This is a genomic window from Nocardia sp. CDC160 (genome assembly GCF_035818795.1).
Taxonomy (GTDB): Bacteria; Actinomycetota; Actinomycetes; order Mycobacteriales; family Mycobacteriaceae; genus Nocardia.
Window position 1 is genome coordinate 15,641 of the sequence record NZ_JAYKYT010000006.1, and the last position, 57,671, is coordinate 73,311.

Annotated in this window: 48 protein-coding genes and 3 pseudogenes; 15 read left to right on the forward strand and 36 right to left on the reverse strand. The window is 61.9% G+C overall.

Annotated features, from left to right (window positions below):
* Together VMT40_RS31435 and VMT40_RS31440 are read left to right on the forward strand one after the other, a co-directional pair.
* Positions 1-421, forward strand: a 421-nt coding sequence (locus VMT40_RS31435; protein WP_326362816.1) for a hypothetical protein, incomplete at its 5' end; no start/stop codon positions are given.
* A 118-nt stretch (positions 422-539) separates the two neighbouring features.
* On the forward strand, positions 540-1,406 hold the full coding sequence (locus VMT40_RS31440) for a DUF2637 domain-containing protein (RefSeq protein ID WP_326361710.1): 867 nt from the start codon (positions 540-542) through the stop codon (positions 1,404-1,406).
* A 375-nt stretch (positions 1,407-1,781) separates the two neighbouring features.
* On the opposite strand, the gene VMT40_RS31445 is transcribed toward VMT40_RS31440, so the two are convergent.
* Complete coding sequence (locus tag VMT40_RS31445; protein WP_326361711.1) at positions 1,782-3,761, reverse strand: NACHT domain-containing protein; 1,980 nt, start codon at positions 3,759-3,761, stop codon at positions 1,782-1,784.
* A 156-nt stretch (positions 3,762-3,917) separates the two neighbouring features.
* Here VMT40_RS31445 and VMT40_RS31450 point away from each other — a divergent pair.
* Positions 3,918-5,224, forward strand: a pseudogene (locus VMT40_RS31450) (IS701 family transposase).
* Positions 5,225-5,237: 13 nt separating this feature from the next.
* Positions 5,238-6,104 (forward strand): transposase, encoded by an 867-nt coding sequence (locus VMT40_RS31455; protein WP_326362818.1) that lies wholly within the window; start codon positions 5,238-5,240, stop codon positions 6,102-6,104.
* Between the two features lie 422 nt (positions 6,105-6,526).
* On the opposite strand, the pseudogene VMT40_RS31460 reads toward VMT40_RS31455, so the two are convergent.
* Positions 6,527-7,362, reverse strand: a pseudogene (locus tag VMT40_RS31460) (IS1380 family transposase); the annotation flags it as partial.
* A gap of 115 nt (positions 7,363-7,477) precedes the next feature.
* Here VMT40_RS31460 and VMT40_RS31465 point away from each other — a divergent pair.
* Positions 7,478-7,963: a hypothetical protein gene (locus VMT40_RS31465; RefSeq protein ID WP_326362820.1), complete on the forward strand. Its 486-nt coding sequence runs from the start codon at positions 7,478-7,480 to the stop codon at positions 7,961-7,963.
* A gap of 1,356 nt (positions 7,964-9,319) precedes the next feature.
* Here VMT40_RS31465 and VMT40_RS31475 read toward each other — a convergent pair.
* The 4 genes from VMT40_RS31475 to VMT40_RS31490 form a co-directional block, all read right to left on the reverse strand.
* Entirely contained in the window at positions 9,320-9,574 is a 255-nt protein-coding gene (locus tag VMT40_RS31475; RefSeq protein ID WP_326362822.1) for a hypothetical protein, read from the reverse strand.
* 93 nt (positions 9,575-9,667) lie between these two features.
* Positions 9,668-11,185, reverse strand: a complete 1,518-nt coding sequence (locus VMT40_RS31480; protein ID WP_326362823.1) for an aldehyde dehydrogenase — start codon at positions 11,183-11,185, stop codon at positions 9,668-9,670.
* A gap of 2 nt (positions 11,186-11,187) precedes the next feature.
* Positions 11,188-12,603, reverse strand: a complete 1,416-nt coding sequence (locus VMT40_RS31485) for an MFS transporter (RefSeq protein ID WP_326362824.1) — start codon at positions 12,601-12,603, stop codon at positions 11,188-11,190.
* 21 nt (positions 12,604-12,624) lie between these two features.
* Positions 12,625-14,031 (reverse strand): FAD-binding protein, encoded by a 1,407-nt coding sequence (locus tag VMT40_RS31490; protein WP_326362826.1) that lies wholly within the window; start codon positions 14,029-14,031, stop codon positions 12,625-12,627.
* A gap of 158 nt (positions 14,032-14,189) precedes the next feature.
* Here VMT40_RS31490 and VMT40_RS31495 point away from each other — a divergent pair, with 158 nt between their 5' ends.
* Genes VMT40_RS31495 through VMT40_RS31505 form a run of 3 tightly spaced genes read left to right on the forward strand, consistent with a single transcriptional unit; the run spans position 14,190 to position 17,022 of the window.
* On the forward strand, positions 14,190-14,966 hold the full coding sequence (locus VMT40_RS31495; protein ID WP_326362828.1) for an IclR family transcriptional regulator: 777 nt from the start codon (positions 14,190-14,192) through the stop codon (positions 14,964-14,966).
* Positions 14,963-16,168 carry a CaiB/BaiF CoA transferase family protein gene (locus VMT40_RS31500; RefSeq protein ID WP_326362830.1) on the forward strand — a complete coding sequence of 402 codons (1,206 nt, stop codon included), beginning with the start codon at positions 14,963-14,965 and terminating at the stop codon, positions 16,166-16,168. The genes VMT40_RS31495 and VMT40_RS31500 overlap by 4 nt, the downstream gene beginning before the upstream one ends.
* Positions 16,165-17,022 carry a citryl-CoA lyase gene (locus VMT40_RS31505; RefSeq protein WP_326362832.1) on the forward strand — a complete coding sequence of 286 codons (858 nt, stop codon included), beginning with the start codon at positions 16,165-16,167 and terminating at the stop codon, positions 17,020-17,022. The genes VMT40_RS31500 and VMT40_RS31505 overlap by 4 nt, the downstream gene beginning before the upstream one ends.
* Before the next feature lie 427 nt (positions 17,023-17,449).
* Here the strand turns inward: VMT40_RS31505 and VMT40_RS31510 are convergent, their stop codons facing one another.
* Positions 17,450-17,947: a hypothetical protein gene (locus VMT40_RS31510; protein ID WP_326362833.1), complete on the reverse strand. Its 498-nt coding sequence runs from the start codon at positions 17,945-17,947 to the stop codon at positions 17,450-17,452.
* 597 nt (positions 17,948-18,544) lie between these two features.
* Here VMT40_RS31510 and VMT40_RS39445 point away from each other — a divergent pair.
* The 3 genes from VMT40_RS39445 to VMT40_RS31520 all read left to right on the forward strand — a co-directional run bounded on the left by VMT40_RS39445 (position 18,545) and on the right by VMT40_RS31520 (position 21,509).
* Positions 18,545-18,724: a DUF2332 family protein gene (locus VMT40_RS39445; RefSeq protein WP_442790088.1), complete on the forward strand. Its 180-nt coding sequence runs from the start codon at positions 18,545-18,547 to the stop codon at positions 18,722-18,724.
* A gap of 403 nt (positions 18,725-19,127) precedes the next feature.
* Entirely contained in the window at positions 19,128-20,573 is a 1,446-nt protein-coding gene (locus VMT40_RS31515; protein ID WP_326362834.1) for an ArnT family glycosyltransferase, read from the forward strand.
* A gap of 186 nt (positions 20,574-20,759) precedes the next feature.
* Positions 20,760-21,509 carry a S1 family peptidase gene (locus VMT40_RS31520; RefSeq protein WP_326363236.1) on the forward strand — a complete coding sequence of 250 codons (750 nt, stop codon included), beginning with the start codon at positions 20,760-20,762 and terminating at the stop codon, positions 21,507-21,509.
* Between the two features lie 287 nt (positions 21,510-21,796).
* Here the strand turns inward: VMT40_RS31520 and VMT40_RS31525 are convergent.
* Both VMT40_RS31525 and VMT40_RS31530 read right to left on the reverse strand, forming a co-directional pair.
* Positions 21,797-22,177, reverse strand: a pseudogene (locus VMT40_RS31525) (transposase).
* A gap of 171 nt (positions 22,178-22,348) precedes the next feature.
* The gene (locus tag VMT40_RS31530) at positions 22,349-23,389 is read right to left on the reverse strand and encodes an aldo/keto reductase (protein WP_326362835.1); all 1,041 of its coding nucleotides are present in this window, start codon (positions 23,387-23,389) and stop codon (positions 22,349-22,351) included.
* A 72-nt stretch (positions 23,390-23,461) separates the two neighbouring features.
* Here VMT40_RS31530 and VMT40_RS31535 point away from each other — a divergent pair, with 72 nt between their 5' ends.
* A complete protein-coding gene (locus VMT40_RS31535) occupies positions 23,462-23,944 on the forward strand; it encodes a MarR family winged helix-turn-helix transcriptional regulator (RefSeq protein ID WP_326362837.1) in 483 nt (160 codons plus the stop codon).
* A gap of 50 nt (positions 23,945-23,994) precedes the next feature.
* On the opposite strand, the gene VMT40_RS31540 is transcribed toward VMT40_RS31535, so the two are convergent.
* From VMT40_RS31540 to VMT40_RS31560, 5 genes are all read right to left on the reverse strand, one after another.
* Entirely contained in the window at positions 23,995-24,744 is a 750-nt protein-coding gene (locus VMT40_RS31540; protein ID WP_326362838.1) for a dienelactone hydrolase family protein, read from the reverse strand.
* A gap of 130 nt (positions 24,745-24,874) precedes the next feature.
* On the reverse strand, positions 24,875-26,878 hold the full coding sequence (locus VMT40_RS31545) for a S53 family peptidase (RefSeq protein ID WP_326362839.1): 2,004 nt from the start codon (positions 26,876-26,878) through the stop codon (positions 24,875-24,877).
* 207 nt (positions 26,879-27,085) lie between these two features.
* Positions 27,086-27,985 (reverse strand): alpha/beta hydrolase, encoded by a 900-nt coding sequence (locus tag VMT40_RS31550; RefSeq protein ID WP_326362840.1) that lies wholly within the window; start codon positions 27,983-27,985, stop codon positions 27,086-27,088.
* Positions 27,986-28,140: 155 nt separating this feature from the next.
* Positions 28,141-29,067, reverse strand: a complete 927-nt coding sequence (locus VMT40_RS31555) for a LysR family transcriptional regulator (RefSeq protein ID WP_326362841.1) — start codon at positions 29,065-29,067, stop codon at positions 28,141-28,143.
* Positions 29,064-29,759 carry a CTP synthase C-terminal region-related (seleno)protein gene (locus VMT40_RS31560; RefSeq protein WP_326362843.1) on the reverse strand — a complete coding sequence of 232 codons (696 nt, stop codon included), beginning with the start codon at positions 29,757-29,759 and terminating at the stop codon, positions 29,064-29,066. Before VMT40_RS31560 ends, VMT40_RS31555 begins: the two co-directional genes overlap by 4 nt.
* Before the next feature lie 227 nt (positions 29,760-29,986).
* Between VMT40_RS31560 and VMT40_RS31565 the strand changes: the two genes are divergently transcribed.
* Together VMT40_RS31565 and VMT40_RS31570 are read left to right on the forward strand one after the other, a co-directional pair.
* On the forward strand, positions 29,987-30,598 hold the full coding sequence (locus VMT40_RS31565) for a GNAT family N-acetyltransferase (RefSeq protein WP_326362845.1): 612 nt from the start codon (positions 29,987-29,989) through the stop codon (positions 30,596-30,598).
* Positions 30,599-30,614: 16 nt separating this feature from the next.
* Complete coding sequence (locus VMT40_RS31570) at positions 30,615-30,911, forward strand: hypothetical protein (RefSeq protein ID WP_326362847.1); 297 nt, start codon at positions 30,615-30,617, stop codon at positions 30,909-30,911.
* Positions 30,912-31,246: 335 nt separating this feature from the next.
* On the opposite strand, the gene VMT40_RS31575 is transcribed toward VMT40_RS31570, so the two are convergent.
* The 21 genes from VMT40_RS31575 to VMT40_RS31675 all read right to left on the reverse strand — a co-directional run bounded on the left by VMT40_RS31575 (position 31,247) and on the right by VMT40_RS31675 (position 52,694).
* Positions 31,247-33,844 (reverse strand): helix-turn-helix transcriptional regulator, encoded by a 2,598-nt coding sequence (locus VMT40_RS31575; RefSeq protein WP_326362849.1) that lies wholly within the window; start codon positions 33,842-33,844, stop codon positions 31,247-31,249.
* 756 nt (positions 33,845-34,600) lie between these two features.
* Positions 34,601-35,641 (reverse strand): DUF2332 domain-containing protein, encoded by a 1,041-nt coding sequence (locus VMT40_RS31580; RefSeq protein ID WP_326362850.1) that lies wholly within the window; start codon positions 35,639-35,641, stop codon positions 34,601-34,603.
* 10 nt (positions 35,642-35,651) lie between these two features.
* Positions 35,652-36,017 (reverse strand): hypothetical protein, encoded by a 366-nt coding sequence (locus tag VMT40_RS31585; RefSeq protein ID WP_326362851.1) that lies wholly within the window; start codon positions 36,015-36,017, stop codon positions 35,652-35,654.
* Entirely contained in the window at positions 36,014-36,214 is a 201-nt protein-coding gene (locus tag VMT40_RS31590) for a ferredoxin (protein ID WP_326362852.1), read from the reverse strand. The genes VMT40_RS31585 and VMT40_RS31590 overlap by 4 nt, the downstream gene beginning before the upstream one ends.
* Before the next feature lie 46 nt (positions 36,215-36,260).
* The gene (locus tag VMT40_RS31595) at positions 36,261-36,980 is read right to left on the reverse strand and encodes a phytanoyl-CoA dioxygenase family protein (protein WP_326362853.1); all 720 of its coding nucleotides are present in this window, start codon (positions 36,978-36,980) and stop codon (positions 36,261-36,263) included.
* A 33-nt stretch (positions 36,981-37,013) separates the two neighbouring features.
* Entirely contained in the window at positions 37,014-37,748 is a 735-nt protein-coding gene (locus VMT40_RS31600; protein WP_326362855.1) for a maleylpyruvate isomerase family mycothiol-dependent enzyme, read from the reverse strand.
* Positions 37,749-37,776: 28 nt separating this feature from the next.
* The gene (locus VMT40_RS31605) at positions 37,777-38,514 is read right to left on the reverse strand and encodes an SDR family NAD(P)-dependent oxidoreductase (protein ID WP_326362857.1); all 738 of its coding nucleotides are present in this window, start codon (positions 38,512-38,514) and stop codon (positions 37,777-37,779) included.
* On the reverse strand, positions 38,514-39,563 hold the full coding sequence (locus VMT40_RS31610) for a PEP-utilizing enzyme (RefSeq protein ID WP_326362859.1): 1,050 nt from the start codon (positions 39,561-39,563) through the stop codon (positions 38,514-38,516). The genes VMT40_RS31605 and VMT40_RS31610 overlap by 1 nt, the downstream gene beginning before the upstream one ends.
* 31 nt (positions 39,564-39,594) lie before the next feature.
* Positions 39,595-40,134: a hypothetical protein gene (locus VMT40_RS31615; protein ID WP_326362860.1), complete on the reverse strand. Its 540-nt coding sequence runs from the start codon at positions 40,132-40,134 to the stop codon at positions 39,595-39,597.
* A gap of 46 nt (positions 40,135-40,180) precedes the next feature.
* Positions 40,181-40,693: a LeuD/DmdB family oxidoreductase small subunit gene (locus VMT40_RS31620; RefSeq protein WP_326362862.1), complete on the reverse strand. Its 513-nt coding sequence runs from the start codon at positions 40,691-40,693 to the stop codon at positions 40,181-40,183.
* Positions 40,690-41,949, reverse strand: a complete 1,260-nt coding sequence (locus VMT40_RS31625; protein ID WP_326362863.1) for a 3-isopropylmalate dehydratase/homoaconitate hydratase family large subunit — start codon at positions 41,947-41,949, stop codon at positions 40,690-40,692. Before VMT40_RS31625 ends, VMT40_RS31620 begins: the two co-directional genes overlap by 4 nt.
* Positions 41,939-42,202, reverse strand: a complete 264-nt coding sequence (locus tag VMT40_RS31630; RefSeq protein WP_326362864.1) for an acyl carrier protein — start codon at positions 42,200-42,202, stop codon at positions 41,939-41,941. Before VMT40_RS31630 ends, VMT40_RS31625 begins: the two co-directional genes overlap by 11 nt.
* Positions 42,195-43,688 (reverse strand): PEP-utilizing enzyme, encoded by a 1,494-nt coding sequence (locus VMT40_RS31635; protein ID WP_326362866.1) that lies wholly within the window; start codon positions 43,686-43,688, stop codon positions 42,195-42,197. The genes VMT40_RS31630 and VMT40_RS31635 overlap by 8 nt, the downstream gene beginning before the upstream one ends.
* Entirely contained in the window at positions 43,681-44,682 is a 1,002-nt protein-coding gene (locus VMT40_RS31640; protein ID WP_326362868.1) for an NAD-dependent epimerase/dehydratase family protein, read from the reverse strand. Before VMT40_RS31640 ends, VMT40_RS31635 begins: the two co-directional genes overlap by 8 nt.
* Positions 44,679-45,806: an SDR family oxidoreductase gene (locus VMT40_RS31645; RefSeq protein WP_326362870.1), complete on the reverse strand. Its 1,128-nt coding sequence runs from the start codon at positions 45,804-45,806 to the stop codon at positions 44,679-44,681. The genes VMT40_RS31640 and VMT40_RS31645 overlap by 4 nt, the downstream gene beginning before the upstream one ends.
* Positions 45,803-46,972: an acyl-CoA dehydrogenase family protein gene (locus VMT40_RS31650; protein WP_326362872.1), complete on the reverse strand. Its 1,170-nt coding sequence runs from the start codon at positions 46,970-46,972 to the stop codon at positions 45,803-45,805. Before VMT40_RS31650 ends, VMT40_RS31645 begins: the two co-directional genes overlap by 4 nt.
* Positions 46,969-47,991, reverse strand: coding sequence for a UbiA prenyltransferase family protein (locus VMT40_RS31655; protein WP_326362874.1), 1,023 nt, complete (start codon positions 47,989-47,991; stop codon positions 46,969-46,971). Before VMT40_RS31655 ends, VMT40_RS31650 begins: the two co-directional genes overlap by 4 nt.
* A gap of 54 nt (positions 47,992-48,045) precedes the next feature.
* Positions 48,046-49,704, reverse strand: a complete 1,659-nt coding sequence (locus VMT40_RS31660) for an AMP-binding protein (protein WP_326362875.1) — start codon at positions 49,702-49,704, stop codon at positions 48,046-48,048.
* The gene (locus tag VMT40_RS31665) at positions 49,704-50,450 is read right to left on the reverse strand and encodes a TenA family transcriptional regulator (RefSeq protein ID WP_326362877.1); all 747 of its coding nucleotides are present in this window, start codon (positions 50,448-50,450) and stop codon (positions 49,704-49,706) included. The genes VMT40_RS31660 and VMT40_RS31665 overlap by 1 nt, the downstream gene beginning before the upstream one ends.
* Positions 50,447-51,658 (reverse strand): cytochrome P450, encoded by a 1,212-nt coding sequence (locus VMT40_RS31670; RefSeq protein ID WP_326362878.1) that lies wholly within the window; start codon positions 51,656-51,658, stop codon positions 50,447-50,449. The genes VMT40_RS31665 and VMT40_RS31670 overlap by 4 nt, the downstream gene beginning before the upstream one ends.
* Before the next feature lie 22 nt (positions 51,659-51,680).
* Positions 51,681-52,694: a cytochrome P450 gene (locus VMT40_RS31675; protein ID WP_326362879.1), complete on the reverse strand. Its 1,014-nt coding sequence runs from the start codon at positions 52,692-52,694 to the stop codon at positions 51,681-51,683.
* 2,075 nt (positions 52,695-54,769) lie between these two features.
* Between VMT40_RS31675 and VMT40_RS31680 the strand changes: the two genes are divergently transcribed.
* Entirely contained in the window at positions 54,770-55,231 is a 462-nt protein-coding gene (locus tag VMT40_RS31680) for a hypothetical protein (RefSeq protein WP_326362880.1), read from the forward strand.
* A gap of 486 nt (positions 55,232-55,717) precedes the next feature.
* Here VMT40_RS31680 and VMT40_RS31685 read toward each other — a convergent pair whose 3' ends face one another.
* Positions 55,718-57,583 carry a glycosyltransferase gene (locus tag VMT40_RS31685; protein WP_326362883.1) on the reverse strand — a complete coding sequence of 622 codons (1,866 nt, stop codon included), beginning with the start codon at positions 57,581-57,583 and terminating at the stop codon, positions 55,718-55,720.
* Positions 57,584-57,671: the final 88 nt, after the last annotated feature.

Consider the following 57,671-nt stretch of genomic DNA (forward strand, 5'->3'; position numbering starts at 1 on the left):
ACTCCAAAGCACCCACGCCAGAATCAGCTCCACAGCACCACGCAACACATCCCGCCGGCCCAAGAAAACGTCGGAGAACCGGCCACGTGAGCCACGCAGAATCCGGCAGCGCCTCTCACCGGCGACGACCGCCGAGCTGATCCGGGACTACACCGACGGGGTCTCCACCGCGCAGCTCGCGGTCCGCTACGGGATCTCCAAGACCGCGGTCCTCACCCTGCTCACCCAACGCGACGTGCCGCGTCGCTACCAGTCGATGACCGCCGCCGACATCGATCACTCCGAGCGCCTATACCTGAGCGGCCACTCGCTGGTGACGTGCAGCAAGCTCACCGGCTTCCCCGCCAGCACCATCCGCGATGCGCTGCGCCAGCGCGGCACACCCATGCGCCCGGCCGGAGGCCGACCCAGTCACCGCTGATGTCTCGGCGTGTCGACACGCCGCACGCTCCACCAATCTCGAGCAGATAGCAACCCGACAGCGAATCAGTTCGGCAGTCGAGCGACGCCTGAACCCACGCGCGCACAGGAGACCCCCAATGCCCACCACGACCACCTACTCCCCTGAACCATCCGATACCTGCACCGCTCCCACACCGCCGACGCATCAGACCGCACCGCCCAATCAGCGTGCACACACGAGCTTCTTCTGGTGCGTGCTGCTCACCGCAGCCACCGTCAGCATCACCGGGAACGCCACCCACGCCGTTCTTCACGCGCACGCGCTGCCCGCAATCGCCGCCGCAGTCGCGATAGTGCCGCCGATCGCCCTACTTGCCGCAGTCCATGGCGTCACGGTCCTGCTCCGTGCGCACGCGCACGCTCGGTGGATGCACCTGCTCGCCACCGTGATGACGGTCCTCATCGCGGTCGCCGCGTTCCGGCTCTCGTTCACCGCCCTGCGCGATCTCGCCGCCCTCGCCGCCATCCCCCAACCTGAAGCGTGGCTGTGGCCGGTCATCATCGAAGGCTCCATGACACAAGCCACCGTCGCGCTACTCGCACTCGCCCACACCGGCTCGACACGTGCACACGCCACAGCCGGGCAACAGCTCGAAGAAGGCGTCACCCAGAACAGCCGCGCGGAAAGTCCACGTGCACACGATGACTCGGCGACCAACCACGAAACCGCCAACGGTCGAACGCCGCTTCACAGCAATCCATCACCACAGCGATGGTCATCCCTGGCGAACGCGCTCTGCGACCGCGACCCTGCCCACCGACGTGCCCCAGCCGATGTAGCCATCGTCCTCTCCAAGCACTTCGACCAGGGCCGGACCGCTACCGAGATTTCCCGCGAGACCGGGCGCAGCCGGTCCACGATCAGCCGCATCATCGGCGATGCCACCCGTATCCGAGCAGGTGAAGGACACGGCTGTGAGTCGATCCCAATACCACACCCGTGAAGCAACCAGAGGTGCGACGAACACCGAGCGATGACTGATTCCATACTTTACTTTGGAGTAAAGCTTGTGCGAGAGTGTTGCGGCTCATGCACTGCGTACCCATCCCCTGGCGACGCGGGGCGGTGATTGGACAAGGTTCGCCCTGAAATCCCCACAGGCATACGAGGTCGACCGATTGCCCAAGCAGCCTCGCCGGTCCCACGCACCCTTGCTAGTTAGGTAAGCCTGACCTACACTGTCAATGGTGTCAGGATCGAGCGAGGCCCCGAGGGCTGCGGCGGCCCCGATCCGCTGCCGACGGTGGGTTCCATTGATTCAGCATCAATGGAACCCACCGTCCTTCTCAAGCCCAGCCACCAGTGCCAGCCCAACCTTCTACGACTCAGGCCCAGCCCAATCCTCAGCCAACCATTGCTGAAACATCAGATGGCGGAATTCGTACGCGATTCCATTCGCTCGCAGTATCCCTGCTCTTCGCGCCCTGTCGAGAAACTCGGATGGTCGGCTCGAGAACTCCCCACTGACCTTGAGCACGAGCGACGCAGCAAGATGTCGTTGACCCGCGAATCCGACCAAGTACCAGACAACGAACCCAGCCCAAATACCACAGCTGAGTGCCCCCCTGGTCGCGTCCTCAGAGTCATACCGACCGCCCAAAATAAGGAGCGCGGTGGCCAAACCGAATACTCCGAACAGAAGAAAGGCTGCGAGACCCGACCATAGAGCAGACAGCCGGCCGTCACGGATCGTCTGCCTCTCGCTCTGGCCAAGGATCAGTCGCTCCTCGAAGGTCGTCGAAAATCCGAGGATGACGCTCGTGATCCCAGCAACAGCGCCAGCGATGCCAGCCAAGACCGCGTACACGGAAAGGTAGACCGACAACGATTCCGATGGTCCGAATACGCCTGCGAACGCCGTGAAAGCAGCGAAAATTACCAAGGCGCTACCACCGACGACGATGCCGCCCCGCAATGCACGTGGCCATCGAGAGCGGCCGGGAACACGCCACGCGAACCGTTCGGAAATCCCGCGAAACCCCGGCAGCGGCGACTGCGACCCGGCCTCCAGCCCATAGCCCACGAGCAGAACTGGAGCAAGCACGAGAGCAGTGACTGGCAATGTGAGGCCATTTACCCGATGGAGCAATGCGAGAGGTCCAAGTATCGCACCGGCTGCCAGAGCCGACAGTCCCGCGTGGACTGCAAGACACGTCCGGACTCCTGCCAAGCGCCACACCTGATCCAGAGTGAAGCCGGTCCCCTCGCGTCCCCGATGACGTTGCTGTTCGAGATAACGAGCCAGTGTCCTCAGCCAAAGACCTGCGGTGGCTTCGGAAGTCGGTGCGGCCCGATCGTTCTCGTCGGCGCCTGCGACGGCGAGCGGTATGAGGGAGCCCAGAAGTAGGCGTTGCGCCTCCTTCGTCTCGGTGGTCTTCGCAAGCGCGATTGCGGCATGTTCCCCGTCACGATGAAGCATTGCGGCTGCCATACCGAGCATCAAGGGTGTACTCAGCACCTCAACAATCGGACCGTCGGTGTGCTCGACCACCTCATTCACCAACGGCGAAAAAGATTCTGGCGCAATCTGATACCGATCTCGATACCGGTCGAGATATGACCAGATGTCTTCCGCGATCAAACCCTGCACAACCAAGATTTCGGCGCCGGGCAATGCAGGTCCGTGGCTCTCCACCACGTGGTCGTACACGTTCTTCCGACATGCGACAACGGCCGAGCGGGCGCTCCACGGAGCTTTCGTGCACAGTCGTTGCAAAGCCTCGCGAGCACGGTCAGGCTCCTCGCCGACCGGATCCATGTCATCCATACCATCAAGCACAGGAAGGACATGACCATTTCTGACCGTGGCGTATGCGAACCTCCAAGGGACCTGATACTCGAGCGCCAGCTGACCAGCCAACCATTTCGAAAAGTGTTGCCTTCCATCCCAACCTGAAGGACTCACACGGACTGGAACTGGAGTGAGGGCCCTCGCCGATTCAGGGGTTTCCGCCCGCCGCTCGAGCAGATCAAGGACAAGCTGATTCACCGCGCATGTCTTGCCTGCTCCGGCGTCGCCCAAGATGACCAACCTCCGCGGCTGGTCCAGACCTTCGAATCTCGCAGCGAGCGTCTCAAATCCGATCGCCGAACCATCGAGACCACGAAGTTCGAGCGGGATCGTCACCCCAACGCCAGCCCGAAGCTGGTCTCTGAGTCGATCCTCGCTCAGCCTTACCTGATAAGCGAGAAGGTCGGCTGCTTTGATCAGCTCGCCAGGTGAAACCCGCGGCAATCCCTTGGACTTCAACCATTTTCCAACCGGGCCAACCAGACTCGAGCCCAGCTTCAGCGCCACAGCCTCCCCACCGCCTGTCACGGCACGCAAGTCTGCCATCAAATCCCCGATCGATCACTACCCCTGCCACGAAGTTGAGCCTCCAGGGACTAGTACTCCAGCATCACTTCGTGATGTTGTTGGGTAGCATGGGGTTTCGTGCTGGTTGATGAGGATCTGGCGGCGTGGACGGCTGGGCTTGAGGAGTTGTTCGCGCGGGTGGCGGGGCGGTTTCATCGGGCGGAGCCGCGGTTGCGGGCGCGGGCGTATGTGCGGGGCCTGCTGGCTCCGCTGGCGGGGAAAAACGGCTGGACCTTGGCTGAAGCTGCGGGTGATTTGTCGCCGAATGGGATGCAGCGGTTGCTGAACAAGGCGGCGTGGGACGTCGATGGAGTTCGCGATGAGGCGCGCGCCTATGCCGTCGAGCACCTGGGCGATCCGGGCGGTGTGCTGGTTGTCGATGAGACCGGATTCCTGAAGAAGGGCCTGAAATCGGCTGGGGTGCAACGGCAATACTCGGGAACGGCTGGCCGAGTCGAGAATTGTCAGCTTGGTGTGTTCTGTGCGTATGCGACCGTGAAGGGTCGCACGCTGATCGACCGGGAGTTGTATCTGCCGAAATCGTGGACCGCCGATCGGGACCGCTGCCGCGAGGCCGGGGTGCCCGATGAGGTCGAGTTCGCCACGAAACAGGTTCTGGCACAGCGGATGCTGGCGCGTGCGCTGGATGCTGGTGTCCCTGCTCGCTGGGTCACCGCCGACGAGGCTTACGGCGGTGACTCGAAGTTCCGCCGCTGGCTCGAGCGACGGCGGATCGGATATGTGGTGGCCGTGCCAACCAGCGCGCCGATCGTGTCCCTGTCGGGAAGCTGGCGCGCCGACCAGGTCGTAGCAGATGCGCCAGCGGAGGCGTGGAAGCGGCTGAGCTGCGGCGAAGGCGCGAAAGGGCCCCGGCTGTTCGACTGGGCCGTGGCCACGCTGGGATCGCTCAGCGAAGCCGGCGCCGGGTGGCGGCGCTGGCTTCTGGCCCGGCGGTCGCTGACCCGCAACGCCAAGGGAGAACACGAAATCGCCTACTACCTGTGCGGTGCCCCGATCGGCACCAGCGACGAGGAATTGATCCAGGTCGCCGGTGCCCGATGGTCGGTCGAGGACTGTTTCCAGACCGCGAAAACCGAGGTCGGGCTCGACCAGTACCAGGTCCGCCGCTACGACGCCTGGTACCGCCACATCACCCTGGCCATGCTCGCCCACACCTACCTCGCGGTGACGGCAGCTGTCTCCCCAAAAGCGTTGGCAGCGGCCTCATTCCACTCACACTCGGCGAAATCAAGCGTCTCTTGGCACACCTGATCACCCCACACCCGGACCCCACCCGACTGCTCCGCTGGTCGAAATGGCGACGAAGACATCAACACCAGGCAAAACAAGCCCACTACCAGCGAAGACAGGCACTACATCACGAAGTGATGCTGGAGTACTAGGCCATGTCTCCCAATGGCTTTGATCGACCGTCCTGCACAGCGGGGACGGTCGTGCATCATGGTCGACGTGGCGACACTGGCAGGTGATCGGTACCGGGTCCTGACCGACAAACAATGGAAGCTGCTCATGTTGCTGCTGCCCAAATCCGAAGGGCACGTGGGCCGCAACTTCACCAATAGCCGCCTGGTGGTCGAGGCGATGCTGTACCGACTGCGGGCCGGTCTGCCGTGGCGGGACCTGCCCGGACACTCCGGGCCCTGGCAGACAATGTGGAAACGACACCGCCGCTACGCCGCCGACGCCACCTGGGACTGGATGCTGACCGCGGTGCTGGCTCTCGCCGACACCATGGGCAACCTCGACTGGGTGGTCTCGATCGATCGTGCGGGCCCATCAGCACGTCGCCGGCGCGGCCAGCGGCTCGGTGACCGGGCTATGGACCGACGGACACGCTCACAGCCTGGCCGTGCTGCTGACACCCGGGCAAACCAACGATTCACCGACGGTGCCTCGCCTCGACGGCGGAGCACCGCGTCGCAATCCGGACGTGGCGATCGCCGACCGCGCCTGTTCCGCGGCGTCGAATCGAACCCTGTTGCGCCGCAAAGCGTCCAGACCGTCATTCCCCAACGCTGCGGTCAGGTCGCCAACCGCAAACCCAAGGGTCACGCCGGAGGCCGGGCACCGAGCTTCGATGTCTGGACCTACAAGCGGCGCAACTTCATCGAACGCGCCTTCTGCAAGGCCAAACACAGGCGTACGGTGGCAACACGCTTCGACGAGCTCGCCATCACCTACCGTGCCGGATTCGTCCTGGCCCTCATCGTCGAATGGCTCAGATCATTGAGAGACACCACCAAGCCTAGTAGGCCCGCATGAAAAGCCGTGGCTGCGTGCCCTACCAAAGCGCGTCATCCACGGACCAACTCATCAGATCGCCTGCCGCACGCTCAACTCTGTACCCAGGTACAGCAGCGGGCGGATCGAGCGGCCTCGTGCGTGGCCCCAGTCAGTGAGCAGTCCTACGCGACGCCGCTCCGCTGTGTGCGCCACAGCGCTCTGGATGACCCTGCCGGACAACGAGTGCCGATCTACGAAAAGCCCCGCCGGGCGAATAGCGGACATCGTGACTGAGTGTCCCCCGGCAGGGCTTTTCTGGGTAATCGGCCCTGATCGCATCGTGTTGGTTGACTTGATCAAGTCCAAGCCGGAAGACTACAGCATCAGATCAACAATCCGGTCCATGTCCGTCGACACGCACGAGGATGGACCTTCTGGTACCCCAAGCCCACTCCTCAGCGCATGTGCGCGAGCGGGCCCTCGATGAGGTCGGCGAATACCGCCTCGATGATCGCGTGGCGGCGATGAGTGATGTCGGCGGCGACGACGATGGACTCGGTCAAGTCTGTGAAGAAGGGGAGATACCGCCAAACCGGGGAACAATTCGTCTTGGCGGGCAGCGTGACGGACACAGCGCACGGTCAGCCCGGCAGTGACCTGATCTGGTTTGGAAGCGAAAGCGGTATGTGGGATTTCGGCAACCTCTGCGTCGGAGACCGCTGGCCGGTATTGGGATCGCGGACCCACCCGGATATTTCACCGATGTCCATGCATCTTCGCTGATCGCGTCGATCGCCCGCTACACAGCACGGTTCCTCGTCAATACCAGCGAGAACCGGACACGCACACTGCGGCAGGCACCTACCACCGCGCGGGTGCCGTAGACCGAACCACCACGAGCAAGGATCTCACCTGTAACTCCATCCGCGCGAGAGCAGGCAGTGTCCTGGGCGACCATCCGGCCGGAATCCTTGCTCGGGCCGGTCTTGCCGGCCCACACCGTATCCCGGCGACCACCGACGCAGCGCCTTCGCTGCTGAGAGTCGTGGCCAGTAGTGAAAGTCCTTTCCGGAGAAGTGGTTTGCCCGAGATCTTGGTGTGCCCGTAGGAGGCGCCCTGCTTGGCATACCCAGAGACTGGACGCAGCAGCGAGTCGATACCCCCCCCCCCCGCTCATGCGAGCCGGGCAGCAGATCGACCCGCTCACACAACCGGGCCGATGCTCCCGCAACGCCGCCTCGCGCTGTCGGGCGTGGCCAAAGGTGAACTCTCGTAACGGCGTGCCGATCGTCGATGGGAGTGGCTCGTTTTTAGGGAGCGTTTGAGCTGCGGGAACATGTTTGGGGCTGTTGCGTTGGTGGAGGGCGGCTTATCGTCGGAGCGGGGGTTCGGAGGCGGCGATGGGCTCGTGGTTGGACGAACTCGGGCGGCGGGAGACCGGTGCCCGGGAGCGGGCCGAGGAGCTGCGTAAGCGGATCGCGGACCTGAGCGAGCAGCTGGACGTCGAAGAGCGGCTGATATCGAGGTTGCAGGTCACGCGAGAAACGATGATCGAAATCCTCGGCACGACAAGTGATCTCACCGTGTCAGCGGATCCTGCCGAGGCGGACGCGGATCCATCGGGGCCCAAGTCCGGGAGTGGGTCGCCGATCGGGGTGGTGTTGGTTCCGCAGCACGGGGCGGGGATGCAGGTGTCGGTGCTGCCGGAGGACTATCAGGATGTTCTGGAAGTCCTCGCTGATGCTGGACGGCCGTTGCGGGCGGGGCATATCGCCGCGGCACTCGGACTCGAGGTCGCGCCGGCGAAAGTCGAGGGGTTGCGGTCGAAACTCAAGCGCTTGGTGGCGCGGGGCTGGCTGGACGAGCAGACGCCTGGGCTGTTCGCGATCATCGAATGAGGTTGGTGCATAGCGTTATTGACGGGCTCTTCCCCGTAGTTTCGAAGATGCCACTCAATCGAACACTGCCGAAAGAAGAGCCCGGTGACACGCTACGACACGGCCCAACCTCTGCATCACCGCCTCCAGCAAGCCAACCCTCCGAGGACTGTCAGATCAACAGTCCCTCCGAAAGAGCCACTCCCATCGTCGATAGCACGTGTATCCGTCGAAAGAGGAAGCCATGCCGCCGCTGCGCAACACGTCGACGTCATCGATGCTGCCCGCCCCAGCCGCCATCCCCGGAATCAATGTGACCCGCTTCGGCGCCGGATCGCCGAACCCGATCTGATCCGCGGCGCGATCGACACCTTCTCCGCCAGCGCCTCAACCAGCCCGGTTGGCTCGGCCAGCCGTATCACCGGCACCAGCCGGCCAACAGCGAGAGATTGTCATCGTCGAACACCGGAGGCTGCAGAGCGAACTTGTACGAACCTTCCACCCGAACGACCCCTTCTGACACGAGTAGGCCAAGCCCAGACAATAGCAATTTACCCAGCTCAAAGGATACTTTATGACTAGTCGAGCGCCAATAGGAATATTCGTCTGATGGCTGACTTCCCAGGCCCAATTCGAAAAGGGTGGCTGGGCATTCAGAGGCAAACCCCTCGATCTCCCCAGACGCCCGAGCATGTAAGATGGCCAATCGATCTCAATCCGACACCTATACTATACCTACAGTACGCACATATCTATTCAACGAAGCATGATTGACATTCCAACGTCGAATACTGTAAGCATTATTCTGGGTCGGAAAGTTAGCGCAGGAGGAAGTATCTTGGCCATTAAAGGTCTCGTGGTCGGTTTTGTCGCCGCCGGAACAATCATGCTTGCGGGCACCACGCCAGCGCTGGCTGTTATTCCGTTGGAGGCTAACGGCTCCACCGCGGACGCACAGTCGGACCTGCCAGTGGCCCCGAGCCTCGGCGACGCAGTTGCGGGGACCGGTAGTAGTCTGACCGGATCCTCCGAGATCCTGAAGTGCCTGGCGGGACAGGTTCCCAGCTGTCTGTAGGCAGAGTTTTGCTCGAAGGCGCCCGGTGCGGCCGCAGCCGCACCGGGCGCTTCAGTATTTTCAGGCGGCCGCGTCGCCCGCGAAGGGCGCCGCGGGCCAGCCTTGCTGATATGTCACGGTCCGACGCGGGCAGCCTACTTCGAGGGAAGTCAAGACCGATATGTTCGCCCAACCAGCGCGCTTACGCATGGGAAATAACGGACACCTAGGTCAGGCGCTGTGACAAGATCGTGAGCGAACAAACCAAGGCAACTGTCGCCAGTTGATGCCTGCATGGCCCTGGAGTCGATGGTCCACGCAGGCTAGATTGGACCAAAACCACCGTAAGGTTGCAGTGGAATAATGCGGAATTCCGACATTCTCTTTTGCGCTAACGGAAACTTCGCCACAATCGACTCTGCCGCAGCAAGTGACTCTGCTTCGAGGAAAAAACAAGCGCCACGGGTGTCTCCACGCAACCATATCGCGCGCACAATGCCCTCGATATAGAGCTCTCGTACCGCCTGAGTTTCTTCCGGAATCACTTGAGCGAAATCATCTTCACTGAACTTATCCATGTACCGCTCGGTAATTACCATGAATTGCATATCGTTGACATCATCCTATGCTCGGTAGGGATTGAAACTTCGTTGACCACACTGATTACGCGGTTAGGCTCTCGGGTTGAAGGGGTCACTGATCTCGTTGCCAGTGTCTATCCACACAGTCTTTGTTTCAGTGTATTCGTCGATCGCGTGGAATCCATTTTCTCGACCGAGGCCACTTTCATTGAACCCTCCGAACGGTGCGACATGGCTGGTTTTTCGGTAGTTGTTGATCCAGACGGTACCGGCGCGTAGTCCGCGAGCCATGCGGTGAGCCCGTGCGATATCCCGTGTCCAGACCCCGGCTGCGAGCCCGTAGGGCGTTTCGTTGGCGATGCTGAGGGCGTCCTGCTCGTCATCGAAGGCCATAATGACAGCGACGGGACCGAATACCTCCTCCCGGGCGATCCGCATGTCGTTGGTGACCCGGGTGAAGACGGTGGGCTGGACGAAAAGGCCGTCGCTCAGTTCGGGATCTGTGGGTCGGGAGCCGCCCGTAGCGAGATACGCCCCTTCCGTCTTGGCCACATCGATGTAGTGCAGAACCTTCTCGAGTTGCGCCTGCGAGGCGACAGTGCCCATTTCGGTTGCCGGGTCGAGAGGGTTCCCCAGCTTGATCTTTTCGGTCCTTTCGACCAATGCGGCGGCAAATTTGTCGTGAATGTCCCTGTGAACGAGGACTCGGGATCCTGCCATGCAGGTTTGTCCGGTGGCGGCGAAAATCCCTGCGATGACGCCGTTGACAGCGTTCGGCAGATCCGCATCGGGGAAGATGATGTTAGGGGATTTGCCCCCTAGCTCGAGCGAGACTCTGGCCAAGCGTTGCGCTGCGGTCGCCGCAATCTTCTTACCGACCGCAGTCGACCCGGTGAAGGCGATTTTGTCGACACCGGGATGCGCCGCGAGATAGGCGCCAACGGATCCGGCGCCGGTCACAACGTTGATTACGCCGTCCGGAAATCCGGCATCCCGGGCGAGCCGTGCGAGGACGAGTGTGGAGATCGGGGTGACTTCGGATGGTTTGATGACGACTGTATTGCCCGCCGCGAGGGCCGGGCACAGTTTCCACATGAGTAGCGCAAGTGGACTATTCCAGGGCGTGATGGCGGCGACGACACCAATCGGTTCACGCACGGTGAATGCCTGCATATTCGGCACGCTGATGGCCAGCGTCTCTCCCTGTGGGCTTTCCGCGACACCAGCGAAGAAATAGCAGTGGTTGGCAAGAGCACGAGACTGGCTGGCAACTTCGCGGATGAGCTTGCCGTTCTCGAGCACTTGAACCCGGGCGAGTTCATCGGCATGTTCAGTGATCAGGTCGCCGAATTTGCGTAACAAGGTCGCTCGTTGGACCGGCGTGGACGCTGCCCACGGACCGGCCTGGAACGCATGCCGAGCTGCGGTAACGGCATCATCGATGTCACTCTCGGTCGCTGTGGGTGCAGTGGCCCACGGCGCGCCATTGTAGGGATTGATGGAATCGAACCTCGCACCATCCGCCGCCGAGCGCCATTGCCCGCCGATCAACATTTGATATTGCTCAATGCCTGCCGGAAGTTCCGCAACCGTGTTCTGAGCTGACACGCTCATTGAGAATACTCACTTTCCAGTCTTGGGAAATGTCGGTCGTCTGAAACGTGCTCATTCGAACGCAAGATGCCGGGTCTGACGATGTCGGGAGCTGGCGTGTGCTCCTCGGGCGGGCCACTCGTGAGGCCATGGAGGGCGTGGCGGGGTGTCTTGGTAATCGCCAGTAGCGAGATGATTGCGGCCACAACGATGATGAGAGCCAGCGGCCACCAGCGAGGTCGATCGTCACCGATGACGGCTTCTGCGATGAATGGGGTCGGTGCGCTGAAGATCACGCCGCCGAGCGCATTACTCAGTGCCGTGCCGCTGTATCGAACTCGAGTGTCGAACTGGTCGGCAATGAGGCTCGATACCACACTGTATGTGGTCGCGTGTGCACCAATCATCATCACTGCGACCACTACGGCGGTCAGGACGATTTGGTCACCACGCAGCAGCCAGAAGAATGGGAATGCGGCAACGAGGGTGAAGAGCACTCCTGCGATGAAAACACGGTGTGCACCGATCCGATCGCTCAACGAAGCCAGGCTTGGTAGTGCAGCAAGGTCGACAACGGCGGCCGCCATCATAATGAGCAGCGCGGTGTGGCGAGGGATGCCCAGCGACTTGGTGGCATAGGTGAGGAAATAGACGGAGATGAAGTAAAAGACAACGTTGACGGAGCCCTGCAGGCCAACCCCAATCGCAAGGCTCGCTTTGGCGCGAGCGAGGATCTGGCCCAGTGGCAGACGCGAGGTTCGGCCAGTGTCCTTGACCTGCTGAAATTGGTCCGATTCTTCAACTCCGATCCGAATCGCGAGGCCAATGAGCACCAGCACGAAACCGGTAAGGAACGGGATACGCCATCCCCAAGCAAGCAACTGAGCGTTCGGGAGGGTCGAGACTGCCGACATAACGGCCGTCGCCAAGATCAGACCTAGCGGACTCCCCATCTGAGGCGCGGACCCATAGAGCCGGAGTTTGCCGGTGGGTGCCTGCTCGACGGACATCAGCACAGCGCCGCCCCATTCCCCGCCGACAGCGAGACCTTGCAGAAGGCGCAGGACGACGAGCAACACGGGCGACCAAGTGCCGATCGAAGAATAGGTCGGCAGCAAGCCGATCAAACCGGTCGAACTACCCATGATGGCAAGGGTGGCGATCAGGGTGGATTTTCGTCCGTATCGATCACCGAGATGCCCAAAAACAGCGGCGCCGATCGGGCGGGCAACGAACGCTACCCCAAGCGTCGCAAAGGACGCGAGACGTGCGCTGTGTTCATCGATCGATGGGAAGAAGAGCTTCCCGAAGACCAATGCTGCGGCGAGTCCGTATATGAAGAAATCGAACCACTCGATTGCCGTGCCGACCAGGCTCGCGATGGCAGAACGTTTAGCCGATCGCCCAAATCCTGTGGGTGTTGATGTTGTCATGGTGGAGCTCTCGGATCGTTCTCAGATATGGGCGGCGCCGGTAGCGGCGGCTGTTCGATGGGCTGCTTCCATGCCGGCGATACGACCGAACGCGAGAGCTCGCAGGACGGAGGTCCCACCCGGGTATTTGTGGTAATAGATTCCTGCGATTTCGCCGACCGCGAAAAGCCCTGGGATCGGGTCGCCTGAATGATCGATTACACGCGCACGCTCGTCGGTCGCGAGGCCCCCGAAGGTGAAGGTGATCGCACATGTCACCGGCCAGGCAACGTAGGGTGGCTCATCGATCGGTCGCGCCCAATTCGACTTGGGCGGTACAAGTGAGCCTTGTGTGGCGATGCCATCGAGTGTCGTGATGTTCAGGGGGCCCGGAGTCGCGGCGGCGTTGTACTGCTCGACGGTGGACTTGAGGGCGACGGCGTCGATATCGAGCCGTCGGGCAAGCTCGTCCAGCGTGGGAGCGATTTCAGGTTCACGATCGGTGAGCAGAGCGCGAGCGATCTGTTGCCGCATGAGTTTCTGGTCGGCAATGACGAAAGCAAACTGGTCCGCGTCGCGCCAGATCCGATACGCGACGGATTCGAAGGTGTTGTCCGGAGTGTCGGAACCTTCGTCGACGAATCGCCGACCTCGGTGGTCAACCAAAATGCCGTAGGGGTAGACCATGACCAGAGCTTCCGCGGAGCGGGTCCGGGAATCCACTGGTTCACCGTGAAAGCGGTCGAATTGCCCACTAGTCTGCGCGCCGACGCGAATCGCCATCTCGATTCCCTCACCTTGGTTGGAACGTCCACCAGGCGCGATCGGGTGCAGCTCGTGGCCATGCTCGCCCAAGTAGCGGTCGAGCATGGTGGGGTTTCCCTCGAACCCTCCGGACGCCAGCACTACCGTGTGTGCAGCGAATCGGCGTGCGTTGCCGTCCTCATCGACGGCTTGGACCCCGACCACGGTGCCATCAGGATTCTGGAGAAGCTCGGTCGCAGTGACGCCGTATTCGATGGTGCCGCCGAGTTCTCCGATGCGCGCGGAAAGGGCCTCGACGATGGCAGCGCCACCGCCGTCGGGCATCAACCGGGGCCCCTTCGAGGTCAGAAAGTAGGTAATGTCGGACGTAGTCCGCACGCCGTTGTCGTTGAGCCACCGAATTGTTGGTTGAGCGTCAGCTGCGAGGCGGTGCACGATCGCCGCCTGTGTCTCGCCCTTGCTGAGTTCCAACATCCGGGAAGAAAAATCCGAAGCTGGCCTGCCGTCTGCCTCGAGCCGGAAATAGGCCCCGGTCCATGCGGTGTTACCGCCTCGATGTGCCCGAGAGGTGCGTTCGAGAACGATCACCCGCCCGCCCGGCGACAATTGCAGGAACTGCAAGGCTGCGGACAGGCCACCGGCTCCACAGCCCACGACGACAAGATCTGTCTGTTCTCTGCTCACAGCTTCCTGCCTTCATCTTCGAAGTGGCCGTCCGCTGCATGGTTTACATACACCATCAAGCGGACTGTGTTCCAGGCAACTCATGTAAGCACAGGGGATATCCACGGTCAACCCACTTTCCGGTTTTCACAAACCGCTAGATGGCTTACAGTGGTTCCATGACCGAGACTGATATCGCCACCCCGCGAGCCGACGGAGGTGTCCGCAGCATCACGCGCGCCGTCGATGTCTTGAACTTGTTCGACGCCCAACACCCCACGCGCACACTGCGGGAGCTCGTCTCGCTGACCGAGCTGCCGAAGACCACGGTCGTGCGGCTGCTGGCGACCTTGGAGTCGTTGGGTCTGGTTGCCGATCGACGCGAATCGAACTATGGCTTGGGAGCGAATTTCCTGCGCTGGGTGACCTTGGCTCAATCGATGTGGGAGATCAGCCCAGAGGCTCACCAGATCATGTCCCGCCTCGTCGATACCTGCGGCGAGACCGTCAACGTCTACATCCGCCGCGATCTCCACCGAGTCGCGATCGCGCAGGTGGAGGGCACGACCACAGTGCGCAGTGTCGTCCAGATCGGTAAGCCGTACGATCTCGGCGCGGGCGCGGCCGCGAAGATTCTGTTGACCGGGGCATCCGATCAGGTCATCCGCGACCTGCTCGGGGCACATGCCGAGCTGCAACTCGACTCGCTGCAACGCGAGATCACCGGAATTCGAGAGGCCGGGTACGCCATTACCCACGGCGAGCGTGAACTCGGCGCGTCCGCGGTCGCGGCGCCCATCACCACGAGCGACGGTCGGGTGATTGCCGCGCTGTCGGCAAGTGGTCCGACATCACGGTTCACCGCCGATCGCGTGGGCTGGTACGTGGATCAAGTCACCACCGCAGCCACCGAGATCAGCGCGATCGGGCTGGGTAGCGTGGAGGTCTTCCTGTGACTGCAGATCTTCTGAGCGGCGTGCGTGTGCTCGACCTGACCAATGTTCTGGCAGGCCCCTTCGCTGGCTACCAACTGGCGCTGATGGGTGCCGATGTCATCAAGATCGAGACTCCGCGCACGGGGGATCTGGCCCGCCAACTTGGCGCCGATCTGGACCTCACCACCGAAGGCCTCGGAGTATCGTTTCTGGCGCAAAACTCGGAAAAGCGCTCGGTCACAATAAATCTAAAGTCATCCGGCGGGAAGGACGTCTTCGAGAAGCTGGTCAGAACCGCTGACGTCGTTCTGGAGAACTTTCGACCGGGCGTCCTTGACCGCCTCGGCTTCGGGTGGAACCAGCTCCATCGGATCAACCCTCGCTTGATTTACTGTGCGGTCTCTGGATTCGGATCGACGGGGCCGATGCGAGGCCGACCTGCCTATGACCAGGTGATCCAGGGCCTGTCGGGAATCATGAGCATCACCGGCAGCGCCGAGTCCGCACCGCTCCGGGTCGGATACCCGGTGTGTGACAGCTTCGGTGGGCTCACCGCAGCCTTCGCAATCGCAGCCGCGTTGCTACGACAGCAGCGGACAGGACGTGGCGCGTTCCTCGACACTTCGATGCTCGACGCAGCATTGACCTCAATGGGTTGGGTCGTCTCCGACCACATGATCGCTGGTCGCGAACCGATTCCCATGGCCAACGAAAACATTACCTCGGCCCCCTCGGGCACCTTCGATACAGCCGATGGCGCTCTCAACATTGCCGCGAACAAGCAAGAGCAGTACGAGATCCTATGCCGAGTCCTTGACCGCCCAGAGCTCATCGATGATCCGCGGTTCGTCACTCGCGATGATCGCAAACGCAACCGCGAGGCCTTGCGTCACGAACTCGAAAGGTCGCTGAAGGCGAAGCCCGCCGTCGAATGGGATGCGATCCTGCTCGACACCGGCGTCCCGGCAGCCCCGGTCGTTTCCGTGCCGACCGCACTTGCGTCAGAACAGGTCGTACATCGCGAGCTCGTCACAACCGTTGCTTCTCCTGCAGCCCAAGGCGGCTCGATCCGCGTCCTCGGCTCGCCGACCCATGTCGACGGCAGCCCCGTCTCCCCGACCACGCCACCACCCCTACTCGGCGAGCACACCGAACAAGTCCTCGCCGAGCTCGGATACTCCGAATTGGATATCGCTCGCCTGCGTCAGGAGGAGGCAATATGAGTGCCGCCCGCACAGACGCGATCGCCCGAATCTCTACCGATGACGTCACCGAATGGTGGTCTACCGCGATCTCCGATATCGAACCCGGCATCATCCGATTGCGCGGCTATCCCATCGAGCAGCTGATCGCGAAGGCGAGCTTCGCCGAGACGATATGGCTGATGGTCCGGGGGGAGTTTCCGCGACCAGAGCATGCCGAGCTGCTCGAACGTGCCCTGGTCGCGGCAGTCGATCACGGACCGCAAGCACCGTCGATCGCCGCCGCCCGCATGGCCGCCACCTGCGGCGTGGGGCTACACGGCGCGATATCCACCGGTGTGGGATTGCTGGGTGATGTCCACGGTGGTGCCGGACAACAATGCATGCGGGTGCTCGAACAGATCCATACCGACGCACTGACAGAAGACCTCACAGTAGTGATCGCCAGGCTGTTGTCCCGCTATCGCGACCAGGGCCGTTACGTTCCGGGGTTCGGGCATCGGTTCCATCCACGCGACCCGCGCCGCGATCCGCTGCTCGACGCTGCCCACGACCACATCACGCGGGGCACCATCGCAGGGCAATACGTGACGATCGCCGAAGAACTCGAACGGCAGCTGGCAGCCGGGCGTTCGAAACCAGTACCGATGAATATCGATGGAGTTACCGCCGTCATCTACAGCGAACTCGGCTTCGATCCGGAGCTCGGGCGGGGTCTGTTCATCCTTTCCCGATCAGTCGGGATACTTGCGCATTCCTGGGAAGAAAGCCGAAGCGGCAGGCGCATCAAGGGCCCGATTCCGCCGCCACTGCTCCCGGCCTACGGCGGCGCCGAGCCTCGAAAGGTTCCGTCCCCGCGGGTAGTCCACAAATGACACTCGACTCCTTCCGTGCCACGCGCCATCTACAAGGGACGATCAATACCAGCTATATAAGCCTGCACGCTGCCGAACAGGCAGGAGCGGGGCGATTGCATCGTCTGCCGTACGCTCTGCGGACCCTCGCTGAGAACCTAATTCGGGACGAAGATGGCCCGGACTGTCCTGGTTCGCATCGACATCGGGTCACCGGTCAAACGCCACCGGGTGGGCATGCCAGCCAGCATCGATCGGAGAATGCCCTCCGATCACGACATACGGCAGGCTGGGGTCGAACGCCCGGATCAACTCGGAGGGGACGGCGCCGTGGACACCAACGGACCAGCCCCCATCCGGTCTCTCCGAGGGTGAATCAACATACACGCGCGCAAATCTACAGACAGCGCGATCTCTGGCGAGCGAATGTCTACCGAACCCACGGGTGCTATGCGGCCTGCGTTTGCTCGATGCAGTGTTCACGGACTTCAGCCTCGAGTTTCTCCTCGGTACGGCCCCAGCCGCCCTCCCATTCGTCGACGAGGCCGTAGAGATGGCCGAGAGGAAGGGCGAGGACCTCGGTGTCGTAGTCAGTGTGGAATGCGATCTGCTCGACTTGTTGAGCGACCCATCGTGCGCTGGCCTGCCCGGTCAGGTGCAGTTCGGCAAGGAGCCCGAATGCTTCACACGCCGCGGCCGAGAGCGGCATGGACAGTTCGACACCGGCCTCGGCCAGGGCCGCGGGCAGCAAGTCGCGCACTGCATGGGGCTCGCGCCCGTTCAGACCCGCCAGTTCCCGTAGCGCTGGGCCATCATGGCCGTCTGCGATCCATTGCGCGGCCCACCAGGGGACGCGTTCGGAGAGGGCGATGCCGAGTACGAACCAGGCTGCGACACTGCCCGGCGCTGGGGTCCGGCGCTCGTAGTGATCGAAATGGGGGGTCAACGATGATCCTCTGCAGGAAGTACCCGGTAGCGGATTTATCCGATTCCTATGCTGTCGATTATGTCATCGGATCCGGCGTGCAGGGTTGATGAACCACATCCTTTGGTGCGTTGCCTATGAACTACCTATCAAATACCGATGCGCAACGCCGCCCACCATGCAACATTAATCGCGGACCGCAACTGTTGCGCTCGATTGATGGCGCTGTTGATAGCCTGTCAAACAGTTCGAGAAATCTACCTCGCAGAGCGTATGGCAAAGCAAGAGGGGTATGAGATGAAATTCAAGAAAATTACTTCGGCACAATGGCCTCGATTGGCGATAGTTCTAGCCGCGAGCATTACGGGAGTGTTCATGACGGCCGGTTCAGCCAGTGCTGGTTCATTCTATTTCGCTCCGGGAGCGTGCGGATTACCGACTCGAACCAACGGTAATGTTACTGCTACGCTAGACCACGTTGATCACGTGGGCGCTAACTATATAGAGTTTTATAGACTCACGCGAGACGGCCGCCCAATCGACCCCAATAATGACTTCGCCGAAGCGAATTGGGCCTCGTGCTATTACGACGTCGGTCAGTGAAGTTCAGAGGCTTGAATGTCTGGTCTGACGGAGCAGCATGACCGGCAACGGCAGCTTCAGGCCTCGGTCGAGCTCGCTCGGCACGACCCGCCCCGATTGGTGGCCGATGACTTGCTCGATTCAGTCGCGGATCTGGTCAGTGCAGTTCCGTCCGGCACCACCGTTGCAGTCTTCGGCAGCGCTGTGCTGACCTAACCTCGATCCAGGATCTCGTCGCCTATTCGAGTCAGGAGTGTCTGCTTGCTAGCACCCCCGAGGCCGGTTCGTAATGAGCCTTGATGGCAAGCCGATTGGCTGGGCGGGCGGATATGGACAATCGAGACTCCGGCAGATTGCCTGCAATCAGAATCGCTTCTGTAGCGCCATGGAGGTTTCGAAGCTCGGTTCTGTTGCATGCCAGGACATGTGGCGGTCGTTGCTGTCAAGTGCTCATGCGTACGGCGGTTAGTTTCTCCGATAGGTGCGGAATTGGCCGCGAGGGTAGGTCAGGGTGCCGAGTGCTACCGAAGTCGTACCCTGATCAGCATCACGGTGGATGTGGTGGGTGCCTGCTATTGGGCAGCATTGTTGTGAAAAATTCAGCGGCGTAGGGTGAAACGTGAACATATCGATGTATTCTCGCTCGGCATCCACGACCGTGCCCGCGTTTGCTTGGCCGGCAGTGTTGGGCCTGGCCGGAGTGGTCGTCGTCGTGCAGTCCATGGCTGGGCTCAGGGGCGGGTACTGGTTCGACGAGGCGTACATGGTCGCCGTTGGGCGTGATCATCTCGCGTGGGGGTCGGCCGATCAGCCGCCGATGGCACCCGCACTGGCGGCCGCTGCCGAGTGGATGGCGCCGGGATCGTTGTCGCTGCTGCGCATTCCGGCCGTGCTCGCGACTGCCGGTGCGGTGATTGTGGTGGCACTGATCGCACGGGAATTCGGCGGGGATCGGCGGGCGCAGGTGATCGCCGCTGGAGCGCAAGCGACCGCGCTGTGGGTGACCTTCTGTGGTCATTGGCTGACTCCGTACACGCTCGAGCCGGTGCAGTGGGTGGTGTTGATCTGGTTGCTGGTGCGGTGGATTCGGATTCGAGATGACCGGCTGCTGCTCGGACTGGGTGCGGTGGCAGGGATCGCACTTGAGACCAAGTTCCAGGTGCTGCTGCTAGGCGCGGTGCTGTTCGTGGCGGTTGCGATCTGCGGACCGCGGGAACTCTTGCGCCGACCGATGCTATGGGCCGGAACAGGACTGGCCCTGTTGATCGGGCTGCCGACATTACTTTGGCAGGCTGCCCACGATTGGCCACAGTTGCGCATGGGTTCGGTGGTGGCCTCGGAAGCCGACGCGCTCTACGGTGGCCGGGTCGGCGTGGCGGTACTGCTGATCGTCGCGGCAGGGGTCGCGGGCACGGTGTTGGCGCTCTATGGACTGTGGCTTCTGCTGCGTGCACCTGATCTGCGCTGTTATCGGTTTCTCGGGGTGACGGTGGTAGCGCTGTATGTGTTCTTCGTTGTTACCGCGGGCCGACCCTACTATCTTGGGGGGCTCTACGGAGTGCTGTTCGCCGCGGGCGCGGTTGGATTCCAGCAGCGTCGACTCATCAAATTGCGCCGTACTTGGCTGATATGGCCTGCATACGTAGTGAGCATCGTCGCGGCCGCCGCGCTGTTGGCCGTCTCTGCACGGTCAACTGATTCGGCCGCAGCACATGCGATCACGGACCGCACCGTAAACGCCTACAACACGCTATCTGCGGCAGACCGCTCTTCGACTATAATCATGGGCCAGTCTTACATCGTCGCCGCGTACATCGACGTATACACCGACCTGCCGCCTGTCTACTCCACCAACCGCAGCTACGGATATTTCGCTCCTCCACCGGATTCTGCGCGCGATGTGCTCTATGTCGGCGCGGACACGGACGAGTTGAACCCCTACTTCAACGAATGTCGCAAGGTGATTCAAGCCGGCGACAACGAACAGCAAGTGTTTCTATGCACCGGACGCCAGCAGTCCTGGCAAGAACTGTGGCCTCGCCTGCGTCATCTCAATGTCGGCTGAACCAGGAGCATGTGACACAACCGCCAGGGGCCAGCGCACGCGGCACGTCCACGAGACAGTGAAAATATGTCGACGATTGTGGGCATCTTGGCCGCGTCACGGGTCGGTGCTGTAGACGGCGAATCCGCTCGTCAGACCAATGGATCAGCCGAAGGTCAACTAACTCGATCGGACAGGTGATAGATGATGATCGCTCACTCCTGGCGCACCACAGTATTTGCCACTGCACTATTCGGATTCGTTGTTCCCACTGCGGTTCCCGCGCAAGCCGTTGTCGGAGGTAGCCCCACCAGTGCTACACAATATCCGTGGCTGGGTGCGATTAGTACCTCCATTTTCCCGCTCCGACCAGGCGGTCAGTTCTGTGCGGGCGAGCTCATCGCACCGGACCAACTGCTTACGGCCGGACACTGCGGCGCGGTCGTACAGGCAATACTGCCAACGGTGACCGTCACGTTTGGCCGCACGGATCTCGATGGCGAGGCCGGTACCATGGTGGGTGTCAAGAGCGTTCGGATCCATCCCGGCTTCCATTTCACACAGTTCGGTGCCGATATGGCGAACCACGACGACGTCGCGCTCCTGACGTTGTCGTATCCGCTCTCGTTGCCAACCGCGACAATTGGCGCACCACACGGTGATTCAGCCACGGTCGTCGGTTGGGGTGCGACCTCCGAGAATGACGACTCCAACAAGATATTGCGTTCTGCCACAGTGCCACTGAATCCCGACTCGGCTTGCACTGCCGCCTACGGAGCCGAATACAACCCTGCTGAAGCCCTCTGCGCAGGTTCACCCGTTGCCGACACCGCTGAGTTCGACAGCGGCGGACCACTTCTCGTCGACGGTCAGATCGTCGGACTCTGTTCGTGGGCAAAAGGTAGTGCCGAGCCGGGCTATCCCGGCGTCTATGCCCGGCCCTTGCTGGACTTCTGACCCAGAGCCAATTCCCCGTGTTCCGGATAGAGCCAGTGACGTCGTGGGCGGGCATCCGGCGCGGAATGACGTTCTGCGGTTGCAAGTCTCGTAACCGAGCTCGGTCAGCTGGTACTCAGCGCACGATGGATGCGGTGGATCGCCGCACCATGCCACTCTTCCTCGGGATACTCACCGATGGATGATGCTTACCGACCGCGGCATGATGAATCTTGGCGGTGGGCGTGAGCAGAGAGTTCGGCGCTCCTTGGCAGACCCCACCGCCTCTTCTCGAAGAGTCTCGCAGGTCACAGCAGGAAAGTGACCATGTCAGGCAATACCACGAGGGAAAGTGCACCTTGTCGTGATGGAACGAAGTCGCTGTAGATATCGAGATAGACCGTAACGTGCGAGTTCTCGATACGTCCGGCGGCGGTACCGGTGTATTGGAGTTGCACTCCAACGGGTGTCGCGCCCTTCTTGATGTCGCCGGTCTCGTCCACCACCAGGATCGCGTCGGAGCTGCCAAGATGCTCGACGGCGTAGTCGAGCAGGTCGTCGCACAGCGTCCTCGTCCCATATCGTCTGCGTCAGGACGTGTTGCGTGGCGTTGGGTGTTCGGTCGCCCGCGGCCTCGGCCAGCGTCCAGCAGTTCTTACGGGGAGTTCGGAAGCAAGCCCGCACAACATCTTCCGGGCAGTGTGGCGAGTATCGACCCACCCGAATCGTAGCGCGATCCGCGCGCATATCGTCCAGGGCCACCGCCACCGTTCGATGCTGGGATGTCGACGCCATGCTGGGGCGTTGATCCGACAGGAGCCGCTTATTTTACTGTGACACAATCAATTACGGACTCGGTGTCACCACGCCCAGGCCTCGGGGGCGGGGCCGCCGTTGCCGACGGGAGGGAACAACTCATCGAGTCGGGTGTGGGTCTCTGCGGTCAACTCGACATCTAGTGCACCTAGCGCGTCATCGAGTTGATCAGTGCTACGCGGACCGACAATCGGCGCAGTGACGGCAGGCTGAGCCAGCAGCCAGCCCAGCCCCAGCTGTGCGGGTGTCGCGCCGAGTTCGGCGGCCAACCGCTCGTAGTGTTCGACGGCCGCGCGGTACTGCGGTAAGTAGTCGTTTGCGCGGACTTGTGCGGTGACTCCCGCGCGGAGCTGGGTCGCGTGGCCGGTGACCGGGTCGGCGAGCCGGTCCAGCCCGGCACCGGCGAGCACCCCGCCGGCCAGAGGTGACCACACCAGGACACCGATCCCGTACTGGCGGGCCGCGGGCAGCACCTCGAGTTCGACGTGGCGGGTCAATAGGTTGTACAAGCATTGCTCGCTGACCAGCCCAAGGAAATTACGCCGGGCCGCGGATTCGTTGGCGGCGGCCAGATGCCAGCCGGCGAAGTTCGCCGACCCTACGTATCGCACTTTCCCAGACGAGACCAGGATCTGCATCGCCTGCCAGATCTCCTCCCACGGCGTGTTCCGGTCGACGTGGTGCATCTGGTAAAGATCGATCCAGTCGGTGCTCAACCGCCGCAGCGAATCCTCGCACGCGGTAATGAGATGCCGCGCCGACAAGCCGCCGTCGTTGGGCCAAGTGCTGGTCGCCGACCACACCTTGGTCGCCAACACGACCTTCTCGCGCCGCCCGCCGCCCCGAGCGAACCAGCGGCCAATGATCTGCTCCGTCCGCCCCTTGCCGGCCAGCTCGTCACGACCCCGCCCGGTGCGTTCACGGCCATAGGAGTTGGCCGTGTCGAACAGATTCACCCCGTGATCGAGCGCATGGTCCATGATCCGGTGACTGTCGGGCTCGTCGGTGCGCGGACCGAAGTTCATCGTGCCCAGACACAATCGCGACACCGACAACCCGGTCCGCCCCAACCGCGTGTATTCCATCTCGCACCATCCATATCATCATGACACTGATCGTCAGTTAGCTGATTATCAGTGTTGGCGTAAGCTGAGCTGGTGTCAAGACTGCGCGCAAACCATGACGAACCCTCCGAAACGTCCACGGACACCGAGGAGCCTCAGCTCGGCACGCTGCTCAAACACGCCTATCGCAGTTTCGACGGCTTCGTCAGTGCCGCACTGGCACACCACGGCATCGACCGTCGCGAACTGGCGGTGCTACGCCGCATCGCTGCGGACACCTGGCTCTCCCAGCAAGACGCCGCCGCGCAACTGGGCATTGACCGCACCACGATGGTGGCCCTGCTGGACAGTCTCGAACGAAAAGAACTCGTCCAGCGCCGAACCCACCCGCATGATCGCCGTAAGAACGTCCTGGCGATAACCGAAGCCGGACACCACGTTCTGACCGCGGCCGCGCCGACGGCCCTCGATGCCGAGCGGCGATTCCTTCAACCGCTGGGAAGCGCTGCCACCCAGCAACTCAAGAACGCCCTCCAGCTTCTGACAACCATCCCGGAACAACGGCAGGCAGAGTGATAACACGGCTCCCCCGGTCGGTTTGTCGCTAGCTGGCTGCTCTCGGATGGTTACTGCGCGGACTCCGAACCAACGAGAAGGTGGCGGGAAAAGAAGCGCTGCGAACCTTCCATCTCGAAGGATGGCATCTCGTTGTGGCGGCCGGTATTTGCGTGCAGGGTCTTCTCCACGGATGCAAAAGCGTCGAACAGTGCCAAACCCCTCTCGCGAGAGACGAATTCATCGTCCCACTGGAGCAGGAATTCGATGGGAATCGTGATCGATTCTGCGAGCGCGAGTAGGGCACTTCCCTGAGCCAAACCGAGAACGGCCGCGGTGATACGGGGCTCGGCAACAAGCAGCCGGATACCTAGGGCTGCTCCCAACGACACACCCCAGTAGCCGACCGGTCCTGTTGTCTCCCCGGCAGCCAGCAACGCGTCCAACGTGGCCTGCCAATCGGGGATAGCCCGTGCGGCCAGCTCGGCGTTGTAGCGTCGCAAATCGCTGGCCGTGGGCTTGTCCACAGAAACCTTATCCCTGATCGCTGCGAGTAGTTGCTGACCACGGCCAGTCTGCGAGCGGGCGCCGTGGCCGGGAGCGTCGATCGCCGCAACCATAAAGCCGCCGTTCGTGACGTAGTGATGGGCGCGGGCTACCACCGCTTCGGAACTCTTGTGCTGGCCACCGCCATGACCGAGCAGAATTAATGGTCTTGGGCCTTTCGCTCCTGTCGGAGACCAGACCACACCCCGGACATCGCCGACTGTGAAGAAGCGCTCCGTGACAACGTCCGATACCCTCTCCAAAGTGACATCCATGGCTGTGTTCTACACCTCGTGAGAGAACTCAGCATCGGGTCAAGATCACAAATCTCTCCAGCCTGCATTCACCCACGGGTTTGACGAGTCGTCCGATTGCCCGCAACGGGAGTCGAACTGCCGAGCACAGCTATCTCGCAGGCTGTTTGCGGAAGGACGCGAAGTAACCGGCGGTGGGAGTTCCGACGCCGGTTACGTTGTCGTAGCCGGGTGTGGCATGGAGACTTTGGTCGAAACCGAAGGATGCCAGGAATGGTTCGTCGGGCAGAGCAGGATAATCATTGGTCGTTGGGCCTGCGGTACCGAGCGGGACGGCGGGACCGAGGGGGTGGTCGGTGACATCGTGGAAGTCCGGGGAGCCGGAGCGGGCATAGAGGGCCGGGTTGGCGAATCCGATGGGGTCGTTACCCGCAGCTTGTTCGGCGTCGGCCTGCAAACCGGCGAATTCCGGTGTGGAGACACTGGTTCCGCCGGTGCCGAATTCGTGGTAGCCAGGCGATAGTGGCTCTCCGGGGGGAACGGTCAACCCGACCAGCACGCCGGTGGTGGCATCGGCATCGGCGGCGACGTCGGGGACGACTCGCATCGGGGCTGTGCTGCCGTGTGCGTGGCTGAGCTGAGTGGGCACCACTCCGATCTGGTACGGCGGTTGTTCGATGACATCACTGGTGCCGCCTCCCGCGCCGAAGGCAAACTGGCCGGGGAGTTGCCAGCTCATGTGGTCGTTGGTGAGGCCGGCCAACTGGTCGCCCCACCCTGTCTCCCACTGGTATTCATTTTTCTCTCCGATGGCCAAACTGGTGCCGCCGACGGCCGTCACCCATGGGTCGCCGCCGGGGTAGCTGATCGCCGGCTTGGTGTGGCGTGGCTTGCAGGCTCCGTTCATCTGGCAGTTCGAACCATCACCGAAATCCGCGGTGCCGTTGTAGAACCCGATGCCCTCGACCGCGCCTTGCTGGAAGATCTGCTGGTAGGCGGCGATCAGGCCTGGTGAGGGGTCGGGGTCATAGTGCCGGACGGTGCGGCCGCTCACGATGCTGGCCAGGCGCTGATCGGTGACGGTGGTAAGGGCGTCCAGCATCGGCAGCGCCTCCTCGTCGTCGTCACAGGTTGCCCCCACGTATACGAGGTCTGCATCGGGCGCCATCGCGTGGACCGCCTCAATCGCCATGTAGTCCTCGGCGAACGGCCATTCCTCACCGCTACAGGAGGAATCCAGCTCGGGCGGGATGACCTGGGTGAGTTGGCCCAGTCGCAGCGGCTGGCCGTGCCGGTCGGCGAAGGTGGTCACGTCTTGTTCGGTGGTCGTGTTCCGCCCAGGACCTACCACAGCAACCTTCACCCCCTTGCCGGTCAGATCGGACGGGACACCGTAGGCGCTGCGCAATTGCTGTGGGGTGTAACCGCATACGGCATACGGGACGGTCCGGCCGGCGACCTGCGGCAGGTCCGTCGCCTGCTGTTGTCCGAAGAACTGGGAGCACGGGGGTCGCGGAGAACTTGCGGGGGCAGGGGTTTCGGGTGTCTCGGGTGTCTCAACGCGGGCACCGGGTCTGCCGGTCTCCACTGGTGCCACTGTCAGCACTGCCGCACCCATCGGTTGCGGAACAGTGAGCCGAGTGCCGGGAGGGGGCGCCTGCTCGGTTCGAGTGCCTACCTGATAGCTGTGCCAGGCGGCCCCGAACGCGCGTGCAGCCTGGTCCGCAGTGCCATGCACAGTCAGATAGTGCGCATTCGCCGCGGTAACAGCCAATCCCGTCGTGGCCAGCCAATTCTCCACTGCCGCAGCCTCATCGGGAACCGAACCGAATCGTTCCCGCACCTCGTCAGGAGCCAAGTAGTGATGAAACAGCGGATTGCCCGGGTCCGATACGGCCACGGCGTACGCGGCCAGGCCCCGCGGGTCCCTTCCGTTCAGGTAGACACGGCCGCTGACCGGAGCATCGCCGGGCGCGGGGCCCAGATCGGCAGTATCGGTGCCACCGACATCGGGGGGAAGGGCCCACAGCGGTACATACTCCGGCAGTACCCGCCGCTCGTCAGTTGGACGGTGCCCACCGATCACCACCAGCGCGAGGGCACAGGCAATAACCGCCCCAGCAATCAGAAAACGACGGCCGCCGATAAAACGCATATGCCACACCTCATTCAAAGACAATCCACATCGAATGGTCGCGGCAGATGATCACCGAAGCAATCGTGATAGCACGAAGACGGGCCACACAAGCAGAACTAACTCTAGGGTGAAGCTCTGGCTGTCGCGGGCATTCGATCACGCAGCGAGTTGGTAGTTCCGGGGCGGGCACCCCTTAAGCCGAATCAACCCAGATGAGATCGCGTCTTAGGCAAGGTGCTTCCTGATAAATTCGGCGATCTCGATGGTCGATCCGGCGGCTTCAGGGGTGTCGCGCATTATCGGGTAGACATGCGGGAGGCCCTCTTCGATCTGAAGTGTGACATCTACGCCTGCTGCCCGCGCGGCGGCTGCGAAGCGTTCTGAGTCGCTCAGCAACAGTTCGGCCGTACCAACCTGGATCAGAACTGGCGGTAGGCCGACCAGGTTCGCGAAGAGCGGTGATGCCAACGGATCAAGTGGATCCGATCCGGCGAGATAGTCTGAGTAGAGACTTCTCAGGGCAATTGCGGTGAACTTCGGATCCTGGCCCTCACGCTCGACGAACGAACGTCCTGAGGCCGTCAGATCCAACACCGGAGACAAGAGCACCGTCGCTGCGGGGAGCGCCGCACCGCTATCTCGAACCGCGAGCGTGAATGCAGTGATCAAGTTCCCTCCTGCCGAATCACCGACCAACACAATCGATTCCGGAGGCACGCTCTGATCCTCGACCAGCCAGTGCCAGGCGCTCTGCACATCCTCGAGCCCAGCCGGGAAAGGGTGTTCGGGAGCAAGACGGTATTCCGGAAACAATACGCGCGCCCTACTTACTCGACCCAACCGCGCTGCCAACTCACCATGGCTTCGGATCGATCCGAGCGAGAACCCACCCCCATGCACAAACAACAACACACGATCGCGCTGCGCGGTCGGTGCCTCGATCCAGAACGCCGGCACGCCCGCTGCCGAAACCTCTACCACCGCAACATCATCAGGAATCTCGTGGATCACCCCAGCAGGTGCGAATCCAGCACGGAGAACCTCAAGCGGCGGAGCAATGGCTGGACGCGCAAGCCTGCGCTTGAACAACCCATCGATCACCGCGAGCATCTTTTCGCTCGGCATACCCTACCTCCATGAATCCAATACTTATCAGCCTTCCGCCCATGGGTATGTTGACGGCATCAGTAAGTACCCCAACCACTCGGCTGAACTACCTACCAAAAATTCGGCAACCGCGACTCACAACGCAGTCGGGGCATGCACGGGCTGCAACTTTGTCAAAAGTTTGTGTGATCGAGCGGTGTCAGCGCGACAGCTAGTTCCGCGAAGGCAGTGGCCGTAGGGAGCGGATCGGCGGGCCAGGCCAACTGGATGGTCCGCTCGGCAACTGGGTCCAATGGGATCGCATGCACGCCCACACGATGAGCGGGCAGCGACAATTCGGGCACGATACTTACGCCGAGCCCCTCGGCAACCATGGCAAGAATGCTGTTGATGTCACGTACCCGATAGTGGCACTTCAGGCTCACACCCGCTGCCCGCGCGAGTGCCGTGATCAGGGGCTCACACCCGCCAGTGGACATGATGAAGGGGTATCCGGCGAGATCGATTATCGGCACTGAATGGCAGCGGCTCAGCTGGTGACCGCCTGGCAGGACAGCCAGCATACGGTCGGTGGCGAGCGGTCGCGTCACCAATCCGCCAGGGACCTCGTCCCCGGCACCCCGCCGTCTCGAGAACCCTGTAGTGTCGGCGCCCCCTGCTGAAAAGATGGCGATGTCGGCTGCCCCGGTCACGAGCCACTCCAGCACCTCGTCGTCGGAGCCCTCTATCACCGTGAGCCGCACCGCCGAATGCGCATCCGCGAACCGCCGCAAGATCGGCGGTAGTAGTCGGGCATTAGCACTTGGGATAACGCCTACGCGCAGGCTTCCTCGTTCGTACTCCCGGGCCGCGGCCACTTCCTGTTCCAACGCCTCCACCTGAGTAAGAATGAGCGCGGCGCGCCGACACACTGCACGCCCGGCCGCTGTCAGACTTACTCCGTGGCTACCTCGGATCAACAGCGCGATCCCGATCTCGCTCTCCAACGCACGCAGAGCGTGGCTGACCGCAGATTGCGTGGTAGCCAGTTCCTCGGCAGCCCGGGTCATGTTGCCGGTTCGCGCGACCGCCTGCAGAATTTTTAGCTGAGTGAACGTCATAGGGCCGCCTGCAGGAGGCCGACAACCAGCGGGTGTGGGGCCTCAGGACGCGAGCGGGCCTGCGGCACGAACAGCGTAGCTACGTAAAACGGATGTCCGGGGATCTCCAGCACCCGGGCCTCACCGTCGCCGTCCACGCCGGTGACCACGAAGCCACCGTCGTGCAGGGCCCCCTGTCGCCGCGGGTCGAGCCCGAAGTTGCAGTAGTACTCCTCTTCAACCTCGCCTCGCCCGTACATCGCAGCCACTCGAGAATCTGGAATCAGGGTCACGGGCATCGTCTTGCCGGCCAACGAACACGCCAGCTCCGAGACGAACAAGGTCGAGGCATACGGGTCATACTCAGCGTGCTGGGCGTCCTCGTAGCCGAGCACATTGCGGGCGTACTCGATGATCATGTGCTGGCAGCCACCGCATGTACCCAGAGTTGGCACCCTGTGCTCACGGCCGTACCGGAGCGCAGCCACAGCGCCTGCCAAGCTGCGGTACGGGCTGCCGGGTGCACACCACAGCACGTCGGCGTTCTCGACCTCGGACAAGTCCGATTCAAGCGGTTCGGTAGCAAGCCAGCGAACATCCACCTCGATGCCTAGGTGCGCAGCAGTGTGCCGTAGCGCGGCGTCAGTGGCCGAGTGCGGGGAATATTCTGGATCGCGGTCGCCGATGATGGCAACGAGTAGAGATCGATTCATAGTCGCCACTATGCGACGGTCCGTCCGTGAATGCCAATACAGAACCGAACATCCTCCATGAGCAATCGCTCATATCAGTAGTTTTCAGGCTCGGAGGTTTCGCGACTCAGCACCCTTCACATACCGAGAACGACTCGCCACCTACTCCAGCGCCCAACGACGGCGATTTCTGAGACGAATTCACGACCGATACAGACAAACGATTCCACCTCCGCCAGAACGATCTCGTGAGCCAGCTGTCCACACTATCTGTCCCTGAAATCGCCACCGAACGCCTTCTACTGCGCAAGGCACTCCACAGCGACCGCGATGGATTCATCGAGTTGCAGACCGATCCCCAAGTGCGGACATACCTCGGTGGTCCGCGGCCTCGCTACGCTGTCGAGCAGTACCTCGACGCAGTCGGCATCGTCAATGTGACGGCCGCACCCGGCGTCTTTGTGATCGCGGACAAGGTAACGAACATTCTCATCGGAACGCTGATGCTCAATCGCAGGTCCGCCGAACAACCCGGACACCTCATCGAAGACGGCGAAGAGCTGGAACTGACTTACCTCCTCCGGCGCACCGCCTGGGGTGCAGGCTTCGCCTTCGAGGCCGCCGCAGCAGCGCTTCGCGCCGCCGCCGATGAACTCCCTGACCAGCCGGTCCTTGTCATAACCCAGACTGCGAACCAACGCTCGCTGAAACTCGCCACTCGCCTCGGATTTCAACCCGTCAGCACCTTTGAGGCGCCCGGCGCGGAGCAGACCCTAGCCACTGCCAACCTGCACACATTATTGACTTTCGCAACCCCTCTCGAACGTTCAACCGACCATAGATCGCAAACGTCTTCCTGAACGACGGGTTACCGACGTGGCCGACCCGCCGGTGTTGCCGGGCGGTGTGCTGATGGAAGTACTGGCGGCCCGGGTGCCCTTCTATACCCGACAGGTACTCACCGGCGAGTTGGGATACGACCTGTTGGCTCCGTTGATCCCTGGCCCGACCTGTATCGGGCGGGCTATTGCGTTGGCCGAGGATGTCTTCGGTTTCGAGATCACCTCGGCGGCGCGGCGGTATTGGCCGCCCTCGGACAACTGGACCTTAGGATCGGACACCGCGGCGGAACTATACGGTCTGGACTACACAGTGCTAACGCCGAACCAGTAACACCCAGTTGGTAGGCACCCCACGGCCACCGAAGTCACTGAACTCGGCTATGAGCGCGCACTCTGTTTCGAGATAGTCAGAGGTGGGTCGGCTCGTCCTCGGTCACTGGCCTGGCGGCTCGCGTAGCGACCGCACCACCGTCAGCGTCAACCGCAGATGAAATTTGTCACCAACGACCCGAACTCATCGGCTGGGTGACTCAACCTCATCCGTCGCCCCAGACGATCGGTTTGGTTGAAGGCGTTGCGGCACTGGGTGACAACCCCGTTCGACGGAGTCCGAAGATCACCGTATCCGTTATCTAGTTTGCGTTGGCTCGCATCCTCGTCCTCTTATCACTTCGTCCGCGCGCTCCCAGTGCGCTTTGGTCGACGCGCACGCTCGGCGGAGACGCCTGCCCGCCGATCCTCGGGTACGAAGCGGATGATGTCACCACGGGTGGAGATTGTCAGTTTTTGGAAGATTGACGACATTTGAGCATCGACGGTCTTGGTTGATGTCCCGCGGCGCGCACCGATGGAGCTGTTGGGCCAACCGGCGGCGGCGAGCAGGGCAACCTCCTGTTCCGCCTCGGTCAGCACATGCCAATTCGAGGGGGTGTCTCGTCGCGCTGGGTGGTCCATCGACATCTTGTTGAACGACAGCGTGCCCAGCGCGAGCCGTTGCACCTCCTGATTGCGCGGTTCCAACCTCGATCCTTGTTCATGGGCAATCGCATAGGGGCCTGGACCGAGCACGCCGCGCGCCACCTCGACTGCCCGTTTGGTTTCCGCTCCTATCGGCACGAGTTTCGCCGCATCGACGCCGATCCGCGCGAAATGGACATCGATACCACCATCGAGGCGGGCAATCTCGGTGGCAAGAGCTAAGCGCTCGTCCCGAGCGTTGTCGCCTTTGACCGCAAGGTCGTTGATCCGACGGGCCAGCGCCCATATGCGGAAGTGAACCCCCCATGCACTCCCCCACTGATCTCCCACACTGAGCTGATACTCCAGTGCCATCCGGAGCATCTGCAGTGCCTCGTCGACGCGGCCATTTCTCGTCGCCGCAATCGCAACCATCATCCTGGCCCAGGACAGCGCCCATCCAGCGGCGAAGGCTTCAGCCCGTTCGAGGTGGCGTCGGCTTATCTCATATGCCTGTTGGGCCGTGCCGAAGAGCCCGGCCGCAAATGCCTCGAGCATTTCGCTCATCGCTTCTCCCCCAAGATCGTTGGCATCACGGTACTTCTGCCGGGCACGTGCCAGTATCGGTAGCGATCGCGGATCGGCACAAACGCACATCAGATGGGCGCCCGAGATGTAATCGATCCCCGCCGGCAGGCCAACATCGATCTGGGGCTGCTCCAGCCATCGTGAGAGCAGCGCGGTGTCCCTAAAGAACTCTGCACCACAGCGCTGCACGTATTGCGCCGACTGCTCGTGCCGACCCGCACACATCGACAGCCACGCCACCTGCGCCATCGCGCCAAGGCGCAGCTTGATTGGCGGTGGCGTGATCTCCTCAATTACGGTGAGCGACTGCTCGATCAGTCGCCGAACGTCGGTGAGTGAACCGTGAAAGAACGGCACACGCGCCGCCACCAGGCCCATGCAGATCTGCAGACCGATCAACGCCTCCTGCGGTACGGAAAGACTGCTCCGAATCGCGATCATCATGTTCGGCCAGGCGCCGCCCGCCCAATCCAGTAGTCTCTTCTCCTCCGCGCTGAACCAATGTGCCTCGGCATAGACGATCTTGTCGCGGTAGTAGCGCCGATGACGCCGCGCCAAGCGGTCGGGCTCGGCGCCCGCGCGTTCGGCAAGTCGCTGCTGAGCGAACAACCGTAGGCTCTCGACCAGCGAGTACCGTACCGACGTGTGGGTGAATTCGACTGATACCAGCGACTTCTCGACGAGTCGATCCAGCAGCGCGTGGATCTGCTCACGCGCGAGCCGCCCCTCCACACCGTCGCCGGGCGTGCAGCCGTCGAATTCAACGTCATCAGCGCAAATCATCTCGATGGCTTCAAGGTCGGTCCCACTGGCGTTGCCGGTGCTGTCCTCGTCATCGACGTTAACGTCGAATCCGGACGCGAAGACCGACAGCCGCTCGAACAGCAATTGCTCCTCTGCCGAACACAGCCCGTATGACCATCCAATCACATCGCTGATGGTGCGATGGCGTGGTTCGGCACCAGCGCGCAAACCGTGTTCCCAACTCATCCGCATATCATCGGTACCACCGCTGAGCTGCTGCAGTATTGCCGACAAGGGCTCGTAGAACATTCGCGCAGCGGCCAGCCGGATGTACAGCGGGTGGCCGTGGAGGTGCTGGCAGATCTGTGTGACGACCATAACCTGCTCGGGTGCGATGATCGGATACCCGATCGCGGCCGAACATTGCTGGAACAGCTTCTGAGACTGTGTGCTGCTCAACGGCGGCACCACCACTAGCTGCTCATCGATCCATCCGATCGGCTCGCGGCTGGTTGCCAGGATCGACAGTCCTGGTACCGCCTCGAGCAACTCGGCAACGATTGCTCCCGCAGCTGAAAGAAGATGCTCACAATTGTCCAGTACCAGGACCGTATGCGCGCCTCGACCGCCGGTATCCGCAGCGCTCAAGGCGTCGAGTACGGAGGCCCAAGCCGACTCCCCGATAAACCCGTGCCGCAGCACGGCTGCCGCGACGCTCTGCTCGACTGCGGCCTCGTCCGCTCCCTTCGGGAGCCGAGCCAACTGCACATAGAAGATCGAAGTACGCCGCGCTCGGTGCAGGCGTTGTGTCGCTTCCTCTGCCAGGCGAGTTTTACCGATGCCACCAGCACCGATCAGAGTGATCAGTCGAGTCCGACCCGCCAGAGCACTGGTTATCTGGGCAAGTTCGCGCTCCCTGCCGACGAAAACCGCTCCACCCGCACCTGCCGAGCCCTGCCCCTTCGTCTTAACCATGACGAAAGAATAAGCCGGTAAGCAAAATCGCCAACAGTCCAACAGAAAACGAGCTGTTCAACAATCACCTAAGGGCTGGAGCCACGAAACTCTTTGCATCTACCTACGAGGAGTGACTACCCTTAGGGGTCTTGCCCGCATCGTCGAACAATGCTATTTAGATACCGACCATAGTCATGAGATACGTTTGTCTGACCTCTCTACATGGCCAGGAGAACCTTCACACCACAGCGACCGACAAGGAATTGGCCGCAAATCCTCACCGTCGTCCTGCTCGATCGAGACAATAGCCCCGGTCGCCCGAACCGACAGTGCGAACCGCTCTGCAGTTTCACGATCGTCGCGATAATTCATCTCCAACAGCGGCTCAGTGAATGTAACACGAATGTGACACATTTCCATAGCTACCTCAAAGGCACTGATCGAGCCGCCGAAACGACCCTCATCCGAATTACCCTGGTCCCACGATGGTTCCGACATAGATAGCACATGGACATCAGCAGGAAACGATTGTGACGGACCATCCAGGGGTGATTACGACAAGTGATCGAGATACCGATGCGGAGGGCAGCCCTATCAGTCGACCGCGCAATACACAGACGCGCAAGTGACGGATATAACAACGGTTCACATCGCGAGGTGATCAGGTATCGCGAAAGCAGAACGCGCTACATCTCGCGCCTAGCGGGCCGCACGTTCTTCACCCCCGGTCACCGGACCACATCAATAGCCCCCAGCGACGCACAAGCGGTCCAATCACCAGCTCCCAGGCTGATACATCCATTTGAGCCAAGTACCCAGATCATCCGAGTCAGCCAAAGTAGTCGAATTCATCGAGTGGCCGATAAACTCGACAAGGTTCCAGCTCAGGCCAGTGCCTCTCGTTGATCGCAACCTCTCGGCACTGAGCCACAACACCCGCCGATGGCGACCAGCCTCCTCGAGAGGCCCTATGAGGTCAAGGTCTCGGCTGTTCGACGACTGCTCTGGAGCACGGGTGCCAACGACGACAGGTGTCACCTCGGTCGGGAGATTCCGAATCATCACTGGCAAGGCACCGGAGGTAGCTTCCACTACGCCGCTATGGCGTGCCCGGGCCACCTCGATCGCGGCGGCGAATTGTCGCGCCTGATCTGGACGGTCTGGCGGCAGGCAGGCATACAGCCATCGAAGATCATCGGCGTCATCGAGGTAGGTCCTGTTCAGATCGAGGCCGACGCGTACGGAGACCGTCGGTGCTGGCAATCGGGGCAGTATCGTCTCGTCTTTCAACTCGCAGTCGATCCGCACCGATGAGTCGATGTCGCCCAGACTCGCACCGCACCACTCCGAGGAGTAGTGCACGACATAGGAGTCGAAAAGAAGATTCAGGCCCGAACCGGCTCCGATGTCGAGCAGACCAAGGGCCGAGCCGCTCACAACCTGTGCGACGCGCATGGCCGGCGCAAGTACTGAGCACCGGTTCAACTCGTTGGCCTGAAATCTCCTGACGCGGAGAATTTCGGCGATCTGAGCGGCATGTGTCTTCATGAACGATTTGAACGAAGCTGCGAGGACTGTACTGTCGGGATTCGTCTGGGAGGCTGAGCGAAAGCACGCCGCAAGCGGGTGCTGCACACCGGTGAGTGTCAGGTAGTGAAGGGCACTGAATAGCGCCGCCGGAGTAGCACGGCTCCCGGATACAGCGAGCTCATCGAGTACGTCCGCGTGGTTGCAGACCGCTTCCGCCAGCTGGGCATAGAAGCGTGATTGCTTGGCGACCCCAGTGCCGTATGCGCGAAACACGGTGTGTGTCAAGGCTCTTTCGTCAGATCGAGACGTCATCTTCGAAGTAGACCTTTCCCAAGAGATCCGGATCGACGCGACGAGCTGGCGGCGCAGCCTGCGACGGCATACCGATGTCAGGGTTGGACAATCGCGCGCCGGTCCGCCAGATGGATTCCCAGCCTTCGGAATACAGGGCCAAGGGTTCAGCACTGCCGTCAGCCAGCATGTCGCCCAGCCACTCGCGAGCTGCGTCCCGAAGGCCCACGATTCGCCATGGCCGCAATCGACCGCGGTCTGGACCGTGAGCAGCCGCATGGATGAGCTCGAGCAGCGTGCCGTCGTCGAATGCAGGGCTACACAGACGGGGTTGGCTTCTGCGGCCTTTCAGCGCTAGAACGAGATTCATCGCTCGTCGTCGCCGATCGAAATCGCTTGTGTCGGACAGCCCTCGACCGCCTGCTCGATTTCGGAGATCAGTCCCCCGGGTACGTCCTCGGCCAATAGTGCCAAAGTGCCCCGATCGTCCAACTCGAACACCGTCGGAGCGAAGAATCCGCAGATCCCGATTCCCTCGCACTTTGTTCTGTCGATTCGAATCCTCATGACTCGTCCCATCCTTCGGAGATGTCGACGATCAAGTGCTGCATCGTCAACAGATGACAAGCGGATTTTTGTCGTCGTCCCATTCCTCCGAAACATCTTCCACAGCAATGAAATACATTCCGTAAGCGACTCGCTCGGCGCTGCAGTCAAACAGGTTCGGGGCATGCCAGACTGCGCCATGGTGGGCGTGAAAACCTCCGAAGGGCACCGTGCGCGCCTGAGCCTGCACGCGATGACCCCCGATCGTCGTCGGCAGGTCAACTCCTGATGACCGTTCACCGAAGCCACGCAGTACCGCGTCCTGTCTGCCCCACCGGTGCGATCCGGGGACCACGAACAGTAACGGTTCGTCGTCGCTGTCGTTGAGGTTCACCCATAGTGAGCAGATATGCCGGTCGAATTCGTACGGCGCGTAGGCACCGTCCTGGTGCCAGGAGGTTCGTCCGCCGACGTGCTTGTCCTGCAGGATCATGCGGTCCTGCCACAATCGCCAGCGCGATTCGCCGGCCACTGCGTGCAAAGCTTGCCGAATCTGCTCCCCGGTCGCGAACGATCTGAGATCGTCGTTATCTCGAAACAGGTTCAGGCACTGGAACGTTTCGGTCGAGCTCAGTCGGAACGGGATCAGCGGCGAATCTGTGTCGAACCGATGCTCCAGAAGGTCGATCCCGAATCGCCGGAACGCTTGTGCCCGAGCCTGTTCCAACCGCGGCGGGACCTCGGTTGCACCGTTGGCGGCATAGGCGCCGCGAATTTCCGATGACATTGCCAGTCTCTTTCCTCGACGGATGGTCCCGGGCTACAGGTATGCGCGGGCGTGTTCGAGCAGCAGGCGGGCGTTGGGGCCCTCGACGTCGAACGATTTCTCGAGGTCGGGGTTTCGCCGACCAACAGCGAGCAACGCCCAACTCTGAAGGCAGCCGCGGATTTCCTCCTCGGCGGCGGTGTCGCCGAAACTGCGGATGTCCCCTGTCTTGTCGTCAACCAGCGTCAACCGGATTCGTGCACGGCTGTCGTATCCGACTCGCGCCTTGGCCATCGCGTAGCGCACCGATTGCAGTGACAGCTCCGTTACGCATGCGGCTCCCTCGGCCGAGTATCGAGCCTCACGGTCGAGAGCGGCGCGAATGTCGCCGTGGTGGGCCCAGTACTCCATCGTCCGTCCCATGACCAAGTGTTCGGCACTCATTCCGAATCCCCATCGCATACGCTCGCTCCCGGAGCAGGCGGACAAGGCGGTCCAGCAGCTGTCCGAAGCCTCGTGAGACCAGCAGCGCAGCTGCAGCAAATGCAGGTCCGAGGCGCGTTCACACCCCGCCGCGGTGAATGCCTCGGCACTACGGAAGGCCGGCACAACGCGCTCGAATGAGCGGTCGCCGCCGTGCACGGTGTCGGCGGCAACTTCATCGGTGTCGGCGAGGTGCGCGATCTGGTCGCGAATCGTCCAGCCCGCACAACGGGTTTCACGATCCAGCTCATCGGCTGAAAGCTCGGCCAAGGTTCGACGGAAGAGGGATATCTCGTTGAACAGCACCCGAAGACATCGCTGGTAGCCAGCCGGGTCACCGGCCGAGTACGGCCCCACCATTGACTCCCAGGAATTGGCCGGTAACGAATCCGGCCTGAGCGGACGAAAGGTACGCGATGGCGCCGACCACATCATCGATTTCGCCGAAGCGCCCGAGGGGAGATTCCGCGGCCCGTCGCGACAGTTCAGCCTTTGATGGTTCCCCACCACCGAAGAACTCAGTGCCGTAGGTGTAGCCGGGCACCACGATGTTCGCGGTGCCTCCAAGTTCCGCCATACGCGCAACCATCGAATGGTTCCAACCGTGTAGTGCCGCCTTCGCCGCCCCGTAGGAGTCATTACCTCGCAGGGCCGCGATCGAACTCACGGTGATGAGGCGGGGATTCCCCTTCGTGAGCAAGGGCAGGACGGCCTCTGTGAGAAGCACAGCTGTCAGCACATTCGTCGAGAAGTCCTCCAGCCAGCGCTTATGGACCGAATTCAGGTCGGTGCCGGTTGTATGAGATTTCCCACCGGCGCAGTTGACCAGTACATCAAACGATGAACAGCCTTCAAGCGACCGCGCAACATCGTCAGGGTTGGTCAAATCACAGGATTTGAATTCGACAGTTGGACCGAGTTCTTCGGCTACCTTTTCCAACCGATCAGCACGTCGCCCAAGGATAAGCACGGAGTCGCCGCGCTTTACGAAATCTTCCGTGACCGCACGGCCCATTCCCGAGCCGCCACCACTCACAATAACTTTGCGCATGATTTCGATGCCTCCGTCCATCAGGTGTTCAGCCGGACCTGTCCAGCGTCGCCGTCGACCGTAACAGCGTCGAGCGAGCGAAGCAGTGTTGTGCCGGTCGATGTCCCTGTTACACAAGGAATTCCCAGTTCGCGAGCAATTATCGCGGCATGGCTCAGCGCACCGCCAATATCGGTGACCACCGCCGATGCCTCTGCCATGATTGGCACCCAGTCGATCGAGGTGAAGCGCACGACAAGAATGTCGCCGGGCTCCCAATCTGCATCTTCGGGCGAATCCATGACCCTAGGTCTTCCCGTGCGAATTCCCCCGGATGCAGGTATTCCCGCCACAATCCCAGCGTCGCGAGTCGGAGGACTCGGTGCAATGTTGCTTGGAATCTGGGCGGTTGAGGGTCGACATTGCAGCCAGACGACGCGGCCATCGGCGATGCAGAATTCGATGTCGCTCGCGCCTACGACGGCCTCTTCGATCGTCAGACATCGCGCAGCCACAGCCTGTCCCTCGACCATGAGGCGGTCGCCGTCGACCAGCTTCCTTCGTCGCCAGATCTCGCGTGTTGGCGTGACCCGTCCTGCGACCACGGCGTCATTGCCCGAGGAGGACCATTCGAGAATCCCGCCGCCCGCGCCGTCGCCTATCCAGACCCCAGCAGCTTGTGCCTCGAAATAGGGCTGCAGCACAACGGGAATCGGGCCATGCACAGCGCTGTCGTGGACAGCGTCAACGCGAGCATTAGCCCCCGATGCCCTCACCCGACACAGTGCGGCAGGCACTGCTCTGCTGTCGACTGCCAGCTCAGAACTGAAAAGACCCGCATACGAGCGCTGTCCGCCGTCCTCCACGGTCGCCGACGAGCGGACCGCCCAACGTTGCACCATCGGGTCGAGCAGGTTGGTGTCGAGGGTGTCAGCGGGGACCGTCGATGTCACGAACCATGTCGGCGGCGTCGGGACGCCGGCACGCCGAAGCCGGACCAGTCCGGCGGCCTTCCCGCCAAACTGCGCTGCGATATCACTCAGTGCCGCACCGGAATTGGCAATGTCGGCAATCGCGCATATCTCAGTCATGCGAGTTCCTCCTCAGAACGTGTGCCGATCATCAGTAACCGTCGGCCGCAGTTCTCGCCCGACCGCTCAGTTGCAGGAGCTCGGCATGCAGCTCCATCCACACCCGATGGAAGGATTCGGCCCGGATTCCGGAGATGGCCGAATCGTCGCCTTCTGCAGCACGATCGAGCAGCTTCAGAAGTCGCCCGCGGTAGTCGTCGAACACCCTGGAGACCGCATTGTCGGCATCGGGGGGAAAGGCGAGTTGATTGACGGCCTCGTGCAACTCGGCGGCGATCTCGGCCGTGGAGAGGGTTCCTCGGTGTGACTGCCAGCGCGAGATCGTCGCCTTGACAGCCTCGTTCGGTCCGATGAACGAGCCGTCGAACTGTTCGACGAGCTCGAGGTCGCGCGGCTCGGCGCAGTGCCGCCACCGATCGACGGCTGCGTCATCGGCGGCGATTCCATCCGACGTTACGATCCAGCTTCCGCGGACCCCCCGTACCAGACCAGCTTCGCGAATTCTGTCGACCAGGACCTGCGCCTCCTGCGGTGTCACGCCGAGGATCTCGGCTAGGGGTTCGACACCCAAACCGGCCCGCAATCTGATGACGTGTAGTGCCGCGTCTGCAGGCGTGTCAAACATGGGGCCCCACTTCCAGACGGGTCTTGAGGCGTTCGAGTAGGCCGCCGCCTTCCAACAGTTCGATCAAGAAGCCCGGAACGGTCGGGCATCTCAGTTCGCCAGCACTCGTCTCGATGACCCCGGTGGCCAGGTCGATCGTGATTCCACCACTGTCCGGGAGCGAATTCACGTCTGGGCACTCGAGTACCGGCAGGCCGACATTGAAGGCGTTGCGGTAAAAGATCCTGGAGAATGACGTCGCAACCACTATCGGGACCTGCAAGTCACGCAGGGCAGTGGCGGCGTATTCCCGACTGGAGCCGCACCCGAAATTCCTTCCGGCCACGATGATGTCGCCAGGTGTGAACTGTTCGGCAATGGCGGGGTGCAACGCCTTGAGACCCTCGAGCGCGGCTCGAGGAGATTCCGAGGCGAGTGTCATGAAGCGGCCCGGATAGAGGATGTCGGTGTCAACATTGTCACCGAGACGCCAGCGCCGCGCTGTAGAGGCTATTTCGATGATCATCGTGTCTCCAAGAACTCGCGGGGGTCCACGATCCGTCCGGCGACCGCGGCAGCGGCGACCGCGGCGGGCGAGGCCAGGTATACCGAGGCCGCGGGATTTCCCATACGCCCCTGGAAGTTTCTGTTCGACGCGGCGATCGAGACTTCACCGTCACCGAGTACGCCGTTCTGCAGCCCGGCGCAGGGACCGCAGCTGGGGCTCTGCACGATGGCGCCGGCATCAACGAAGACGTTGACCAGGCCGTCTAGGAGCATGCGCCGGTAGACCCGTCGTGAGGCCGGGACCACGATGAACCGTGTCTTGTCATTGACTCTGCGCCCGTTGAGGATTCGTGCGGCTTGCACGAAGTCGTCGTATCGGCCACCGGTGCACGAGCCAATGAACGCCTGCTGTACCGCAACCGGCTCGACTTGTACGATGGGCTTCGAGTTGGCGGGATTGTGCGGCAGGGCGCACATCGGAACCTGTTCGGACAGGTCGATATCCACCTGATCGATCACACCCACGCCCGACTCCGTGGGCGCGGCCCCCCAGCGACGGACGAGACCATCCAGCTCTGGGCCACCGAATAGTCCCACCTTGGCTCCGAGCTCGACGGCCATGTTCGAGAAGACCGTGCGCTCATCCAGCGACATGGTTTCTACGCCTTCTCCAACGAATTCCAATGAGCGGTAGGTGAATTCGGAGGTGCCGAACCGGGCGAGCAGGGACAGGACGACATCTTTGGCGTACACGCCGTCGGGCAACCGCCCTTGGAGCCGAACCCGGACCGACTCGGGCACTTTGAGCCACAGTCGGCCGAGCGCGAGCACCGAGACCATTTCGGTTGTTCCGATACCGGTGGCAAAGGAGCCCAGCACCCCCGCGGTGCAGGTATGGGAGTCGGTGCCCACTACCACCGAACCCGGCTGGACCAGGCCGCTTTCCAGCAGCGTCTGATGGCTGGGGCCGTCGTAGAAGGCGCGGTTCACGATGCCGTGCCGCTCGGCGATCTCTGTCAGGAACGCATTGTTGGCAGCCTGGGCAGTATTCGCCGCGGGCACAAAGTGATCGATAGCCAAGAAGACTCGGTCCGGATTCCATACGGGCACTCCAAGTTTGGCGAACTCCCGGAATGTCGGCGGACCGAGGACGTCGTGGGTCAGGGCGATGTCGACATCACACTCCACCACCTCACCGGGAACCACACGCCGGGCGACCTTCTCGGAGAGAATGGCTGCAGCAAGCCCGATTTCGCGATCGACCTCATTCGTCATGCTGGACTGCCGATCGTAGGTCGTTGATCAGATCGAGCAGCTGCTGCACGGTATCAGCCGTGAAGATACGAGGATTGTCGATCAGGCTGACGCCGAACCGGTCCTCGAGCACACCCATCAACTCGATGGCCGCGACAGAATCCACGCCCAGGTCTTTGACAAACGAATCGTCGGGCCGCAGATCACGGGCGATGCGAGTCACCTCGGTGTATGCCTTCGCGATATCGCGGAGGTCGGCCCTGCTCTCAGTCATGAATCTTCACCTTTCCTGTTCCACCGTCGATCGCTATGACGACGCCGGAGGGAATTGCTTCGATGTCCGCGCCGACAACGCAAGGGATGCCGTACTCACGGCAGAGAATCGCCAAATGAGACATGGCGCTGCCTCGGCGGCTGACCGCACCGGCCGCGAACCGTAGCAGCGGAACCACATCGGCGTCGGCGGCCTCACACACGACGACGAAATCCTCGTCGGGGACGTTCTCGTTGGGACGCACCGCGATACCGCTAGCAAACCCGCCCGACACCCCGCGCGGCTGCACCCGCACGGCCGCCGAGAGCGGCTCGAAAATCTCTCCGTCACCGGCGATCTCGATATTCTCGGGCAGACTTACCGCGAGCGCTTCCTGGCACAGTTGGACTCGCTCGGCCGCAACGTCGGCTAGCGCGCCCTCAACGTCATCGAGCAGTTCTCCGACAGTAAGGAACGGCCACAGATCCTCTGGCACTGCCCTCTCGGCCGCCACTAGCGGCGCGAGCGTGCGAAAAGCATGCAGCACCCTCATCACCAGCGATTTCGAGTGCTCGCGACAGGCCATGGTCTCCGCGACGGTCTTGGTCACACTTGCCATGACCCGGTAGCGCGCGCCCTGGTACATGCCCGCAAGCGCATCGGCCGGCGCAAGGAACGATTCGTAGCACTCTGTCCCCTCCGTCTCGACCTGATGGCGGTAGGAGTACTTGGACCAGATCGAATGCTGGTGCGCGACTTCGTAGAACGGGTAGTGCAGGAATTCCGCTGAGTTGGTCTCCCCTGTGACGGCGAGCCGGTGCAATCGTTTCCACACCAACTCGCTGGGTCGGGTCAACAGCGCGATCACTTCGTCCGGTTCGTCGCAGACGCGTTCGAGGATCTTGTCCTGGTAACGCGCCAGCGGCACCAGGCTGGTCGTGGAGAGAATATGTTCGTACCAGCAGGACCGGATCAACGTCGTCGCTTCTCGCGCCAGCGAGGACGCACTGTATGCGCCGGAGAGGACGATCCGAGCCTCGAGGTCGATGAGACGTTCTTCCAGATTCCTGATGCGCACCACGCCCAGCGCGACCTCCCGGCCCATCCGCACGACACCCCGCACCTGATTGATCTTGTTCTCGGCCAGCGCCCCGTACGAGGCAGGTGCGGGAACGCCCTCGAAGTACGCCAGGCCGACGTCATCAGCCGTCACCCCAGGCACCGATGCAGCAATCTGCGCATATGCCGAATAGTTGTGATAGGGACGGCATTTGAAGTACCCGAGGAAGGTGTAGCGTTCGCCGGTCGTCCACGACCGCGCCCCCCACATCTTCTCGGTGAGTCGCCGAGTGGCGGCTTCCATCGGGGTTCCCACCAACGACCACGAGAAGGGCGAAAGCCGTTCCGGAGCAACCTCACCGAAGTTGCCCGCCGAGTAGCTTCGAAAAGCAGGGTGCGGATCGGTGTCGAGAGGACCTACGACGCTGAGCCTTTCAGATTCACGCATGCGTGTACCTCGCGTCGATGTGTTCGGGTCGAGACCAGGATTGTCCAGCCATGGCGGCGCTCATCTGCTGGATGTAGCCCTCGCGGCAACGCACCCCCCGAGTGACCTCCGTATCCGCGCGAGCGTCGACATCGACCCAGCGGTGGGCGTAATCGGTGAGGTTCGCATCGGTCCCGATACGGCGCATTAGGGTACGTACGAGCCATTCGGCACGGCCGGTGTCGGCCTTGATGATTCTCGGGTATTTGCCGAAGGGCAGGCAGATCCGCGTCAGGATCTCGGACAGGCTCGGATTCTGCGGATCGAACCAGGTTATGGTGCGTCCAAACTCGGTCCACTCCGCCATGTCGGCGACCAGTTCCGCGGCGCCGAGCACATCACCCACGTAACAGGGGTAGTGCCCACCGTCGGTGATCGGAATCGGATACCCCGCAAGGGCCATCGGGAACAAGGCAGGCAGACCGTATCGGATATCAGGAATGGTTGCGTCGTAACCCAAGCCCAACAGGGGTCCGAACCGGACGATGTTGTGCTGAGTGGCCGATTGCCGCACCCGATGCTCAGCGACGTATTTCCCGTATTCGTACCAGTTGCGAAACCGCTGGCCTACGAACAACTGGTCGCTGGCGACAGCCTTGTCCGGCTCTCCCAGTGCCAGGATCGAGGAAACATGCACGACGCGAGGCGGATTGGCCACCGACTCCACCAACTGCAGCAACGCCGCGACGCCTCGATCGTGCACCTGCAAACTCTCAGTGCTGTTGGACTGCCACGACACACTGCCCGCAGCGAGGACACACACGTCGGCCTCGGCGATGACGGCGCGAGCGCGGTCGGCACCAAATCCGGGCACAGTCACATCGCACTGCTGATGCTCCCAGGTCCCGACCCCTCGATGGCGTGACAATGCGACGACGCTGTGCCCGCGTTCCTGACACCTGTCGGCGATCAGCGCGCCCAGGTATCCACTGCCGCCGATGACAGCAACTCTCATGCTCGAAACCTCGCGAGTGGACGGTGTTTAGGCGCACTGATCGATTCCCGGATTCCATCGAGCCCGAACGTCAAGCGTGCCGCCGTTTCCAGCGACACCGGCGGTATCGCTACCTTGCCGTGGGCATCTAGCGCGGTGCGCAGTGCTGATCGGTCGAAGATGCGATCGAGTCCGATGTAGCGCAAACCGATCAGCGCGTTCTGCCAGCGGCCGTCCAACCGAGCGAACCGCTCGCCCAGCGCAGAGGCGTTGACCACCTGGTTCCTGCTGGCGGGCATGATCCGGATCCACCGGTCGAAGGCATAGGGATCGACCATGCGGCCGGCCTCCACCAGCGCTCGCAGCGTAGGCGCTTGCGCACCATTGGCAATGTGGACGAACTCGATTCCCGACGGCACCGCTTGCGCCGCAAGACCTTCCGCGACGGCGAGCAATATTTCCGCGGCCTTGTCACGCGGCATGCAATCCACCCGAGCGTTGTGCATAGCGGGCAGCAGTCCTAGCGGAATGTCATTCCACCGCTCCGCCAACAGGTAGAGCGAATTCTTGTAGAGGGTCTCGCCGGTAGTCGAATCCCCGAGGAGCGCAGGAAATCTCGCGATCAACACCGGAACCTCGAGGGTGCGGGCGGCACGCAGCACCGCTTCCTCGCCAACCCATTTGAAATGCTCGTAGCGGGTACGATCACCACCGGCAGCCAGTCGAGTCTCTGGCACGGTGCCCACCGCCGAGCCCGCTACGTAGGTCGTAGAAGTATGCAGGTACGGAATCGAGCGACCGGATATGTCACTCAATCGTCGAGCGAATCCGACCCCGTGCACCGCACCGGCCACGTTGCTCGTCTGCAGCGACTCCGCGGTTCCCATCCAATCGGTGCTGCCGGCGCAGTTCACGACGCAGGTCACCTCGTGAGCGAGACGCTCCAGCACCTGCTCCTCGACACCCCAATGCTTGACGGAGATATCACCGGTGACCAATTCGATTGCACCCTGGCGTGATTCGATCCGCCGCCGTAACCGAGTGGCTCCGACTGATGGGCGTACCAACCCGATCAGGCGCGCGGGCGTCACACCAGCGATGGCGTGACCCAACTGACCGCTGAGACCGGACACTAGAACCGTCATGACAGCGACACTCGCGTGTCGTACCGTGAGTCGGCGCGCAGGTCCCCCGCAACCATTTCCAGCATCATCTCATCGCTGCCACCGCCGAGGCGCGCAAGTCGCGCATCGCGCCATAGTCGACTCATGGGCGTCTCATCCTCGAGATAGCCGGAACCACCGAAGATGTGCATGCACTCGCTCATAACGCGCTCGCACAGCCGTGCTGCGGTCACCTTCAGACCGGCAACATCTCGTGCCGAGCAACCGCTTCCCGCCGCCAATCGTTCGCCCGCACCATAAACGGCGAATTCCAACACCGTCACCTTGGCCGCCAGTTCGGCCAGCCGCAGCCGCAGCGCTTGATGGTTGATCAGAGCAGTGCCGAACTGCTGGCGGCTTTGCGCGTGCGCGGTCGCCAAACCAAGGGCATACCGACAGCCGCCGACTGCCTGAGCCACCACCGACAGCCGCTCGTGCATGAGGGCCCAGGAGGCAACTGCCAACCCGCCGCCGATGCGCCCCAGGATCGCCTCAGAGTCCAGTACGGCGTCGATGCGCACCCACGAGGTGTCCAGGCAGGACGTGCCCACCTTGGAATGCTTTTTCACGGTGCGGATTTCACTCGCGGGCACCAGCACCGTCGTGAGCAGCGGCGGCTGCTCGTCGTCCACCGCGTACTTGCCCAGGACGATCGCGAAATCACAGACCTCGCCCAGTGAGAGGTACTTCTTCTCCCCGCACACCCGCACGCGGCCGTCGCCGAGCGGCGTGATCCTCGTACTGATGCCCAGCAGGTCCGACCCACCGACAGGTTCGGAGGCACCGAACGCTCCGATCGTAGTGCCGTCTAGCACACCGTTCCAGAGCTTGCGGTGGTAGTCATTGCCGCCAAAGCGCCGCAGTGCGGAGGCACAGGTCTCCAATTGCAGGCTCAACCCGACCGACAACCCAAGCATGCCTTGGTTGGCTACGCGCTCAGCGATGAGCAACCCGAGAATTGGATCACCGGTCGGTGTCTCGTCCGGCCAGCGTCGACGGAACAGTCCCGCCGTCGCGAGGTCTTCGACGAATTCGCGGGGGAACAGCCCGTCGCGCTCGGCATTGGCACCGTAACGGTCGCAGGCTGCGGCGATGAGCGTATCCAGGCGGGCGCGCTCCTGCTCGCCCTCCTGTCCGGCGTATCTCATGACCGCTTCAACTTGTCGACGGCGACGAGGCCCGCGGTAGTCGCGGTCCCCTCGCCGAGTGTTTGCTGGTGACGCCGAATCCCGCCGCCCACTACGCGTTTGGCGTAGACGCGGCCGCCGCCGCGCAGGAGGGTGAACATCACTGCACCAGCGATCAGCGCGGTCACGGGCGAGAAGACGGCGACCATCCCTGCGTGCCGCCAGAACTCACCGCTCTTGAACCGCTTCATATCGGCCATCCGGGCCAGCCGACCCCGGTCGGGTTCACACATCGCGCGATATGTCGAGCGGTAGTTCGCTGCCATGACGCCCAGGCCGAAGACCTCGAACGGCAACCACCACCACGTGCCACGAATGATGCCGCTCACAACGACCGGAATCGCGCTCGCGAAACCCAGCATCGCGGCCAGCCGATATGCGGCCGGTGCGCCCAGCCGGATGGCGACGGTCATGTTCCCGACCGAGGCGTCCAAGTCCACATCACGCAGGGCCGCCAGAATGTTATTGGAAATACAGGCAAAAACGCAGTAGCAGATGATCGAAGCCAGCGCCCACCATGCGCCACCGCCGGCGAAGAGCCATGCGATTACTGCGGGAACCGTCTGTGGAATGGTGACCATGACCGAAGCCACGATCCCGTCGTCTTTGACCTTCGAGTACGCTACCGACGCGACCACCGCGCCCAGCATGATTCCCACCGCGAGCATGAACCTCGCCACGGTGTGTGCGGCGAAGCCCAGCACCAAGAAGGCAACGGTCAGATAGACCGCCGCCCAGGCCCAGCTCGCTCTGCGTGTGATGATCCCCGAGGGCAGCGGCAGATACGGCGCAGTGACGTGATCGCCCTCTTCGTCGAGGATGTCGTTGACGATGAACAGACTGCCGCCCGACAACGCGCAGAAAACCGCCAACAACACGATGTCGCGCGGCGCGTTGCCGCCCACGCCGGTCACCTCGGCGGCCGCCCAGCCCATGAAAGCCGGCCAAACGTTGATGTTCGACAAATAGATTCGGGTCATCCACCAAGCGGATTCGCACCGCAGCAAGACAGCCTGCACTGACTTGTACATGACTCACCCGGCATTCAACGTCGGCGGAACAATCGAGGCAGCGAGATGGCGCAACCACACCTCGCGCCGTCGAGGCTTTCCGCTGGTGGTCATCGGCAACTCACCCGGATCCAGCTGCAGCCACCGCAATTCCACGGTAGTACCGAGGATGCCGGTAAGGATCTCCCCGATGGTGGCGCGCTCTGCGGGTTCCAGGACGAACTCCGTCACCACTGTCACCACCGGCTGCCCCTCCGATGCGGAGCCAACCACACACGATCGCCGAAACAAGCTGGGCCGCAGGATGTCTACCAACTGGCCTTCGAGGTCCTCCATGTGGATGGACTCACCGCGGATCTTGATCGAATCACCGATCCGACCCACCACATACAGTTCGTCGTCGTGTACGAATCCGCTATCCCCGGTGCGCAGCCAGCCGTCGACTCGATCGGTGTCGAGCGGGCCGTCCTCGGTGGAGTAGGACTCCGCGACCGATTCGGCGCGCACCCACACTTCACCCACCGATCGCTCAGGCATGGGTTGCTGCTTCAGGTCGCGAATACTCAACTCCACCCCTGCCAGTGGTGTGCCACAGCTGACCAGCCATCCAGCTCGAAGCGGCTGTGCACCACTGATCTCGACCTCCTGACCGATCTCCACGCGACTGCCGAACGGCACGGCAGTGCGGCCAAGGTCGACGGCGCGGGTGATCTGGCCAGGCCTCACACCAGTAACGGCCAGGGTGCCTTCCGCCAACCCGTAGGCCGGGGTGAGTGCGGTGAACTTGAAGCCGTGGGGCTCGAGGAGCGCGCCGAATTGCGAAATCGAATCCAGTTGCACACGTTCCGCGCCACTGATCACCGAACGAAGCGAGGAGAAGTCGCAGCCTTTCAACTGCTCGGGCCGCACTAGATTGACCACCCATTCGAAGCCGAAGTTGGGCATGAACATCACGGCGAAAGGGTGACGTCCGTATTCGAGTAGCCAGCGCAGCGGCTCACGCACGAAGTCGCTGGGCGACATCATCTTGTGCTCGGCCTGAACGGTGACGGGTGACAGCAAGCCTCCGATCAGCCCCATGTCGTGGTACAGCGGCAGCCACGAGACGCCGACATGGTCACCGAGGGACAACCATTCGCGAATCATCGCGAGGTTGGCCTCCACGTTGCCATGCGTGATGCGCAGTCCCTTGGGGTTTCCCCGCGACCCAGAGGTGAACTGCATGATAGCGGTACCCGTGTTCGGGGTCGCCACAGAACCAGCGCAGGAACACCAGCCCGGTTCCAAAGCCTCCACCACACGGCCCGAGGAATCGAAGGCAGCGCTGAGGGTTCCGCGGTAGCGCGGCTCGGCGACGAAGTGTCGGACGCCGCCCACGCCGGCAAGGCCGACGATGAACTGTGTATATCCACTGCTACCGCCGAGCGACTTGGGCACGGGCAGCACGGTCGGGATGGCCCCGGCCCAAAGGAGGCCGAAGAAGCTGAGTATGAATTCCGGGCTCTGCCCCAGCACCACCGGCACGACTTCACCGGATTCGACTCCGGCACTTCGGAATTCAGTAGCCTTCGCGCGCACACCCGCGGCGAGCTCGGCGTAGGTGAACCGCTCCCAGCGCTCACCCTTCCAGAAGCTGAGCCCTCGATCGGTGACCGGGTTGTCGATCCATGCGGTCAGCGTCATCACGCTGCCCCGCTGTCGCCGGCCTGCATAGTGGCGGCACCGGTCGCGACTCCGTAGTAGAAGTCCTGGAGAGCCTGCCACTGCGCGATGCCTTCGCGCACCACGACCAGTGCTTCGGTCTCGAAATCCGGGGCTTCCGTTGCATATTTGGCGATGAGCCTGCGCGCACCCTCGGAGTGGTGTACGTCGACCTCACCGTGCACTGAGAACCATTCGGCGTCATGGTCGCTGATCCCGAGTGTGTTGGTCAGGTGGTCGAACATCTTCTGCGCGGCGGCCGGCGTCTGGCGTTCGTTCACATAGAACGCCAGCAGACCGTATACGAAGTGCCTGTCGCGGCAGACGCTCATAAGGTAGTCGATAAACCGGCCCACCTGCGGGGCCATGCGGTTGCGGTCGAAATCCGCGTCCTGAGCGCCGATGGCGCGGGCGAAGCGGGCCATGAGCCGGTAATGGGCGTCACTGCCGTCTTCCAGGGTGGTCTCCTCGGCGATGAGCTGGCCGATCTGCCACTGGCGCACATCCTCGTAGGGACTGATCGAGTGGATGGCAGAGAAGCCGCGATTTTGTTCGTACGTCTGGAAGTATTTTTGCACCGCCCAGTCGCGCAGGCCGTCGCTGCTGATGTCACCGCCCAGCAGCGAGCGAGTGAAAGAGTGCTTCACATAACCTGATTCATCGATGATGCGGTCAATTTCGGCGAGCGTAGCCGCGACAGGCGTTGCGGTTTCCTCGAGTGCAGTCATCTGATCTCGACCTCCAGCGTCGAGTACGACCGCATGGCGAAGCGGTCGCCTTGTACGGGCTCTGACAGCAAGCTGATTCGGGGGTATTGCGTGAAGACGCGGTCGAGCGTGATCTCGGCTTCCATGCGCGCGAGCGCCGCTCCCATGCAGAAGTGGATCCCCGAACCGAAAGCAATGGACTTGCCTTCGTCACGAGTGATCACGTACCGGTCCGGGTCGGGGAACTGGCGCGGGTCACGGTTGGCTGCGCCGATCATGCCCATAATCCGTTGTCCAGCAAGGAATTCCACACCTTCGTAGGTGAAATCCTTGGTGACCAGTCTCCCGACGTACTGGACCGGCGAATCCCAGCGCACCGATTCGGCAATGGCTCCTACAGCAAGCCCGGGCTCCTGCAGTAACAGTTGCAGCTGGCCGGGATTGCGTAGCAATGCGACCAGAGTGCTGCCGATGGTGCTCGTCGTTGTCTCGTGTCCGGCGGCAAACAGGAACACCACGTTCCCGATGATCTCGGCGCGAGTGAGTCGCTCACCATCGGCTTCTGCTTCCAAAAGCGCGGATATCAGGTCATGCCCGGGCTGTAGAGCCTTCTGCTCGACAATTTGCCCGAACAGTTCGAGAAACCAACTGGAAGCAGCTTCGGCAGCCTCGAGCTGCGCGTCCGAGATCAAGGGATCCAGCAGCGGAACCAGCGCCGAGGAACGGACCTTCGCTTCCTCATGCAGCGTCTCGGGCACGCCCAACATTCGGCAAATAATCTTCACCGGCAGCTGGTCGGCAACCACACGTATGAAGTCGTTGTCATGTTCGAGGTTGTCGAGCAGGCTGTCGACGACGTCACGGGTGTAGGTCCGCAGGGATTCGACCCGTCGCGGGGTGAATGCCTGCGCAAAGATCCGGCGGAGGCGTGTGTGGTCCGGCGGGTCCTTGTAGAAGATCCAGTCCACCGAGACACGGTCCACTCCCCCGCCTTCGGCGAAGTTGCCGAAGAAGCGCATCTCATCGCCACGCCCGAGGTTGTTCGAGCGCAGCAAGTCATCGAGCTCACGATATCCCGAGATCAACCACGCGTTCAGCTGGGGATGGAAGAATGTGGGCGAGTGCGCCCGCAGCTTGTGATAGTGCGGATACGGATCGCGCAGAAAGTCCTGGGCGAACGGGTCGAAAACGTCTGCAGCGCTTCGATCCTCTTGATTTACCTGTGCCATCGGCACTCCTTGCGAATAACCGTCACAGCACGACCCCTAGTGAGTTCAGGCCGCGAATGAAGAGGCTTCGGTTCCAGTCCGGTGTTTCGTCGACCACTCGAGGGACTCCGAATCGCCGGAAATATTCACGGAATACGACCGATGCTTCGGCCCGAGCGAGCGAGGCGCCAAGGCAGAAGTGGATGCCGCCACCGAAGCCGAGATGCGACCTCGCGTTCTCACGGCGCACGTCGAATCGGTCACCGTCGGCGAAAACCAGCGGATCACCGTTCGCGGCCTGCTGCAGGACCACCACCATGTCACCTGGAGAGATCTGCATGTCACCGACGACAACCGGCTCGTGGGCGATACGCGAGGTGGTCCGGATCGGGCCCTCGTAGCGCAGGACCTCCTCGACAGCGTTGGGCATCAGATCGGGTTCGTTCACTAGCGCCTCTACTGCGCGCGGGTTACGCGCGAAGGCCAGTAGCCCATTGCCGATCAAGTTCATGGTGGTCTCGTGGCCGGCCCACACCAGCAGCATGAGGTTGGCGATCAAGGCCTGACGGCCGCTTTCGCTTCTGAAGTTCAGGTTGTCGAGGACCAGCTTCGTGGTGATGTCATTGCGTGGCGCGCACTGCCTGTCGTCGATGAGATCGGACAGATACGCAGAGAACTCTTCGACGGCTCGCCCACACTCGAGCAGAGGTTCGGCGGACACTCCGGGTTCGAACAGCCGCACCAGATCTGAGGACCAGCGCTTGAAGGCGGCGCGGTCACCGCCGGGCACCCCGAGGATCTCGCAGATCACAAGGATCGGGACCTCGTAGGCCAATGACGGCATCAGGTCAACCGGTTGATCGGCACCCTGGATGGCTGTCATCGCGTCGGCGACGACAGCCTCGATGATGGGATCGAAGTCCTGGATGGCTCGCGGCGTGAAAGTCGCCGCAAACGCCGACCTGATCGGAGTATGGTCCGGCGGGTCGAGCTGCGACATCCACTTCCGCAACATCGCGATCGGCGCACGCCCTTCTGGCCCCAGCTGTTCTTCCATCAGATCCCAGTAGCCGGCCTTTCCGAAGGCCTTGTGGTTCCGGACTATCCGAGTAGCTTCGTCGTGACCAGTGACCAACCAATATTTATTGGGAGGAAATGCCGCACTCCGAACTATCCGACCCCGAGCCCGCATTTTCGAATACAGTGGCCGAGGGTTGTCGAGATAAATCTCGTCGAACAAATGCGCCTCAAGGTTTTCAGCCATAAAAACAAACTCCGTAGATAGTGGGAGCACTATACCGACACCAGCGACGCTTGCCGCGAGACACCTAGTCCTGGCAGATACCCTGCGCTGCAACCATTTTCGCGAGCGCCCAGTCCGATCGCGTGAACCCTAGGGCCCCGGACGGTGATCCGAGTCACCGTTTACGCCAACGGATATCGCTAGATCGACTCGCTCCCTTCCCATTTGGGAATGGACCCCAATCGGGGGTTCTCAAGCGGTAGCTGCCAAATTCATTCATGGCGATAGACTTCGCACTGCCCACACAAACAACCACGACACACCGTGAACAACGGCCGCTTCACAAAGCCACCGAGATGTCACAGCATCACGAAATCTGCACCTCAACTCGAGCGCTCCGATTCGACGACTACATCACGCTTGAGCCTGGGAGCCTAGGTATCCATCACGCATCCATAGCTCACGCCCACGGCCCGCGAGGCTGAGTTTCTGCCTCCGAGACCGACTGAGCATCACTCCGACGCGACGGGGGCCATCGCTGCACCACCTGGAGTACCTCACCTTCCCGTGAGCCACCGAGCCGCCGGCCGACTGACCAATTGAGACCAGCTGAACAAAGTATGTTCGGCGACAACGGTTTGCCGGTAGGTAAGCCCCGGATGCACCTGACCCTCCCTAACTAGCAAGAATTGCTTTTGCAGCGTAGGCATGCGGACTCGCTGCGCGTGCAGTCGGCATATGACCTACCCGCGGGTCGCTAGGCTGCGAACGTGCCCGCCGAGGGGGGAACGCACAGGTTCTGTTCGCTCGGCGGGCACGTGTTCATTTTGGTCGGCGGTTTCGACCGTTCACCATCAGGTTATGGGTGCTCCCGTCGCGGCGGAGGTGACTAGGAATCTGCCAAAGCGGACAGCGACTTCCAGCTCGAGCGTGGAGGGGCCATCGTCTCCGCGACCCCTCCACGCGACCTACCTCCAAACGCCACCTAGCCCTTTGGCTGACTAGCGACGCCCTCGGTCCAGGGAACTTGGATATAGTGCTCGGCTCGGGAGTGGCCAACTCCCCGAGTGATCAATAGAAGAAGACTTGCCCGAGGATGGGCACGTCCTGCCAGGTCAATTGGTGCGCTTTGCCGGTGGGATCAAGCTGCCAACAAGCCGCCGACTGTCCGTGGAAGCTCCAGCACCCGATCGGCGCGTTCTTACCGTATGGCGACACAACCCGAATCTTCCTTGCACCAGGATTCCAGAAGTCAAGTTCGGACGGAGTCGTGACGTACACAGTGACGTCGTCGACCCCCGACTGTGGCCAATCATCGGCAGTGGCGATGCCTGCGCCGAGCAAGCAAGCAGGAGCGACTGCGACGGCCATAAACGTGGCTAACCGAAAACTTCTGCGCATTGATCCCTCTTTCGCAGCGATCGTTGTGGGTGCGGCGGCATTACCAAGCGACATGCTCGTGAGCAGAAGGTGCTAGATGACATCACAGGAGACCTCGTCCCCAAAGAGAACCCGATGGTGGATCAAAGTCCACTTATTGGATAAAAAACTTGCCGAAGTCTGTCGAGAGCAATGCCGATGCTGTAGATCACACCGGAGGTCACACAAACAATCACGGCACACACCGTGAACAACGGCCGCTTCGCGAGGCCACCGAGATTCCGCAGCACCATGAAATCTGTACCTCAACTCGAGCGACTACGATTCGACGATAGCAACACGCTTGAGTTTGGGAACCTAGGTACTCACGGCGCATCCATGTTCATACCTAAAGCAGCGTTCGAGAAAACCAACTAACCGTAGGTGGCATACCTACAAGATACTTATAACAAATCACTCCCGAGCGCGCCGATTTCAGGTCTTTGAGGCATCCCTGGCAAGATCGAACTATGAATTCTCGTACCTATTCTCGGATTGCAACCATCGTGGCGATCTCCTGCTCGACCGGGACGCTTGTCGGTGTCCCCGGCGCCTTGGCCTCCCCAGACTCAAAGCCGGAGAAGCTCTGCACGATCACGTACCCGACACCGGATGACTTCACCATCACCGCTTCGACCGAGGTATTCGTCAGGCCGACCGGCGTCGGCAGGTTCACCCTGACAGCACACACTGACGCGAAGTCGCAGACACCCTATGACCAGCGCTTTCAGGTGACCTGGTCGAACCTCGACACTGGCAAGAACGGGCAAGACGAAACGTCCGCCAAAGTCCAGGGCTCGGACAACGTACTCACTATTCCGAACCTCGCCACCGGACCCGGTCGCATACCGCTGGTCCTAGGAATCGCCAATCATGGCTCCGGCCCCAACTACACCAACGGTGACTGCCAAGTCGAATACAAGGCCGAATAGAAGGGATACCCGCGAGGCTGAGCTGCACGCCGCGGATACCGACTGAGCATCACTCCGTAATCACGGCTCGTTGCGGTAGGTAAGCCCCGGATGCACCTAGCAATCCCTATCTAGCCAGCATTGTCTATGCAGCGTAGGCATGCGGACTCGCTGCTGAAGCAGTCGACACGACCTTTGCCGCAGGTTGTCGAGCTGCGAACGTGCCCGCCGAGGGGAACACAGGGTCTTTTCCCTCGGCGGGCACGTATTCATTCTGTGCAGCGGTTTTCCTACTACGCCACCCATGTTATGGATGATCCCTCTGCCATGAAGACGACAAGGCAGTGCTTGAAAGTCGGTTCTAAAGTTCCGCTTGGCCGCTAAATCATATAACTCTGGCCGTAGGGGCGGCATCCAGCAATCCGAACGTACGCCCAGGCGGACTCGATCGGGGGCCGAGGGCCGACCGGTGGCCAGACCACGGCTTTCCAGCGTCAATGCACACGTTCACAGCTCTACGGTATCGGCATCACCGCGCACATCGGCCCCAGGATAATTAGACGTGGAACGCAACAACCGCGATCGTGACGACCCCTGTGGCAATTCTTCACCTCCCAAGCCCTGGATTTTGCGTTGGTCTCCTTCGTGTTTGCCGGATACTGAACCGCTCTTGCAACCGCACCGCACTGCGATCGGGTTGTTTGCCAGGTCGAATTCTGCGCGGATCGCAAGGGCCAGCGCGGTGCTGTGGAGCACGGTGAGCCACACGAAGGACAAGGTGAGGAGGTAGGTCCCGACCTCGGGGGGAAGCAGGATGGGGACGAGGATGGCCGCGGTCAGACAGCAGATTGCCAAGCCTGTCTCGGTGCGGGCACTTGCTAGTGCACGTCGCAGGCTGGGTTGCTGGTCGAATTTGTCGGTTCGCTGGAACGAGGTGCGGCGGCCGAGCAGCACATCCAGCCCGGCGCCGGTTATGGTCGGTGTGACGGCCATGAGCGCGATCATCCCGCCCAGGGTGGTGCGATTGTCGGTGCCGATGACCTTCCGGTAGATCGCCCACCGGATGAGTCGTCGGGCGACGAGAATGGCGACAGTTCCGATAAGGACAGACGGGATGACCGGCGGTACGTTGCCGGACATGGCCATGGAAATCAGCAGTGCTCCGCTGATAGGCAGCGAGAGAACACCCACGCCTACCGTGAGAATGACAAGGTCGTAGTTTCCGTGTCGCCAGCGCTGGGTCCGCGTCAGACGCGACGGTCGCCGCCACGGCCCGGGAACAAACAGCCGCCAGTGCCTTTTGAATTCCTGACCGGGTCCATAGGTCCAGCGGTAGCGCTGCTTCTTCAGTTCCGAGAACGTTTGCGGGATGAGTCCGCGCCCGTACACACGGGGTACGAATAGTGACTGCCACCCGGCCGCGTGGACGCGAATGGCGAATTCCGAATCCTCGGTCATACACCACTCGGCCCAGCCACCGACTTCGTCCAAGGCGGTGAGCCGGATCAGTGACACCGTCCCTACCGTGATTCCGGCACCCTTCTCGTCCCGGGACACCATCTCGGTCGCCTGCGCCCACTGGTATCCCGCGTTCACCATGCGCTGGAATCCGGAATGCTCGAAGTCCCGGTATGCGTGTGGAGACTGGACGAAACCGAGATCCGGGTCATCGAACTGCCCGACGGTGTCGCGCAGCCATCGCGGATCCACCTGGTAGTCCGCATCGACGAGCGCGATCAACGCGGTCCGCGGATTAACGAGCGGGCGTGCCCAATTCAAGGCGCCGGCTTTGGCGCCGCTGATGCCCTCGACGTGGACGAATCGAAAGCGGGGACCGAGCCGTTCACAGTGGTCTTCGATCGGCCGCCACAGTGCTGGGTCCGCGGTGTTGTTGTCGATCACAAGCACGTCGAACGCCGGATAGTCCAACTGGCTGAGATGGTCGAGTGTGGCGATCACAATATCCGGCGGTTCGGCATGGACGGGTACCTCGATGGTGACGAATGGCGGGTTCGGTGGTAACGGGCGCGTAAGAATAGTCCCGCCGCGGTGCCAGCGCCGGCGAATGACACAGTCCCATCCCTCGTACTGCCGAACGAGACCGGGTACGGTCCGGACGAACCCAAGGATGCCGACGACCCACAGCAGCACCAGTGTGACTGGGTCTACCGACAACTGGATCAACAGGAGAAAGAGCCGCACGGTACCCGTTCCTGTGATGCCGAGCAGACTGCCCCATAAGACCATGCCTGCGGCCGAATATTCATTCCAGCGCAAACCTGTCCGCCCGGTGAACACCTCTATGCTCACAATTACGGCAGCAAGGACATGCAAAGCAGCCAATACGACAAGACAGATATTGATTGCGGCCACCGCAGTCGAACTCCTTAACTAACCGCCAGAGCACTAGGCAAATCGCAGGGCATGTCGACACTGGCCTTCTCCCAGTGAGTGGCGCGTC

Excerpts from the sequence above, each read along its gene's own strand:
- VMT40_RS31630 (WP_326362864.1), bottom strand. The coding sequence starts at position 42,202 with ATGACTGAGAGCAGGGCCGACCTCCGCGATATCGCGAAGGCATACACC.
- VMT40_RS31585 (WP_326362851.1), bottom strand. The coding sequence starts at position 36,017 with ATGAATCTCGTTCTAGCGCTGAAAGGCCGCAGAAGCCAACCCCGTCTG.
- VMT40_RS31575 (WP_326362849.1), bottom strand. The coding sequence starts at position 33,844 with ATGGTTAAGACGAAGGGGCAGGGCTCGGCAGGTGCGGGTGGAGCGGTT.
- VMT40_RS31505 (WP_326362832.1), top strand. The coding sequence starts at position 16,165 with ATGAGTGCCGCCCGCACAGACGCGATCGCCCGAATCTCTACCGATGAC.
- VMT40_RS31590 (WP_326362852.1), bottom strand. The coding sequence starts at position 36,214 with ATGAGGATTCGAATCGACAGAACAAAGTGCGAGGGAATCGGGATCTGC.
- VMT40_RS31555 (WP_326362841.1), bottom strand. The coding sequence starts at position 29,067 with ATGACGTTCACTCAGCTAAAAATTCTGCAGGCGGTCGCGCGAACCGGC.
- VMT40_RS31545 (WP_326362839.1), bottom strand. The coding sequence starts at position 26,878 with ATGCGTTTTATCGGCGGCCGTCGTTTTCTGATTGCTGGGGCGGTTATT.
- VMT40_RS31640 (WP_326362868.1), bottom strand. The coding sequence starts at position 44,682 with ATGAGAGTTGCTGTCATCGGCGGCAGTGGATACCTGGGCGCGCTGATC.
- VMT40_RS31560 (WP_326362843.1), bottom strand. The coding sequence starts at position 29,759 with ATGAATCGATCTCTACTCGTTGCCATCATCGGCGACCGCGATCCAGAA.
- VMT40_RS31495 (WP_326362828.1), top strand. The coding sequence starts at position 14,190 with ATGACCGAGACTGATATCGCCACCCCGCGAGCCGACGGAGGTGTCCGC.
- VMT40_RS31530 (WP_326362835.1), bottom strand. The coding sequence starts at position 23,389 with ATGGAATACACGCGGTTGGGGCGGACCGGGTTGTCGGTGTCGCGATTG.
- VMT40_RS31605 (WP_326362857.1), bottom strand. The coding sequence starts at position 38,514 with ATGGACGGAGGCATCGAAATCATGCGCAAAGTTATTGTGAGTGGTGGC.
- VMT40_RS31550 (WP_326362840.1), bottom strand. The coding sequence starts at position 27,985 with ATGCCGAGCGAAAAGATGCTCGCGGTGATCGATGGGTTGTTCAAGCGC.
- VMT40_RS31635 (WP_326362866.1), bottom strand. The coding sequence starts at position 43,688 with ATGCGTGAATCTGAAAGGCTCAGCGTCGTAGGTCCTCTCGACACCGAT.
- VMT40_RS31440 (WP_326361710.1), top strand. The coding sequence starts at position 540 with ATGCCCACCACGACCACCTACTCCCCTGAACCATCCGATACCTGCACC.
- VMT40_RS31680 (WP_326362880.1), top strand. The coding sequence starts at position 54,770 with ATGAATTCTCGTACCTATTCTCGGATTGCAACCATCGTGGCGATCTCC.
- VMT40_RS31665 (WP_326362877.1), bottom strand. The coding sequence starts at position 50,450 with ATGACTGCACTCGAGGAAACCGCAACGCCTGTCGCGGCTACGCTCGCC.
- VMT40_RS31655 (WP_326362874.1), bottom strand. The coding sequence starts at position 47,991 with ATGACCCGAATCTATTTGTCGAACATCAACGTTTGGCCGGCTTTCATG.
- VMT40_RS31520 (WP_326363236.1), top strand. The coding sequence starts at position 20,760 with ATGATCGCTCACTCCTGGCGCACCACAGTATTTGCCACTGCACTATTC.
- VMT40_RS31620 (WP_326362862.1), bottom strand. The coding sequence starts at position 40,693 with ATGATCATCGAAATAGCCTCTACAGCGCGGCGCTGGCGTCTCGGTGAC.
- VMT40_RS31595 (WP_326362853.1), bottom strand. The coding sequence starts at position 36,980 with ATGTCATCGGAAATTCGCGGCGCCTATGCCGCCAACGGTGCAACCGAG.
- VMT40_RS31660 (WP_326362875.1), bottom strand. The coding sequence starts at position 49,704 with ATGACGCTGACCGCATGGATCGACAACCCGGTCACCGATCGAGGGCTC.
- VMT40_RS31485 (WP_326362824.1), bottom strand. The coding sequence starts at position 12,603 with ATGACAACATCAACACCCACAGGATTTGGGCGATCGGCTAAACGTTCT.
- VMT40_RS31540 (WP_326362838.1), bottom strand. The coding sequence starts at position 24,744 with ATGGATGTCACTTTGGAGAGGGTATCGGACGTTGTCACGGAGCGCTTC.
- VMT40_RS31475 (WP_326362822.1), bottom strand. The coding sequence starts at position 9,574 with ATGGATAAGTTCAGTGAAGATGATTTCGCTCAAGTGATTCCGGAAGAA.
- VMT40_RS31675 (WP_326362879.1), bottom strand. The coding sequence starts at position 52,694 with ATGGAAGAACAGCTGGGGCCAGAAGGGCGTGCGCCGATCGCGATGTTG.
- VMT40_RS39445 (WP_442790088.1), top strand. The coding sequence starts at position 18,545 with ATGTCTGGTCTGACGGAGCAGCATGACCGGCAACGGCAGCTTCAGGCC.
- VMT40_RS31650 (WP_326362872.1), bottom strand. The coding sequence starts at position 46,972 with ATGAGATACGCCGGACAGGAGGGCGAGCAGGAGCGCGCCCGCCTGGAT.
- VMT40_RS31645 (WP_326362870.1), bottom strand. The coding sequence starts at position 45,806 with ATGACGGTTCTAGTGTCCGGTCTCAGCGGTCAGTTGGGTCACGCCATC.
- VMT40_RS31610 (WP_326362859.1), bottom strand. The coding sequence starts at position 39,563 with ATGACTGAGATATGCGCGATTGCCGACATTGCCAATTCCGGTGCGGCA.
- VMT40_RS31455 (WP_326362818.1), top strand. The coding sequence starts at position 5,238 with ATGGCTTTGATCGACCGTCCTGCACAGCGGGGACGGTCGTGCATCATG.
- VMT40_RS31625 (WP_326362863.1), bottom strand. The coding sequence starts at position 41,949 with ATGACGAATGAGGTCGATCGCGAAATCGGGCTTGCTGCAGCCATTCTC.
- VMT40_RS31670 (WP_326362878.1), bottom strand. The coding sequence starts at position 51,658 with ATGGCACAGGTAAATCAAGAGGATCGAAGCGCTGCAGACGTTTTCGAC.